Genomic DNA, 55059 nt, shown 5'->3' with positions numbered 1-55059 from the left:
CATCGGCCGGTCGAGTTCCGCGAGCGGATCCGGGAGGGGCTCGCCGAGCGGGACCTGCCGGGGGACGCGGGCACGAAGGCACAGCTGGTCAGGCGAATGAACCGGCCAGAAGCCCAACGTTAGGATGACCGCATGAGTGCGCAGGACGGCCCCGACCGCGAGCAGGTGCTCGCGTGGGTCGAGCGGGTGGCGGCGTTCGTCTCCCAGGAGTGGGGGCTCGCCCCGATCACCGGCCGTGTCCTGGGCTGGCTCATGGCCTGCGACCCGCCGGAGCAGACCGCGAGCGACATCGCCAAGGCCATCGGGGCGAGCCGCGCGTCGCTGACGACGAACATGCACTTGCTGACGTCCATCAAATTGATCCGGCGCTTCCGCAAGCCCGGCGAGCGGAACGTCTACTACCAGATAGAGGACGACGCCTGGTCCAGGGTCGTCCGGCAGAAGCTCGCCGCGTTCACCGCGTTCGACGAGCTGGCGGCGGAGGGCCTGCGGCTCGGCTGGACCGACGAGTCGCAGACCAGGCGCATCGAGTCGGCCAGGACCGCCGTCGCCAAGGTCCTCGACCGGGCCTCAGAAAGGGCGTGAAGCAGTCATCTGCTTCACGCCCTTGATGTCGCCGCCGGCTAACACTCGCCGCCCCAGTACATGTTTCTGATCTTCGCATTCACCGCCCCGTCGCGCAGGTCGAGCTTGAAGCCGCTACCGGGGTAGAAGTGCAGGCACTTCGAGTACCACTTCGAGGTGCCGTAGTACTGGTACTCGAAGTGCACGTGGTCGCTGCCCTGCTGCTGACGTCCGTTGTTGACGATCACCCAGAACGACTTCCCGTCCGGGACTTTCCCGGGGGTCTGGTAGTACAGGTAGTTCTCGGACAGGTCACCCTTGTACAGGCACACATTGCCCGGCCGGCATCCCTTGTAAGTGGTCTCCCCGGCCGACGCCGCCGACGCCGGGGACGCTGCCACCAGGGCCAGGGCGGCCGTCGCGGCAGCGCACAGAGCGGTTGCGGCAGTGGTGATTCCCTTCGCACTCATGGATCCCCCTTCTGGGAAGCTGGTTAGCATGGCTGGCACTCACCGCCCCAGGACACGGATCTTGATGGGTGTGACGTCGCCGGTGACATCGAGCTTGAAGCCGCTGCCGGGGTAGAAGTGCCTGGTCCCCTTTGTGGGGAGTACATGGACAGTCCACAGCTCTGGGCCGCTTCGTGTCAGCATGATTCGGCTGGGAGGAAAACATCGAGGTCACGGCCGGGTACGTGGTTCGTTCGGCGGCCGAGTGCGGCGATGAACGCTACGGCAGGCGTGTCACTGTGGCGGCGGACAGGGCGTAGGTGACGCCGGTCAGGCGTTCGGACAGCTGCCACAGGTGAGTGGCTGTGACACTGTCGCGGATGGCGCGCTCACGAGTTCGACGGGTGGGCTCACCGCGCAGTTGCAGCGGGCCGTCGGGAACGATGTAGCTGCCTCCGGGCAGGTCCGGTACGGTCGCCGCGTACAGGGAGGTCTTCGCCCCTTCCGGGGTGGGCCGGAAGGCGACCCGCACCAGCAAGCGGGTGAGGGTCCGATACAGCCGTCCTCTGCCGCTGTTGGCGCCGCCGGTGAGCACGTTGGTGCGGGTGAGCCCGGGCGCGACGGCCATGCTGCGTAGCTTCTTCCCAGCGGCGTCGGCCCGGCGCTGCAGCTCCATGGCGAAGTAGAGGTTGGCCCGCTTGGACTGCACGTAGGCGAACGCCGTCCGGTAGCTGCGTTCGGCGTTGAGGTTGCCCAGGTCGAAGCGGGCGAAGCGCTGGCCCTCGCTGCTGACGGTGACCACCCGCGGATCGGGCGCGGCGAGCAAATGTGGCAGGAGCAGGCCGGTCAGGGCGAAGGTGCCCAGATGGTTGACGCCGAACTGGGACTCGAACCCGTCGGCGGTCAGGGCGTGGGGCACCATCGCCACCCCGGCGTTGTTGACCAGCAGATCGAGCCGGCCGCGGTCCCACCCCGCGGCGAACTCCCTGATGGAGGTCAGGCTGCCCAGGTCCACCCGGCGCAGCTCCAGGCCGGCGCCGGGCACCTCGCCCCGCATCCGGATGAGCGCGGCGTCACCGCGTTCGAGGTCGCGGCAGGCCAGCACGACGTGCGCGCCACGGCGGGCCAGCTCGCGGGCGGTGACGTAGCCGATGCCACTGTTGGCTCCGGTCACCACAGCGACGCGCCCGGTCTGGTCAGGGATGGTACGCGGGGTCCAAGGGGGAGCGTTGTGCATGATGTGCCGCCTCAAGAGGTGCAGACGAATGTATCGCAACTTCTAGTTGCGATACATTCATCCTGTCAGCGGCCCTCGAATATCGCAACTTGGAGTTGCAATGCAGTCCGATCACTCCACCGTCAGGCCGGTCGGCCGCGGCGCCAAAGTACGCGCCGCCGTCCACGCCGCCACGCTCGCCGAGCTCGTGGACAAGGGCTACGCCGCGCTGACCGTCGAGAACGTCGCCCAGCGCGCGGGAGTCCACAAGACGACGGTGTACCGGCGGTGGAAAGATCGAGAGAGCCTGCTCACCGACGCCCTGGCCGAGCACATGGCGCAGGACATCCCCGTCCCTGACACCGGAGCGATCGAGACGGACCTGCGGGCGCTGGCGCGCTCGCTCGTCCAGGCGTTCACCAGCCCGACCGGGCGGGCCGTCCTCGCTGCGATGTTCACCGGTGCCGCCCAGCTTCCGGAGATCGCCGCAGCCCGGCGTCACGTGTTCGACGACCGGCTCGCGAGGGCCGAACCGGTGGTCACGCGCGCCGTCGAGCGGGGCGAACTGCCCGGGGACACCGACCCCGCCGAGCTGCTGAAGACCTTGGCGGCGCCGATCTACCTGCGCCTGCTCATCACCGCAGAACCGGTCGACGAGACGACCGCCGACCAGGCGGTGCGCGTCACGCTGGCCGCCGCGCACGCCGGCGCCCTGCAGCCGGCCCGCGACGGCGAACCGGTCAGCGGATGAGGATGCCGGTGCCGAGCACGCGGGCGGGGCTTCCCGGTGCCTCACCGTTGATGTCCGATCGTCACTAGTGGGCACGGCCCGGCGGCAGGAAGAGTGGACCACATGCTCACAGACGAGGACGCGTACTCCGTGCTCAGAAGCCGGGACGGCCGCTTCGACGGCCGGTTCTTCGTCGCCGTCGTGACCACCGGCATCTACTGCCGCCCCAGCTGCCCCGCCGCGCTCCCCAAGCGCCGGAACGTGCGCTTCTACCCGTCCTCCGCCGCCGCTCTGGAGGCAGGCTTCCGCGCCTGCAAACGTTGCCGGCCCGACACCACACCCGGCTCCCCCGAATGGAACGTGCGGGCGGACGTGGTGGGCCGTGCGATGCAGCTGATCGCCGACGGCCTCGTGGACCGTGAAGGGGTCGCGGGGCTGGCCGCCCGGCTCGGCTACAGCGAACGCCAGCTGCACCGCCAGCTCACGGCCGACCTGGGCGCGGGCCCGCAAGCGCTGGCCCGGGCCCAGCGGGCGGCCAATGCCAGGACGCTCCTGGAGACCACGGACCTGCCCGCGAGCGAGATAGCGTTCGCGGCCGGTTTCTCCACGATCCGCCAGTTCAACGACACCATGCGGAAGGTCTACGGCACAACGCCCACCGCCCTGCGCGGCGCCCGCTCCACCGGCCGTCCCCCGGGCGCGCTCCGCCTGCGCCTCGCCTACCGCCCCCCTCTGGACCTGAAGGACCTGTTCGCCTTTCTCTCCGCCCGAGCGATCCCCGGGCTGGAGGACGCCACCGCCGGTTACTACCGCCGTCCCCTGAACCTCCCTCACGGCCTGGGCCTGGTCACCCTGCGCCCCGCGGACCCGTACATCTCCTGCGAGCTGCACCTGGAGGACCTGAAGGACCTCTCGGCGGCGGTGCGCCGCTGCCGCCGTCTCCTGGACCTGGACGCCGACCCGCGCGACATCACCGACCACCTCACCCGCGACCCTTTCCTGGCGCCCGCGGTGGCAGCGGGTCAGGGCCGGCGAGTGCCCGGCCACGTCGACGCGGCGGAGATGGCGGTACGCGCGATCCTGAACGAGGAAACGACCACCGGCAGAGCGCTCCTCACCCAGCTGGTCCACAGCTGCGGCACGCCGCTGTCCCAGGCATCGCCACCGGTGGATCCGGCCGCCCTCGGCAGCGTCACCCACGCCTTCCCCCGCATGGAGGCGCTGGCGGACGCGGACGCGCCGGCACCGGTGACCGTTCTGGCCCGGGCGTCACTCACCGGCGCCCTCCACCTCGGCCCCGAAGCCGACCGCGACCGGACCGGACGCGAACTCCTCGCCCTGCCGGGCGTGAGCGCGGAAGCCGTCTCCAGGATCCGCATGCGGGCACTCGGCGACCCCGACGTCTTCCTCCCCTCAGACCCAGCCGTGCGGGAGGGGCTGCGTCGCCTCGGACTGACGGCGAGGCACACGCGGCGCTGGCGCCCGTGGCGCTCGTACGCGATGCAGCACCTGAGCACGACATTCACCAAACCTTGAGCTCGTTAGGAACCCCCCTTCGTGTCGGCCTACCTGTCCCTGCTCAAACGCAGGCGCGACTTCCGCAACCTGTGGCTGGGCGCGTCCGTCTCCGTGATGGGCGACAGCATGACGTTCGTCGCCCTCTCCTGGCTCGTCCTGGCCCAGCCGGACGGGACGGCGAACCTCGGCATCCTGGCTGTCTGCTACACCGCCCCGGTCCTGGTCGGCGGCCTGGTGGCGGGCCCGCTGCTCGACCGGTTCGACAAGCGGACAGCGCTGATCGCCGACAGCGTCCTGCGCGGCGTCGCGGTCGGGTCCATCCCCTTCACCGCGGCGGTCGCCACCGTGCCGACCTGGCTCCCCTTCCTCGTCGCCACCCTCCACGGCCTGCTGAAAATGCTCCCCATGGCCGCCGTTCCCGCCGCCATCCCCGAGCTGGTCGCTCCGAAGGAACGCGACGCCGCCAACGCGCTGGAATCCGTGAGCTACTCCTTGTCGGGAATCCTGGGCTTCACCTTGGCCGCGCCTCTCCTGGACACCGTCGGCCCGGCGAACATCCTGGCCCTGGACGCCGCCACCTACGCCTGCTTCGCCACGGCCGTGGCCCTGATCCGTCGCCCCCTTCGCCCTCATGAAAAGCCGGAAACCGGGACGACCCCCAAGACGGTCTTCCGCGACAAGGTACTCGTCAGCACCACGCTGGCCTTCATGGCGTTCAACATCGCCGAAGGCGCGATGACCATGGTCGTCGCGCCCTGGCTGGCCAAGGAGCGCCTCCCTGGCGACGGCGCCGCTCTCTCCCTCCTCATGGTCGCCTTGTCGGCGGGCGAACTTCTGGGCGGTCTCGCCGCCGGCGCCTGGCGACCCAGGGTCGGCAGGCTCGTCGCGATCGCGTTGGTCGAGCTGGCGGCGGCGGCAGGCTTCCTGGCAGCCCTGGGATCCCCCGACTGGATCCCGGTGGCCACGGGCTTCCTCGTCATCGGCGCGTTCAGCGCACCCATGACCGTCTGGGCGCAGTCGCTGCGCATGGAGCGCATCCCGCCGTCCCACCGCGGCCGCGTCTTCAGCGTCTTCCGCACGATGATGCAGGCCACCCCGCCCGTCGGCGCCGCCCTGGTCACCCCGCTGCTGGTAACCGGCGACCTGACGGGAGCCGTGATCCTGATGACCGCTCTGGCCGCCCTCCCGGCCTTCGCCCTGCTACTCGTACGCGACCCTCAGAGGGTCACCCGGGAAGACGACGTTGAGCCCTCGGACGAACGCGGACTCCACAACTGTGGATAACCGGCTCCCCCTGTGGATAACTCCATCCGCCCGCGACCCTCACCAGCGCCACCGACGCCCGACCGCCGACCACCCAGCGAGGCTCCAACCCCGGCAGATACCGCGAAAGCAGGGCCTGACGGACCCCGGTGCCACCCGGGAACCCTCCGCGCTCCGATACACAAACCGGCGCACACAGCCTGTGGATGAAGACGGCCCGGGTCATCACCCTTGCGGGTCACCAGTTCCAGTAGGAGCGCGCCTCCGACAGCCAGTTCTTGGGGAAATACTGCTGGATCTTGAACGCCATGCCGAGGCCGCGGGCGAGGTACTGGTCGCGCTCCAGCTTCCTGGCGATGGGCTTGCCGGGGTCGCCGTTGTTGTCCCACCAGGACTCCCACTGCTTGATGCAGGTCTTCCCGCTGAGATACCGGTTGGAGCAGGGGGCGGGCGGCGACCAGATCTGGGTGTGGCCGAAGTCGACGACCTTCCCCGACGACTGCTCGGTGAGCGTCCCCCACGCCTTCAGGCAGTATCCCTGTGCGGGGATGTCCCACTTCACGTAGTGCTGCTGTCCGGAGGTGGCGAACGTGCGCAGGTTGCCGCACTTCGCGTCGCCGATCTGCTCTTTGGTGACCCTGAGCTTGTAGTACGTGCCGTTGTCCCGCCACCCGTCCAGCATCAGCCAGTCGCCGTCGTGGACGAACTTCTCCGCGTAGTCCGGCGGCCATTTCTTCGGATCGCCCCAGCTGATCTCCGACGTCGTGGACGACAGGGGCTTCCACGTCCATTGCCCGGCCGCCTGCCCGTCGGCCCAGTGCTGCCCGGCGCTGCGCTCCGCGAACTGGGAGTACTGACCGTAGTTCTCCCCAGCGCGAGCCGGGCCTGCCATCCCCGCGAGCGCCGTGATCATCGCCGTGCCGGCGACGAGGAACGGCCTCGCGCCCATCCTCTGGATCTTCACCGCCGGCACGTTAGCGAGCCCGCCGAGCGGGACGAGCTCAGATTCAGAATCTTCGAAGTGTCCTATCCCGCCTTCGAGGCCGGGCGAAGCAGGAACGCGACACCGTCGTGCTCCGGGGTCTCCACCACCAGTCCGGTGCCGGCCAGGACATCCGCGATCAGGTCCCGGTCGCCGGCCCATTGCAGCGCCAGCTCGTCCACCAGATCGCCGTAGGCGTCGAAGCAGGACGTGTGCGACTGGGTGGTCCAGAAGACGGCCTTGGGCGCTTCCCCGGCCGGGGTCGCCTCGTGGACCTGTTGCCAGGCTCCGGAGGCGGTCGGCCAGAGGTCCGGCTCGGCGACGTAGCCGCGCGCGGCGAGCCGGCCGAACGCCCGTACGATCCGGCACAGGTCGGAGGAACGGTCGGCGGACAGGCAGGTCACGACCCCTTCCTCCGGTTTGTTCAGACCGTGGACGGCGGCGAAGAGCGCGTCCATCGCGGCGTCGGCCTGCTTGCCCAGCTCTTCGGCGTCCATGTCCAGCAGCGCGTCGAACTCCTCGCGGTCCGCCTGCCCGGGAACGGAGACCACCAGGCCCTCCCGGGCGAACGCCGCCTGGATGTTGGAGGGCAGCCCGCCCCGCCAGGCGATGGGCACATCCCTGACCAGTGCGCCGTCCGGGTCGAAGTGGCCGTCGAGGTCGTCAGCCGGGCTCAGCAGGCCGCTGGTCTCGGTGTCGGAGGCGAAAAGCCTGGCGTCGACGATCTGCCAGCCCTCGTTCTCCAACCGGCTGAGAGCCTGGTCGAAACCGTCGCGCTGTGAGCGGGGCGAAGCGGAGGCCTCCTCCATCGCGTCGGCCAGCGTGTCGGCGATCTCCGCGCGGCGCTGTTCGAGGAACGCGCGTGCCTCGGCGATGTAGTTCCGGTTCATCAGGGTGTCCATCACCATGGACCACCAGGCCTCGGCATCGCGGAAAGCATCCGGGTCGAGCTCTTTCAGCGAAAGCCACAGCTCCTGCGTATAGCTCTGGCCAGCCTCCAGGGACTCCCCGTTCAAGGCCTGCTGGCGCAGTCTGAGCCGGTAGAGGAATTCGACGAAGCTCTCCAGGGAGCTGTTGACCTTTTCCGCCTGCGGGTTCTCGTCCATCGAGAGCAGGCCGACGACGCCGTTCTGGATGTCGAGGAAGTAGCGCATGCCCGTGTCTCCCGACGTCCCGCCGAGCGTGAGGACGTTCACCTCGCCGTTGCCCGTCCTGAACACGACCAGAGAGCCCACCCGCGGTTCGGCGACGATGAAGGTGGTGAAGGCCAGATCCGCGCGTACCGGCAGCCCGACCTCGGACAGGATCCGCGTGTCCGCTTCCGACAGGCCCTTCTCGCGGCACCGCTCGGCGTCCATCAGCAGCAGGCCTTCGTCACCGAACGCTTCGACCATTTCTTCGTGCGTGACCACGATTCAGCACCTTGTCGTCGAGGAGATCAGCTCAAGAGCCCCTAAGCGTAGGGGATCTTGAGCTCCCAGCGGACCTCTCCGTCGTGCCATTGGTCGGTGGGGCGCAGGCCGGCTGAGGTGGCGACGGCGGCCGAGGCGGCATGGTCAGGGTGGATGTGCGCGATGACCGTACCGATCCCCTCCTCCGCGAGGTGGCCGACCAGGGCCTTGGCGGCCGCGGTGGCCAGCCCGCGGCCCTGCCAGGGCGTCCCGATCACCCAGGCGATCTCGGCGGACCTGCCGTCGATCGTCGCCTGCACGTACCCGACGAGGCGCTCTTCCGCACGCCACCAGACCACCCAGTTGCGCCAGCCGGGCGGCCCCGCGGCCAGTCGTTCGTAGCGAACGCGCAGCTCCTGCGCGGTGAGCGGGGCCCCGCCGGTGAACGTGTGCAGGCCCGGGTCGGAGAGCACGACGGCCATCTCGTCGGCGTGCTCAGGGCGCAACGGGAGGAGTACGAGTACGGGGGTATCGATGCTGTCCACGCGGCCACGATATTCGTGACGCACTACCCCGAGGCGAGGTCGCGGCGGCGCAGGCCGTACATACCGAGGATCGTCAGCACCGCGGCGATCGTGGTCAGCACCACCGTGGCCACCGGGGCGAAGGCCCCCAACGGGTGCCAGGGAAGGTGGGACAGCACCGATGTGTTCACCACCCATTCCGGCATCTTCATGTAGGACCCCAGGACCTGCACGAACCCGCTGTACACGAGCACGGCCCAGGACGCGGCCATGGCCCTTGGGGCGAGCCCGAGCAGCGTGGCGGGGATGGCGAGCAGCACCAGCACCTCCGGGGCGCGGATCAGGCTCGCCCGGAAGACCTCTCCCATGAGGCCGGCGTCGCCGGTCGACAGGGCGGCGCCGATGCCGAGCGCGGCGCCGTACACCGCCGGCAGTACGACCACGGCGAGCGCGGTGACCAGCAGGGACGACCAGTACCAAGCCGATCTTCCGGTCGGCCCGGCCAGCACGGGGCCGATACGGCCGCGCACCTCCTCCGCCCGGAGCCGGATGACCGACAGGACCGCGAAGACGCCGGTGTAGAGGGAGCCGGTGAACACCATGAGGCTGATCCAGGCTCGCCCGAAGTCCGCGTCGGCGGAGAAGATGGGGAGATTGGTCTGCTCCATCCCCCCGGTCATGGCGCCCAGGACGAGGCCGACGGCGAGGAACGCGGCTCCCCACCCCACGATGGCCGCCTGCTGGAGTCGCAGGGCGAGCGTGAACGGCGTGCGCAGCCAGGAAGACGCCGAGGCCCGTCCGGGACGCGGGGCCATCAAGGAGGCGCCGAGATCCCTGCGGCTCGACAGGGAGTAGGCGCCCACGACCAGGAGCCCGGCGAGGAGCAGCGAAAGGCCGAGCGGCCACCAGCGCTCGTCGGCCAGCACCCGCGTCTGCTGCGACCAGCCGATCGGGGACAGCCAGAACAGCGGACCGCCCTCCTGGCTCTGCAGCGCCCCCGCGCCGCGCAAGAGCCAGACGGTGAAGAGCACGATGCCCGCGAGCCCGTTGGCGCCTCTCGGGTGCTCGGTGACCTGTACGGCGACCGCGGTGACCCCGGCGAACACCAGCCCGACCGCGGCGAGGGAGGCGCCGAACAGCAGTGCGCTGCCGACGGGGAATCCGATGCTGATCGTCGCGGCAGCGGTGAGGACCGCCAGCGCGGCATTGCTGATCAAGGCGGTGATCAGCGCCCCGGTGAGCTGCGCGTGCCGGCCCACGACGGCCGCCCGGATGAGCTCGGCCCGTCCGGTCTGCTCTTCTGCCCGGGTGTGCCGGGTGATGAGCATCATGTTCAGGATCGCGGCAGCCAGCAGGAACTCGACCCAATAGGCGGCCAGGAAGTAGCTTCGCGTGGTGACGTCGCCGAAGACGGGCCCGCCGAGCACCCTCATGAAGGAGACGCGGATCATCTGCGCGGCTTCGGCCAGGGCCTCAGGCGTCGGGACGACCGCGCTCACGGCGGCGTCGTAGAAGCGCGGGACCATGACCGTGATGGCGACCAGCCAGATGGTGAGCTTGATCCGGTCGCGGCGCAGCGCCAGCCGCACCATGGTGCCGGTGCCGGTCAGATGGCTGCTCGCCGGTCTCGATCCGGTACGGCCGTGCGCCGGGGAAAGCGCGGTGGTCATGCCGCCTCCTTGTGCGCGTAGTGGCGGAGCATGAGCTCCTCGAGCGTCGGCGGGTGGCTGACCAGCGAGTTGAGGCCGAACGTGGTGAGATGCCGGATGGCGGTGTCGAGGTGTTCGGCGTCCACGCTGAACCGCACGCTTGCGCCTTCGACGGTCGCGTTGTGGATGCCGGGCATCTGGTTGAGGCCGGTGACCGGGGTGGCGGTGTCGGCCACGATCGCCGTCCGGGTCAAGTGCCGCATCTGCGCCAGCGTCCCCGACTCCACGACCTTTCCGTCCCGGATGATGGTGATCCGGTCGGCGAGGGTTTCGACCTGGGCGAGGATGTGGCTGGACAGCAGGATGGTCCGGCCGGCGGCTTTGGCCTCGCCGACGACCTGCTGGAACACCGCCTCCATCAGCGGGTCAAGCCCGCTGGTGGGCTCGTCGAGGATCAGCAGCTCCACGTCGGCGGACAGGGCGGCGACGAGGGCGACCTTCTGGCGGTTGCCCTTGGAGTAGGTTCGCGCCTTCTTCTTCGGGTCGAGCTCGAACCGCTCGATCAGCTCGTTCTTGCGCTTGTCGTTGAGTCCGCCGCGCAATCGGCCGAGCACGTCGATGGCCTCGCCGCCGGTGAGGTTGGGCCACAGCTCCACATCGCCCGGCACGTACGCCAGCCGCCGGTGCAACGCGACGGCGTCGGCCCAGGGGTCGCCGCCCAGCAACCTGGCGGTGCCGGAGGTGGCCCGGATCAGGCCCAGCAGGATGCGGATGGTGGTGCTCTTGCCTGCCCCGTTCGGGCCGAGGTAGCCGTGCACCTCTCCGGCGTTCACGGTGAGGTCGAGCCCGTCGAGGGCGCGCGCCGGCCCGTAGGCCTTGACCAGCCCGGAAACGGCGATAGCAGGGGTCATGGGTTTCTCCCAATTGCGGGTCTCGTTGGCACGGCGAGGAGGTGACCCTTGAACTCCTCGACGGGGAAGGTGCTGGATGGCGGAAGGCCGCCCCACAAGGGCGGTCGGCTCAGGCGAAGCCGGTGACCCGCGCGTCGAACTCGCGGTCGGAAAGGGACCTGTTGAGGTTGAGGAAGGCTTCGGCCTGCCAGCCCACGACGTAGCGGGTCTCCGGCTGGTCCGACTCGACGGCCTGCAGGATCGCTGCGGCGACGACGCCGGGATCTGAGGCCTGGTCGCTCTGGTGGCCCACCGGCGCCTCGGCGGCAACTGCCATGGCCTCGGCCATCTTCCGGTAGGCCCCGTTCCCGGAGATCTCCCGCAGTTGCCGCGCGGTCCCTGCCTCGAACTCGGTCCTGATGATGCCCGGCTGGATGACGACGACGTCGATGCCGAACTGCCGGGTCTCCATGCGGAGCGTGTCGGAGAAGGCTTCCAGGGCATGCTTGGAGGCGTAGTACCAGGCGCCGAGCGGAAAGGCGATCTCGCCGCCGATCGAGGACACGTTCACGATCGTGCCCGACCGCTGCTCCCGCATCCGCGGCAGGACCAGCTGGGTCAGCCGGGCCGGTGCGAACACGTTGATCTCGAACTCGTCTCGCGCCAGCTCAAGCGGCGTGTCCTCGACCGCGCCGTGCACGACGGCTCCCGCGTTGTTCACCAGGACGTCGATCCGCTGGTGCTCGTCCAGGACGGTACGGACGACCCGCTGGAGGTCTTCCTCCTTGGTCACGTCCATCCGCAGGGGGTGACCGCCCGCTTCGCGGATCGCCCCCATCATGTGCAACCGGCGCGCCGCGCCGTACACGGTGTGTCCCGCGCGCAGGAGCTCGAGTGCGGTGGCGTGGCCGATGCCGGATGAGGCGCCGGTCACGAGGCATACCTTGGCAGCCATGTCAGGGTCTCCTGGAGATTCCGAAAGCTACGCGTCCCAGGTGACCGGGAGCTGGTGGACGCCATAGACGGTCATGTCGGTGCGCAATGCCAGGTCCGCCGGCGAGACGGCCAGGCGGAGGGTCGGAAACCGGCTGACCAGGACGGGGAGCGCGACCTGCAGTTCGACGCGGGCCAGTTGCTGGCCGATGCACTGGTGGATGCCGTGGCCGAACGTGACGTGCCCGCCGGACGAGCGGAGCACGTCCAGGGTGTCCGGGTCGGCGAAGTGCTTCGGGTCGCGGTTGGCCGCCGCGATCGAGACGGTCACCGTTTCGCCCGCCTTGATCAGCTCGCCCTCCAGCTCCACATCCTCCAGGGCGGTGCGCGTGAGGAACGGGGCGACGCTCAGATAGCGCAGCAGTTCTTCGACGGCGCGGACGGTGCTTCGGGGATCGGCCCGCAGGGCGGCCAGCTGTTCGGGGTTCCGCAGCAGGGCGTAGGTGCCCATGGCCAGCAGGTTGGCCGTGGTGTCCATCCCGCCCGCAAGCACCGTGACGCCGATGTTGACCAGTTCCTCATCGGTGAGGTCGCTGGTGGTCAGGCCGCTGAGCAGGTCGTCGGTGGGGTTGGCGCGCTTCTCGCGCACCAGCTCACCGATGAAGACGCGTAGCGCGGCAATCGCCGCTCCACGCTCCTCGAGCGAGGAGTCCAACCGGAACAGAGCCAGCGCGTCACCTTCGAAGCGCGCCCGGTCGGCGTAGGGCACACCGAGCAGCTCACAGGTCAGCTGGGCGGGGATCGGCTGTGCCCACGTCTTCACCAGGTCCACCGGAGGGCCTGTCTCTTCCATGGCGTCCAGGCGCTCGGCGGTGATCTCCTGGATCCGCTCAGTCAGCAGGCGCATGCGACGCACCGTGAACTCGCCGGTGAGCACGCGACGGTACCGGGTGTGTTCCGGCGGATCCATCATGGCGAACGCGCCCGGCGGGGCAGGCCGATCAGCCTTGACAAGGCCGGGGATCGGCAGATGCTGCAGCTCGAGACGTGCACTGAACCGTAGGTCGGCGAGCACCTGGCGGCACAGGGCGTGACTGGTCACCAGCCATCCCACATGTCCGTCCGGGTAGCTCAGCCGGCTCAGCGGACGCTCTTCGCGGAGCTGTGCGAGTCCGGCAGGAGGATCGAAGGGGCGCTCCGTGGTGCGCTCTGTCGGCAGCGCGGGCGCGGGATGCGGCAGGGTCATTTCAGGTTCCCTCCGCGAGAACGACGATCGTTCACGCACCAGGAAAGCTACGGATGCGTTCGCGGATTCGGCAAGTTGTAAATGCCGTTATCGCTGCTCAGAAAGGAATGGTTGGCGCAACAACAGTGTGTGCAAATGCAACAAGCTCGGCGTCGTGTCGCAACGAACCATGCCTGGATGCATACTTGTGCGTGCCTGACGAGGAGTGCAGGGAGGGCGCATGCCGGGAGGCCACCTGACGTACGAGGACCGCCGCAAGATCGCCGAAGGGCTGGCGGAAGGGCTCACCTATGCGGAGATCGCCCGCCGCCTGGGGCGGCCGAGGTCGACCGTCGGCCGCGAGATCGCACGCAACGGCGGCCCGCACGGCTACCGTGCGACCCGGGCGCAGCAAGCGGCCGGATGGCGCGCCCGCCGTCGGCCGCACCCGCCATCGAGTGCACCGGCGACCGCGGATGCCGGCGGGCGTGACCCTCAGGCAGTACGGGAACTCGAGGAGAAACTCACTGCGAGGTTCGGGGGGATTCCGACGATGGCGGCCAGGGTGATGGCCTGCCTGTTCGTCAGTGATACCGGCAACATGACCGTCGCAGAACTGACCGAGCGGCTGCGGGTCAGCCCCGCGTCGATCTCCAAGGGTGTCAACTGGCTCGAGCAAGTGGGGCTGGTCAGACGCGAGCGTGACAACCGGCGTGAGCGATACAGCATCGACGTCGACGTCTGGTACCGGGCGTGGTTGGTGGGCATGCGGTCGATGACGCTGTGGGCCGACACCGTCCGGGAAGGCGTCGACGTCCTGGGCGCCCACACCCCGGCAGGCATCCGGCTCCAGACGGCAAGCCGGTTCTTCGAGCTCATCAGCTCCGACATGGCCCAGGCGGCCGAGCATTACCGGCGAACCTTCTCCAGCTCCGGGGGCGTGAACACCGGCACCTGATGCGCCGCCGTCACCTCCCTCGCGGCCGAAATGGCGCGGAGCTTCCCTGAACTCGCAGGAGGGAGGTGAGCGGCGATCGTCCTCTAAGGGGCCGGTGAGGCGACCGCAATGTGTGGACGACCGGTTATGGGGTGCGGGCCGACGTGGGCGCGTACGCCGAAGACCTCCTCGATGAAGGCCGGTGTCAGCACCTCCAGGGGCGGGCCGTGCCCGGCGACCCGGCCGTCGCGCAGGACGACGACCTGGTCGGCGTAGGCCGCGGCCTGGTCTAGGTCGTGCAGGGCAGCCAGCAGGGTGAGGCCGAGTGAGCGGATCAGGTCCAGCAGGAGGAGCTGGGAGCCGACGTCCAGGTGGTTGGTGGGTTCGTCGAGCACGAGCAGCGGCGCCCCCTGCGCCAGGGCACGGGCGAGCAGGGCACGTTGCCGTTCCCCTCCCGACAGGGTGGTCATCAGCCGGTCGGCGGCCCAGTCCATGCCGACCCGCTCGAGCGCGGTGATGACCGCCGCGCGATCGGCCGCGGTGTCCCGGTCGAGCAGCCGTTTGTGGCTGTGGCGGCCGATGGCGACGACCTCCGCGACGGACATCCCGCCGGCGACCTGGTTGTGCTGGGGGAGTACGGCCCGATGGCGGGCGGCTTGGCGGGGCCGCATCCGCCACAGGTCGTGGCCGTCCAGCCGGACCGCGCCCCCGGACGGGCGCAGCGACCGGTAGACGGTACGCAGCAGCGTGGACTTGCCGCTGCCGTTGGGACCGACGAGCGCGACGAACTCGCCGGGCCCGGCGGTCAGGTGGACGTCGTTGACGATGGGACGGGCGTCGATGTGGACACTGACGCCGGCCAGGTCAAGCCGCATGTGCGCCTCCGCTCGATCGGCGGCGCAGCAGCCAGAGGAAGAACGGCACGCCGAGGGCGGTGGTGAAGATGCCCACGGGCAGCTCGTTGGGCCGGTCCGCGATGCGTGCGGCCAGGTCCACCAGCACCACGAACAGCGCCCCGGCCAGCAGGGACACGGGCAGCACGCGGCGGTGGTCGGCGCCCACGACGAACCGGATCGCGTGCGGGATCATCAGCCCGATGAAGCCGATGCCGCCGACGACGCTCACCACGGTGGCCGTGAGCAGCGACCCGGCCACCAGCAGCCCGACCCGCAGCGTCGCCACCGGCACGCCGATGGCGATCGCGGCCTCCTCGCCGGTCAGCAGCGCGTTGAGCGCGCGAGCCTGCAGCGACAGCCAGACCAGGCAGGCGACGATGAGCAGGGCGGGCACGCCCAGGTCGTTCCAGGACGCGCCGGCGACGCTGCCCATGAGCCAGAACATCATGCCCTGCAGCTCTGTCGGGTTGAGCTGGAGCTGGACGAACGTGGTGGCAGCCGTGCACAGGTAGCCGACGGCGACCCCGGTCAGCACCAGCCAGGAGTCCAGCAGCCGCCCGGCGCGCTGGGCCAGCACGTACACCAGCAGTGCCGACAACATGGCGGCGGCGAAGGCGGCGCCGGTGACGCCGAGCGAGCCGGCCAGGACCGTGCTGCCCAGGGCGGGGACCAGCACAGCTCCGAGGGAGGCCGCCGAGGAGACACCCAGCACGTACGGGTCGGCGAGCGGGTTTCGCACCAGGGACTGCAGCGCGACCCCGGCCACCGACAGGCCGGCTCCGGCGAGCGCGGCCAGCAGCGCACGCGGGGTGCGGATCTCCCAGACGACCTGGCTGAGCAGCGGGTCCGCCTGCGCGCCCCGCCCGGACATGTGCGCCCAGACCACGCCCCAGACCTGGCCGAGCGGGAGGTTGACCGAGCCGACGGAGATGCCGACCACCAGGGCCGCGACCAGCCCGGCGGTCAGGGCGGCCAGCAGCAGCCCGGTCGCCGGCCCCGAGACGAGATGCGGGCGCCGGGACGTCAGGTTGTCACTCATCGGGATGGACCACCTTGGAGATCTTCTCCACGGCCCAGGCGTTGAGCGGGCCGAGGTACACGCCGTCGGAGACCACCGTGTACGTCCTGGACTTCGAAGCGGCCCAGTGCGGGTAGGCGGCGAACAGCTTGGCCGCCGCCTCGTCCCCCTTCTCTTCCGGGGTGAACAGCCCGACCACCAGCACGTCGACCTGAGCGGTCGCGAGCTGCTCGGCGTTGAGCGTACGGGTCATGTCCGAGGTCTGGCCGGCGAAGGCGTTGACGCCGCCGGCGGCCTTGATCACGTCGTCGTAGATGCCGCCGGTCATCACGGCGGGCAGCCCGTTGGCGTTCATCATCGACATGCCGGGGTAGGCGATCAGCACCTTCTTGGGAGGCAGTCCGCCGACGCGGGTCCGTACGGCCGCCACGCGGGCGCGCAGCTTGCCGATCAGGTCGAGCGCGCGCTCCTGGACGTCGAACACCCGCCCCAGCAGGCTGATGAACTCCAGCGAGGAGTTGATCGACTGGTTGCGGAAGGCGCGCTGCTCCTCCGCGGTGGCCTCGGGCTTGCCCATGGCGCAGTTGACCGGATTGACCAGCGAGGTGATCCCGGCAGCGGCGAGCTGCTCGCGGGTGGCGAACCCCTTCTTGGCGTCGAACCCGCCGGACCAGGTGGACACCACCAGGTCGGGCTTGAGCTTGAGCACCTGCTCGGCGGGGACGTCGAAGTTCTTGTTCATGGTCAGCCCGCCGGTCGGCAGCGCCTTGATCTTGCCGATCATCGACGGATCGTCGGAGACGCCGTAGCTCTGGGCGTTGGCCAGGATGGATTTGTCCAGGCCGAGCAGGATGAAGCTCTCCACCTCGCCCACGCTGGTGCCGTTGAGGATCAGTACGCGCTGCGGCGGCCGCTGGAAGGTGACCTTCGTGCCGCAGTTGTCGAAGGTCAGAGGGTAGCTGGTCCGGCCGGCGGGTGCCGTGACGGCGGCGGCGGGCGCGCCGGCCGCCCCCTCGGGGGCGCCGCAAGCCGTCGCGGTCAAGGCGACGAGTGCGACCGCCGGCAGTCGGAGCAGACGACAAAGGTTCATCGGTGTGTGTGCTCTCTACAGGGTTGAGGTACTGGCTTGTCACCGGTGGGACCCGCAGTCGGCAACGACGATGATCGGCCGGTTCCCGGGCATGCCGCCATGGCGCGACGTCCAGGAAGGAAGAGCCGGCTCAGACAGCCGGCACACGATCACCGATTCACACGAACACTGCGGGTCCGGCCTGTCCTCCAGGGGGTCCCCGCTGCACAAGGGCGTATCTCAGGAAGAGCCGGATACGCGCGGCCTCGTCCTCGCCCGCGTACCGAATCGCTCGTGGCCGGGGAGCAACCCACCCGGCCACCATGAAAAGCAGGACCAGCAGCGGGCGCAGCACCCAGCCGGCCAGCTGCCGGACCAGCGCGCACAGTCCCGCCTCGACCCACCGCAGCCACACGGAGGTCACCAGCACGCCCGCCGCGTGCATGAGCAGCATCCCCGAGGTTGAGGGGCTTGCGTGGTGCATCTGCTCCATGCCAGGAACGGGCGCCATCGCGGGGTGCGCGGAAGCCTGGCCGAGCAGGATGTGCAAGATGACCTGCGACAGAGCCGTCGCGGGCAGAATGCCGCCCAGGGTGCGCTCGCGCCCGGTCAGGGCCAGCGCGGGCAGCAGGACGAGTAGGAAGCCGATCAGCGCCGCCACCGGGTCGAAGCAGCCCCCGCCGGCCAGGTGTCCGAGCGTGGCCAGGGCGGCGCACGTACCGGCGAAGCTCGCCGCGCGCACCCACCGCACCACCGACAACGGACCCATCGCGGACAGATCCTCCCACACGGCTACCACCGTCTGGAGATCAGACGGCATCCACTGGAACGGCCAAGCGCCGCCTGTGGATGGAGATACGCGGCCGGCGGTTTCCGGGTTCAACCTGCTACAGGCGTGTTTGCCACGTTCGGCGTTCTCTGCACAATTTCACGATCGCGTGGCACTATGACCGGGTGCATGCCGGTCAACCCTTCTTGCGCGCGATGCGTGCCGCGATGTTCGCGGCGGTGTGCGTGCTGGTCTCGGCCGCCCTGCACGGGCTGGCGGGCGGCGAGCCGGTGCACGCCGGCACGTTGACCGGCGCGCTCGCGCTGGCCTGGGCGGGCGCGTTCCTGCTCGGTGGCCGCCAGCGCGGCATGGAGGTCCTGCTGGCGGCGTGCTTCGCCACGCAGTACGGCATGCACCAGCTGTTCGGCGCGGGCGACGCCGCCGCGACGTCGTCTCATGAGCACGGCACGGTGCTGGGAATGCTCCTGGTGCACGCTGTGACGGCGCTCATTTCGGCCTGGTGGCTGGCGCGCGGCGAATCGGCTCTGGCTGTCCTGCTCCATCTCGCCGTCGCCACCGTCCGGCGCTGGTGGAGGGTCCTGCCGGCACTGGTCGGCTGGCAGGCCGAGGTGAGCCGCCACGGTCGCCACCCGTCATGGGACGAGCACGTCCCCTTCCCTCGGTCCCGGTTCGCGGCGGCTGTTTCCCGGCGCGGCCCGCCGGCGCGTTTCTCCCTCTTCTGATCCGCATTTCCGGGCCTCGGCCGCCTTGCCGCCGGCCCGTGTTCCGCCGCGCCCTGCGGCGCACCTCACACCCCCTTGTCGAGAGCACGCGTACCTCCGTGTGCGCGTCGCCCTGTGAGTGGAGAAACGCCTGATGACCTCGACCACTGACGTCGGCAGCGCCGCCGAGCCCACCCGCCCGCCATCCCCCCGGCGCACGACGGCCTGCACCGCGCTGCGCCCGCTGGTGCTGCGCCTGCACTTCTACGCCGGCATCCTCATCGCGCCCTTCCTGCTCGTCGCCGCGTGCACCGGCCTGCTGTACGCCACCTCCTTCCAGCTCGAGCAGATCGTCTACCAGCACGAACTCACCGCACCCGCCGGCCGGGCCAGCCTGCCCCTCAGCGAGCAGGTCGCGACCGCCCACGCGGCACACCCCCAAGGCACCGTCACGGCGCTGCGAACCGCCGCAGAGCCGGGCCAGACCACCCGAGTGCTGATGAACCAGCCGGGGCTTGCCGAAAGCACACAACTGGCGGTCTTCATCGATCCCCACACCGGTCAGGTACGCGGCACGCTGGAGAGCTACGGCAGCTCCGGGGCGCTGCCCGTACGCGCCTGGATCTCCACGCTCCACCGCCAGCTGCACCTGGGCGAGCCGGGACGGATCTACAGCGAGCTCGCCGCCAGCTGGCTCTGGGTGGTCGCCCTGGGCGGCCTCATCCTGTGGATCACCCGGCGCCGCCGCAGCCGGCGCCACCTCCTCGTCCCCGACCGCGCCGCATCCGGGCCGCGCCGCACACTGTCCTGGCACGGCTCGCTCGGCCTGTGGGCGGTGCTCGGCCTGCTGTTCCTCTCCGCCACCGGCCTGACCTGGTCCAAGTACGCCGGCGAGAACGTCGACGAGCTGCGCGCGGCGCTCAACTGGACCACGCCGTCGATCAACGTCTCGGGCGGCGACCACGCGGGGCACACGGCATCAGGCGCACACCATGCCGGCGCGGCCGACGTCGGGGTGGACCGCGTCGTTCAGGCGGCCGCCGGCAAAGGGCTGTCCGGCCCGCTGGAGATCGTCTGGCCCGCCGGACCCGGCGAGCCCTACCTCGTCAAGGAGATCGACAAGACCGCGCCCACCCGCCTGGACCAGGTCGCGGTCGATCCCGCCACCGGCCAGGTGACAGCCGAGCTGCGCTTCGCCGACTACCCGGTGGCGGCCAAGCTCGCCCGGTGGGGCATCGACGGGCACATGGGCCTGCTGTTCGGCCTGGCCAACCAGATCCTCCTGGCCGCGCTGGCCATCGGCCTGATCACCCTGATCGTGCTCGGCTACCGCATGTGGTGGCGCAGGCGGCCCACGCGCGGCTTCGGCAAGCCGTATCCCCGCACGGCTGACAGCCAGGTGCACTGGGCCTTGCTGGCGCCGCTCGGCCTGCTCGCCGTCGTCGTCGGGATCTTCCTGCCGTTGACGGGCATCTCGCTGGCCGCGTTCCTGGTGGTCGACGCCGTGCTCGGGCTCCGCTCCCGCACGGGTTAGTGCTGGTCGCGCGCTTGGTGTGCCCCCCCGTCACCGTCTGATATCAGATCCCCTGGCCAGGAGGAACCTCGCGGCCAGGTCGCCGGCCGACTCGGCGACGTCTTGAGAGCCATCGACATCCACGACCGGCAAGTCGTGCTTGGCAGCTTGACGTCGAATCTCGGCGTCCCAGAGCTCGTCACGGCCCAGGCGATTCGCCATCGCCTGGGCGTGGTCGCTGTCTCCCCAGTTGGCCCGCGCCCGGGCCGGGTCGGCGAATCGGGTGCCCAGCGCATGGCGGCGGAACTCGGGGGTCGGCAGCAGAAATACGGCCTGCTCACGCCACGTCAGCAATGGCGCGACGTACGCGGGCAGCGTACGGAAGTCGTCGACCAGCACGGGCCGGTCGGCCGGCAGGGCGAGCAGGTCTTCGATGATGAATCCGAACGTCTCGCCGTACAGACTGGGCATGCTCTGGAAGATCTCTTCCGGTGTGCGGCCCGTCCATCTGCGCTCCACAGGTGTTCGCAGCAGTTCGGACATGTAGGGCTGTTGCTGGGGGGTGCACCGCTGGACGTGGCTGCGTTCGGCCAGGTCGCCGTCGTACACGAACACGTCATGGCGTTCGGCCAGGACCCTGCTGAGAGTGCTCTTGCCCGCGCCGGTGCCTCCGGCGATCCAGCGGACATGCGCGAGCCGGCGGACGAGATCGGCAGGGTCATGTTGGCTCAGGATGGTCATGCCCGGCAGTCTGCCCCGTCGGCGCGGATGTCATGGAGTGAAGCGGTAGCCCATGCCCGGTTCGGTGATCAGATATAGGGGGTGGGCGGGGTCGCGTTCGAACTTCTTGCGGAGCTGGGCCATGTACTGACGCAGGTAGTGGGTCTCCTTGACGTGCTTGCTGCCCCACACCTCGGTCAGCAGGTAGCGCTGTGGGATGAGCTTGCCGGGGTTGCGGAGCAGGATCTCCAGGATGTGCCATTCGGTGGGCGTGAGCCGCAGGCCGCCCGAGACCGTCTTGCCGACGAGGTCGACTGTGTGCTCGCCGATCTGGATGCTGGCGAGGTCGGCCTCGTGGATGGCGGCGCGGCGTGAGACGGCGCGGATGCGAGCGAGGAACTCCTCGATGCCGAAGGGCTTGGTGACGTAGTCGTCGGCGCCCGCGTCCAGGGCTTCGATCTTGTCCTGGTTGCCGGCCCGGCCGGACAGGACGACGATGGGGACCCGGGTCCAGCCGCGCAGGCCGTGGATGACGTCGACGCCGTCGATGTCGGGCAGGCCGAGGTCGAGCACCACCAGGTCCGGGTGCCATTCGGCGGCGCCGCGCAGGGCGGAGGAGCCGTCGGAGGCGACCGCGACCTCGTACTGGCGGGCGGCCAGGTTGATGCGCAGCGCGCGCAGGATCTGCGGTTCGTCGTCGACAACGAGGATCTTGGTCATGCGGTCACCGCCTGGGACGAGATGGGCATCCTGATGATCATGGTGAGTCCTCCCCCTGGTGTCTCTTCGGGTACGAGGGTGCCGGCCATGGCCTCGGTCAGGCCGCGGGAGAGCGCGAGCCCGAGGCCCACGCCGGTGCCGTTGTCGCGGTCGCCGAGCCGCTGGAACGGCTGGAAGACCCGGTCGTGGGCCTCGGGCGGGATGCCGGGGCCGCGGTCGATGACGCGGATCTCGACCTGGTCCTCGTGCCAGCTGGCGGTGATCAGCACCTTCTGGCCGGCGGGGCTGTGGCGGACGGCGTTGGTCATGAGGTTGACCAGGACGCGTTCCAGCAGTGCGGGGTCGGCGACGATCTCGGGGAGGTCGATGGAGATGTCGCCCTCGATGCGGTCGCGCAGCGCGCCGAGGTCGTCGATGGCGCGGGGAACGACCTCTTCCAGGGCGAGGGGCTGGAGGGAGAGGCCCAGCACGCCGGCTTGCAGGCGGCTCATGTCGAGCAGGTTCTCCACCAGCCGGTCCAGCCGGGCGAGCGACTCCTGGGCGGTGTCGAGCAGTTCGTCGCGATCCTCCGGCGACCAGTCGATCTCCTTGCTGCGCAGGCTCTCGACGGAGGCCTTGGCCGCTGACAGGGGGGTGCGCAGGTCGTGGCTGACGGCGGCGAGCAGGGCGGTGCGCATCCGGTCGGCCTCCGCCAGGGGTTTGGCCTGCTCGGCTTCCTCCTGCAGGCGTTCCTGGCGCAGCGCGACGGCGGCTTCGGCGGCGAATGCCTCCAGCACCCGGCGGTCGCTGGCGTCCAGCAGCCGGCCGCGGGCTGCGAGCACCAGCCGGTCGCTGATCTGCACGTCGGTGTCGGCGGTCGCGGGGACAGTGCACGGCGTGGCTCCGGTGGTGGCGACGATGCGCCAGGCTCCGGGCTCGGACTGGTCGTCCGGGGTGGGCTCGCCGGCGCGTTCGAGCAGGGTGACCGAGTCCAGGGAGAACGTCTCGCGCAGGCGGCCGAGCAGTGACGGCAGCGCGGCCTCGCCGCGCAGCACGTGCCCGGCCAGCGTGGACAGTGCCTCGGCGTCGGCGCGGGCGCGGGCGGCTTCCCTGGTGCGCCGGGCGGCGATGTCCACGATGGTGCTGACCGCGGCGGCGACGAGTACGAACACGACCAGCGCGAACAGGTTCTCCGGGTCGGAAATGGTGAGCTGGCCGATGGGAGGGGTGAAGAACCAGTTGAGCAGCAGCGACCCTCCGACGGCTGCGGTGATGGCCGGCCACATGCCGCCGATGAGGGCGACCCCGACGGTCAGGCTGAGGAAGAAGAGGATCTCGCTGGGCAGCGAGATCACGTCGCGGAAGGGGATGAGCGCGGCGGTGAGCAGCGGCATGCCCGCGACCGCGACGGCCCATCCGGTCAGCCTGCGCTTCCTGGTCAGCACCGCCCGGGAGCGTTCGGGCCGCCGGCGGCCCTTCTTGGCCTCCTCGTGGGTGACGAGGTGGACGTCGATGGGGCCGGACAGGGTGGTGGTCTCCACCCCGACGCCGCGGGAGAGGATCTGCGCGAAGCGCCCGCGCCGGGAGGCGCCCAGGACGAGCTGGGTGGCGTTGACGCCGCGGGCGAAGTCGAGCAGCGCACGGGGGATGTCGTCGCCGACGACCTGGTGGTAGGTGCCGCCCATGCTCTCGACCAGGGTGCGCTGGCGGGCCAGGTTGGCCGGGTCGCCGCCGCCGGCCAGCGTGCTCACCTCGTGCGGACCGGAGAAGTTCTGGATCAACCCGCCTGCCACCAGCACCAGCGCACCGATGAACGCCATCGGCAGCAGGATGCGGATCGTGCCGCGGACCAGGTCCACCCAGAAGTTGCCGATCGTGTCCGACCTGCGCCGGGCGAAGCCGCGCACCAGGGCGACGGCCACTGCCATGCCCACCGCCGCCGAGACGAAGTTCTGCACGGCCAGTGCGGCCATCTGGGTCAGGTGGCCCATCGTGGACTCGCCCGAGTACGCCTGCCAGTTGGTGTTGGTGACGAAGCTGACCGCCGTGTTCCAGGCGATGTGGTCGGTGACCGGCTTCATGCCCAGGCTCAGCGGCAGCTTGTCCTGCAGGCGCTGGACGCCGTACACGACCAGGATCGAGATCAGCGAGAACGCCAGCAGGCTGCGCGCGTACATGCCCCAGCCCTGCTCGGCGTCCGCGCGCACCCCGAGCAACCGGTAGATCCCGCGCTCGGCGGCGCTGTGCCTGGTGGTCGAGTAGACCCGGTACATGTGGTCACCGAGCGGCTTGTACACCAGGCCCAGGGCGACGATCAGGGAGACGATGAAGATCATCCCTGCCACGGTGGTACTCATCAGAAACGCTCCGGGAACAGCAGGGCCACGACCATGAAGACCACCAGCCCCACCACTAAGACGAGACCAGTGGCGTTGACGGCGCTCACAGCCGCTCCACCGCCTTGACCACCAGCCCGAAGATCACGAAGATCGCGATCGTCAGGGCGGCGAAGATGACGTCAGCCATCCCCACTCCTCAATCTGGACAGGTTGGTTCGGCCACCCCTATGCGGGGGCGGCTCAAAGGCAAGCAAATCCCGAGATTTGGGCGGTTTTGGCGGTCTTGACGGCTTTCATACGACCCGAGCCTGATTTTTATCGGCATCCCTACGCGCCGCTTCGCGCGTAGGGACGCCTCGCCGATTTATACGTTTTTTTGACGCCTTGTCCTCCTCAACTGCTCTTTCGGCCCAGGTAGTGTCCGATGCGTCTTTACGGGGCTTTGACGAGGAGTGACCGTTATGGTGCTGGCGAAGCGGCCGGCCGCTACGGAAGGGACTGTGCGGTCCTGGCTGTTGGAGGGCTTGCAGACCGACCGTAAGCAGATCGAACACGGCCCCCACGTCAAGCACCCGTGGTGGCGGGTGATGTGTCTGACCGGCGTCGACTACTTCTCCACACTGGGCTACCAGCCGGGCATCGCCGCGCTGGCGGCGGGCCTGCTGTCGCCGCTCGCCACGCTGTTCCTGGTGGCGCTCACCCTGCTGGGCGCGCTGCCGGTCTACCGGCGGGTGGCGGCCGAGAGCCCGTACGGGCAGGGCTCGATCGCGATGCTGGAGAAGCTCGCGCCGCAGTGGTGGGGCAAGATCTTCGTACTGGCGTTGCTCGGCTTCGCCGCCACCGACTTCGTGATCACGATGACGTTGTCGGCGGCGGACGCGACCGCGCACATCCTGGAGAACCCGTTCGTGCCCGACTTCCTGGCCGGACAGCAGGTGATCGTGACCCTGGTGCTGCTGGCGGCACTGGGCGGCGTCTTCCTGATGGGGTTCACCGAGGCGATCGGCATCGCCGTGCTGCTGGTCTTCGTCTACCTGGCGCTGAACGCCGTCGTCGTCACCGTCGCGATCGCGCACGTGCTCGAGGCTCCGCAGGTGGTGGTGGACTGGCAGCGCGCGCTGAGCCTGGACTTCAGCAGCCCCCTCGCCATGGTCGGGCTGTCCCTGCTGGTCATGCCGAAGCTGGCCCTGGGCATGTCCGGGTTCGAGACCGGCGTCGCGGTGATGCCGGTGGTCAAGGGCGACATCCCGCAGCGGGTCAAAGGCACCAAGCGGCTGCTGACCGTCGCCGCGCTGATCATGAGCGTGTTCCTGGTCTTCTCCAGCTTCGTCACCACGGTGCTGATCCCGCATCAGGAGTTCGAGGAGGGCGGCAAGGCGAACGGCCGGGCGCTGGCCTACCTGGCGCACAGCTTCCTGGGCGACTGGTTCGGCACCGCCTACGACGTCTCCACGATCGCCATCCTGTGGTTCGCCGGGGCGTCGGCGATGGCCGGGCTGATCAACCTGGTTCCGCGGTATCTGCCCCGGTACGGCATGGCGCCGGAGTGGACGGGCGCGGTGCGGCCGCTGGTGCTGGTGTTCTCGGCGATCGCGTTCGGCATCACGATCATCTTCGACGCCGACGTGGACGCCCAGGGCGGCGCGTACGCCACCGGCGTGCTGGTGCTCATGTTGTCGGCGGCGGTGGCGGTGACGCTGTCGGCGTGGAAGAAGCGCCAGCAGGCGGCAACCGCCGCCTTCGCGCTGATCACGGCGGTGCTCGGCTACACACTGGTGGACAACGTGATCGAACGCCCGGACGGCGTCAAGATCGCCTCGTTCTTCATCGCGGCGATCATCGTCACCTCCCTGATCTCCCGTGCCACCCGCTCGACCGAGCTGCGGGTCACGGAGGTCCACCTGGATCCGCTGGCCGAGGAGTTCGTCAACGACGCCTGCGGCGAGATCCACGTGATCGCCAACGAGCCGAACGCCCGGGACCAGGCCGAGTACAACGACAAGCTCCGCGAGACCTGGCAGACCCACCGGCTGCGCAGCTCGGAGCCGGTGCTGTTCGTGGAGGTGTCGGTGCCGGACGCCTCGGAGTTCGAGACCGAGCTGCACGTCAAGGGCGAGGAGCGGTACGGCCACAAGATCCTCACCATCGAGAGCTCGGCCGTCCCGAACTCGCTGGCCGCGCTGCTGCTGTACCTGCGGGACCGGACCGGGGGAGTGCCGCACATCTACTTCCACTGGACCGAGGGGAACCCGGTCGTGGCCATGCTGCGTTACCTGGTCTTCGGCGGTGGCGACGTACCGCCGCTGACCAGGGAGGTGCTGCGCCAGGCCGAGCCGGACCAGGAACGCCGTCCACACGTCCACGTCGGCTGACCGGCCCCGTACGTTTCGCGTGGTTATTGGGGCGCTTCGCGTCTGAAATGCGTATATATGGTCGGCTTTGGTGCGGACGCGAGAGCAGCATGGGGAGGAATCCCTCATTCAGGAGCATTCTCCATGTCTGTTGTGAAAACGCCCACCGCCGCCGAGGAGCCCGTCGATACCGGTGAACGGCATCGGCTGTCGGTCGTCGGCGGGCTGGCCGCGCTGTCGCTGGACGCGATGGCGTCGGTGGCGTACGGACCCGAGGCGATCGTGCTGGTGCTCGCGTTGGCGGGCGGCGCGGGGCTCGGGTTCACCATTCCGGTCACGCTGACCATCGCGGCCCTGCTGGCCGTGCTGACCCTCTCCTACCGGCAGGTCATCGCCGCCTTCCCGGAGGGCGGGGGCGCGTACGGGGTGGCCAAGACCCATGGACAACCGGGGCAGTCTCGCGCCGCCGCCGATCGGGGCGGTGGAATTCGTCTTCGGCACCCTCATGGCCGCCGTTCCCGCCGGAGTGGTCGGCTGGCTGGTCATGACGGTCCTGCTCCCGTGGTGGGTCGCCCGCAGAGCCTCAACGCGGCTGGACCGGGAGTGGCGAGACCTGGGCTCATCGCCGTAGCAGGGCACGTACGCCCAGGAACTCCTCGGCTCTCCTTTGCTCCTCCGCATCGGCCTGCTTCCTGGCCTGGTGGAGCAGGTCGAGGATGGTCCCGGCGAGCCGGGTCGAGTCCATGCGCATGGCGCGGGGGTCCAGGCGCAGGTCCGTGACCCCCTCAGTTCCCCCCGTGAGCTCGACGCCGCCGAAAGGGCCTCCCGCTTCCCCCCGATCCCCTGAGCCCGGGAGCCGCGGCCACGAGCTGCGTACCGGGCGGGTGATGCCCCGCAAGCGCGGGCCCTGCTGACCACGATCGCCGACACGGGACGTACCACCGTGTCCGGGCATGCGGCCAAGGCGCAGGCGGGCATCGAACTCGGCGAGACCCGCAAACGGTGAGCAGTGCGCAGGAATCTACGGTGGCCGTGCCGGGGACCGAACAGGTGGCGCGATTCGGAGCCACCGCTATAGCCTTGATCACGTCCGATGTCGAGGCCGTTCTTGGAGGAGGTGTGCAGCAGATGCGCATGACCGTTCAGCGGCGAAGCTGCAGCTCTGCTTCTGTTCACCTCCTCAAGCCGGAGACATCGTGTCGATTCGCATCATCCCTCTGATTGACCCCCAGCTCACACCGTCCTCCCGTCGCCTCGCCTGGCTGGCCACCCGCTCCACCGGCGTGCCCATCGGATCGGCGTTCCTCCGCCTGTTCGACAAGGCGGGCCAGGATCATCTGGCCGAGCTCGATCTCCACGTCCACCCCGCCGAGCAGCGGAGCGGCGCCGGTTCTCTCCTGCTGACGGCCGCAGCGGCCGCAGCTCGCGAAGAGGGTCGACGCAGCGTCATCGCGGAGGCGGAGCCCGGCTCACCGGGAGAGCTCTTCCTGTCGGCACGTGGCTTCCGCAAGGTGTTGACCCTGACCTACGCGCGGCTGCCGCTGGCACAGGCGGACCTCGCCGCCCTCAGGGGGATCGTGCACAGCCCGCATCCCGGCTACCGGTTGGTCGCGTGGGATGGGGTCGTGCCGGATGAGCTGGCTGAGACGTTCACCGCGTCGCGCCACGCCATGGACGACATGCCGATGGACGACACCGACTTCGGCACCGTGAGTTGGGATGTCGACCGGGTATGGGAAGCGGCGCGGGCGATCGAGAAGCGGGGCGACCTGCTCCATACCGTCGCTGCCGTCGCCGAGTCGGATGGTTCCATCGCCGGATTCACCGAGTTGGTCGTCCCGGGAGACGGCAAGGGCGATGCCCAGCACTATGGCACCGGCGTGCTCCCCGAGCATCGCGGGCGCGGTCTGGCCCGCTGGATGAAGGCCGAGGCCATCCGGCAGGCGCGCGAGCGCTACCCGGACCTCGATGGCCTGCTGACCGACACCGCCGACAGCAACCGCCATATGCGTGTCGTCAATGACGCGCTCGGCTACCTGCCGACCCACAAGAGGGTGACACTACAGCTCGACCTGTAGCGGCAGGTCTGCCGACCGAGGGCTTCGCCGCCATCGGTTGCGCGCGCGATGTGCCGAGGTCCGGCCGCGCCAGCCTGGTCAAGCGGCCTCGTGGACGCCATGCCCGCTCCCCCCCTCAGGCGCCGAGCACGTGCCCTGTCGTCGCGTCGATGTGGTCGGGGATCTCGGCATGGCGGTCGCCGACCGTCGGTGTCCCGGTGGGCTCGAACATGAGGATCGCAGCTCCAGTGGGAGCGGACGGCTTGTGCTCCGTGCCACGGGGGACGGTGAACACCGAGCCCCGGGGGAGCAGAACAGTGCGCTCCTCGCCGGGCTCGCGCAAGGAGATGTGGAGCTCCCCGTCGAGCAGGCGCCCGCCGGCACGAGTGAGCGAGCAGACATCGTAGATCCCATCGGTGAGGTGTCACCGAGATCATGACAGCACCGCGGTGCCGAACCCGCGCAGTGGTCCGTCGAGCTCAAATCGCCTGGCTCTATGACCGCTCGTAGCGGAGAAGATCGCCCGGTTGGCAGTCGAGGACATCACACAGGCGCATGAGGGTGGAGAAGCGTATCGCCTTGGCGTGGCCGTTCTTCAGGATGGACAGGTTGACGACGGAGATCTGAACCCTGTGGGACAGCTCGGTGAGCGTCATGCCGCGCTGCTTGAGCAGCTCGTCCAGCCGTACGCTGATGGCCGGCTCGACCATCAGATCGTGGCCTCGACCTCTTCGAGCAGCACCACGCCACGCCGTACGATCTCCGACACGGCCAGCACCGCGACTCCCGTCACGACCCCGGCCACCACCTCGCCCGACGGCGGGTAGAACGAATTGCTCTTGTCCAGCAGCATCGAGGCCAGGATCGGCTCGGCCACCATGCCGAGCAGGCCTGTGGCGAGCGAGCCGATGATCAGGATCCAGCCGAGGCGGCGCAGGTGAGCGGCGGTGACGGCGGAGAACAGTGCCCTGTCTCCTGCGGTGGCCCTGCTCAGCGAACGGACGACAGTGAACAGCGCGAGCAGGGTGGTCGCGACGCCCGGCACCCACAGGAGCAGGTAGAGCAGGCCGACAAGCGGCGCTGGACCCTGGTGGGCGACCGTCACGTCGGCGGTCGCGCTGACGATCGCGGCATCCGGTGCCGCCATGCCCTCGACCGGCACGTCGAACACCCGCAGCGGGACGCCGATGCCGTTGGAGGTGCCGACGAAAGCGATCAGGATGGTGTAGAGCAGCAGGCCCAAGGCGCCGAGGCAGGCCAGGACCAGGAAGAGGGTCAGCAGGATTTGAAGCCGGTTGAGCCATCTCGCAGACATAACGATAATCGTAAATAACGACATTCGATATGTCCAGTCAGTGACCGCGATCTTCCACAGGCAGCCCGGCGGGGAACGGATCGCGGCCAAGGTCGGCACCTCGATCCGCCAGGCCGCCCACGCAATCACCTTCATGACGTGCTGACAGCCGCGGCGGCCAGGCTCCGAAGTGCCGTGACCAGGCCGTCCGGGCGTCGCAGCACTCCTCCGCGGGCCCCAGCCTGCCCTCGCGACACTCGATGAGGGCCAGGCGGCCCACCTCGTAGTGGTACTCCCCAACCTTGTGGTGCTGCTCGACGGCCAGCCTCCTCGCCCGCTCGTGCAGCGCACGCGCCTGCGCCTGCGCGAAGCCCTTCCTGAGCAGCGCGATACGGCCGAGGCACATGATCCGGTCGGAGACGTCGAACCACAGGCGCGAGTTCGCGGGCTGCGCTGCGACTGTCCATCGACGTCCGCCGGCGTCTGCGGCCATGGGCTGCTTCCGTTCAGGTCGCGTAGAGGGCGAACGAGATCACCCGATGGCGTCGGTTTCGCTCCGGACGTGGTCCGACATCGTGAGGGTGCCTCACGCAGGGTCCGGCAGGTGCATCGATGCGAGCCGTGCGGGATCGACCAAGATCGAGATGGCGGCGATCCGGTCGTGGGTGACCATGAACCAGATGATGGAGAGTGGGGTCCCGTTCTCGCGCCAGGAGACGAACCCGGGAAGGCCGTTGACGAGCACCTCGCGATGTCGGGCGACTGCGCCGGAGATCATCCGGGCGCCGGAGGCGACTTCGGTGGCGCCGAGGGTGACGACCACGCCGTTGGGGGTGTCGATCGTCAGTTTCACCTCCGGGTCGAGCACGCGCAGCAGCGCTTCGAAATCGCCCTCGACCGCTGCCGCGCGGAAGGCGTCGATGACCTCTCGTTGTTCTCGTACGGCCGCCATCGGCCGCTCGGTGGCCTGCACCTTCCTGCGGGCGCGGCTGGCGATCATCTTGGTGGCGTCGGCGGACTTGCCCAGGATCTGGCCGATCTCGGCGAACGGCACCCCGAACAGGTCGTGCAGCACGAACGCCAGCCGCTCGCTCGGCCCAAGCGAGTCCAGGACGACGAGCAGCGCGAGCCCCACTGAGTCGGCCAGTGCCACGTACTCGGCTGGTTCAGCGCTTTCGTCGACCGTTACCACCAGCTCAGGCAGCAGCTCGTCGTAGGGGGCCTCGGGGCGGTTCTGGCGGGACCGTAGGACATCCAGGCTGATCCGGCCGACCACCGTGGTCAGCCAGCCCGCCAGGTTCTCGATGGTCGTCGTGTCCTGGCGGGCCAGGCGCATCCATGCCTCCTGGACCACGTCCTCGGCGTCGGCGTGCGATCCGAGGACGCGGTAGGCGACTGCGCGCAGCCGGTCGCGGTGGGCCTCGAACGCCTCGGCCACCAGATTCGTCCCGCTGCTGTCAGTCATGTTCTCGCCTCCTCGGATCTGCTCACCCATGGGTTATGACGGGCACGGATCGCCGCGTAGTCTACGGTCAGCCATCGGCGCGGTTGGGGCGGCGCTGCTGGCGGAGCGAGATCCGGTTGCCGTCCGGATCCACGGCCTCGATGCCGACGCCGAACGGGTAGTCCTCCGGTTCGGGCCGATCGAATGTCACGCCTCGCCTGCGAAGCACCTCGAAATCCTTCCTCAGGTCGTCCGACTCAAGGATGAGCGGACCGGGGTCGACACCCAGCCGCGGCTCGACCGGCTGTCCCGCGGCCGGCGCATGCGGCCAAAGAACGATCTCGACCGGACTACCGGCAACGCCCACAGTGAGCCAGCGTGATTCCCGCCCCTGAAAGTCGACACGCTTCTCCAGGCCGAGCCCTTCGGTGTAGAACTTCAGCGCGCGGTCCTGATCGGTGACATAGACCGTCACATACATGATGTTCGTCAGCACCTTGATCTCCCATCTCGTTGTTGGTCGGCGGCCGTGGGGATACGCGGCCGTCGCCTGTATGACGGGAGCAGGTGCCAGAAGGTAACAAAGGGACTGGCCGCTGGCCGCCTGAGGGCTTCGAGCAGCGCTGCCCTCCGCAAGACAATCACCTACCTGCAGCTCGTGGATCGCGGTCCGCAGCCGGACGCCGTCACGGGTACCGATGATGGTGGTCGCCAGTTCCCGAGCGCTCTGGGTGTGGAAGCCGCAGCGCAGCAGCTTGTCGGAGACCAACTGCTCCCAGCTGCCCAGTGCGTGCGCGCCAGATGAGTGACGGACTGGCCTGCTATCTCGTCCAGATGGGACGCCCTGTGAGCCCTCGCCGGATAGTGAGCAGCATCGCCCCCGCGCGCGCGGTCGTCACGTTACGGGAGGCCGAAGTGTTCGTGGAGCAGTGGATCGATTCATGCAACTGAGTGAGGTCGCAATCCGTCAGGGTGTCTCCTCCCCGCAGTCGAACCTCAACGGCCATCGCGCTTGTTTCAGAGGATCACGCGCATGGAGTCCCAAGAGGACACGCCCGGCGTTCTCTATGTGATCGCGGGTGCCACACCTGCCGCCGCCGATCTCCATCATCTGGTCCCTATGGCTCAGGCAGCCGCGTGGCGGGTGCACGTGGTAACCACGCCGATGGGCGAACGCTTCCTCAATGTCGCAGAGCTGGAGCGTCTGACCGGCGACCTGGTCCGCAGCACGTACCGCATGCCGCGGGACCCCAAGGGCCTCCCTCCCGCCGACGCCGTGATCGTCGCGCCTGCGACGTTCGACACGATCAACAAGTGGGCGAACGGCATCGCCGACACCTTCGCGGTCGGGCTCCTGTGCGAAGTGATGGGGTTCGGCGTCCCGATCTTGGCCGTACCGCTACTGAAGGACGCGCTTGCCCGGCACCTCGCGTGCCAGCGAAGCCTGGACACGCTTCGAGAGATGGGCGTGCAGGTCCTGTTCGATCCCGCCGCCCCGCCGGAGTCCCGCATTCCATCCTGGGAACGCACCATGCAGGAGCTGCACGCCGTCGCCGTGGACTGTCCCAGGCGGTCCTGTCCGGTCTCGTCGACCGTTCCGAGAGCTGGCTGAGCCAGGTGGAGCGTGAGCAACGTGCCGTGGACAACCACACCGTGATCAACGCCCTCGCTGACATCCTCGGCCTGCCCGTGGACGAACTCACCGTGAAGAAGACAAACGCAGCATCGGCCATCCAGCGCTCGACGACCCACCACACGAGATGGTCTGGACGGCCGTGTTCGTCGTACGGGTGGACCCACCCGCCGACGCCGCGATCGTGCGGCCAGTTGTGCAGCTCGATTCGGAGTGTCCTGCGTCGATCAAGTTTGATCATCCCGCTTCATGACGGTGCCACCCTCGGTTTCCGCCGCTGCACACCAGGCTTAGGCTGCTTGGATGCAGCGCATCCTCGTAGTGGGTATCAGCGGGGCCGGTAAATCCACTATGGCGCGAGCGTTGAGCAGCCAGCTCGCCGTGCCCTATCACGAGATGGACGCCCTGTACTTCGCCGGTCCCGGCTGGGCCGTGAACGAGCGGTTTCCTGCTCAGGTTGCAGAGATCGCCCGTGCGCGGGCCTGGGTCTTCGACTCGTACGGCTACCCGGAAGTCCGTGACCTGCTGTGGGAACGTGCCGACACCGTCGTATGGCTGGACTACCCACGGCGAGTCATCATGCCCCGGATCCTGCGGCGGTCACTACGCAGGACACTTCTGCGCGAATCGATCTTCAATGGGAACCGCGAGACCGTGGCGGAATGGTTCCGGCGGGATCACCCAGCATGGTGGGCGTGGTCCCAGCATGCGGCGCGACGAGCGGACATACAGCAGCGCATCCATGATCCCCGCTTTGCTCCCTTGCAGGTGATTCGCCTCACCACCGTGCACTCGTCTGCGTCTTGGCTTGGTTCCATGGGCATCGATGACAGCACCTGGTAGTCATCAAACTTCGATGACAACGCTCATTCTTCGATGGCAGGGGACACGGAGCTGCGGCACGGCAGGGTCAAGGCCAGAATGTAGACGGCGCCCCACCGTCGTAGATGCCGCATGGAAGCCGGCCGTAGCCGTCCTTGGTGTACGCCCAGATCTGCCGGAACGCCGTCTTTGGGGCGATCTTCGTGCCTGGCTCCAGCAGCTTCTCCCGGGCCGCCCACACGTCCTTGGGCACCTCGTGGCTGAACCTCTCATACACCGCGTCGGCGATCTCGTGGGCGGGGTCGTCTCCCAGATTTCTCCCACGATGCGAAAAAGGGCCGCCTCCTGATCGGAGAACGGCCTGTTATCGCTGGTCAATCGAGTGGGGCTACCAGGACTTGAACCTGGGACCTCTTCCTTATCAGGGAAGCGCTCTAACCGACTGAGCTATAGCCCCGCGCACACCGAACGTTATCGCATCCCCAGGAAGGACGCGAACCGGTTGTTCGGACGAGGAAAAGCTTACCGCCTCCAGCGTGCTGCTCGCGCCGTTCCCGTCGCCGGGACCGGCGCGAGCAACCTCGCCTACTCGGCCTCGCTGAACGTGACCTCGACGCCCCCGACCAGGTCAGAGGCGATGTTGTAGATGACCGCCCCCAACGTGGAAAGCGCCGTGATCAGTACGACGTTCACAGCCCCGAGCAATGCCGTGTAACCAAGAATCCGCACAGGCTCGAACCACGAGGCGATGTTGATGGGGATCGAGTTCTGCCCCTGCTCGCCCTGGCCAAGCTGGTTGACCAGGTCGACCAGCGAGTCGAACACGCCCAAGGCCGACAGCACGCCGTACAGGACGGCCACCGCCACGAAGAGCACCACGAAGCAGACCAGGGACACCACAAAGCTGAACTTCATGGCCGACCACGGCTCAACGCGGCGCAGGACCAGGTGTGCCTTGCGGGGGAGCCGTGCCCCCGCGCCGCCGGACGACTTCTTCTTGGGCAGCTCGACCGCGGGCGGCGGCGCCTCCGTGGTCAGCGACGGACGGATGCGGACCGTCTCGTTGCCCTCCGGAGGGGGCGGCGGCGCCGGTGACGGCTTGGGCGTGGGTGCGGGCGCGGCAGGTGCCGACGACCGCGCGTCCTCCTTGGCCGGACCCGGCCTGCCCTGCGCGGGCTTCGTGTCCTTGCCGTCGTCGACCGCGCCGACTGTCTCGGATTGGTTGGGCTTCTTCGGTTGCTGTCCGTTACCCGAAGCCGCCTTTGTCCTGGCGGGGCCACCCTGGGCGCTCATGGACTACTCTCCTCCCCCGTTTTCCTCAATTTCCACAGAAGTCTCCATGGACTCCGCGTTCCGGGCGAGGGCCACCACGCTGTCGCCTTCAGCGAGATTCATCAATCGCACTCCCATGGTCTGGCGGCCGGACTGCTTGATCTCTCCGGCACTCGTCCGGATCACCCCGCCGGCGGACGTGATCGCGAAGACCTCGTCCTCTGGGTTGACCATGACGGCTCCGACCAGCTTGCCACGGGAAGACACGATTTTCGCAGTAAGCACTCCCCTACCGCCACGTCCTTGAACTGGATACTGCTCCACTGGCGTCCGTTTTGCGTACCCGCCCTCCGTGGCGATAAGCACATCTTGACCGTCGGCCATCCGATTCATGGCGAGAAGTTCGTCACCCTCGAGGAACCTCATGCCGATGACACCGCTGGTCGCGCGCCCCATGGGCCGCAGCGCCTCGTCCGAGGCGGTGAACCTGATCGACTGGGCGCCCTTGGAGACCAGCAGCAGGTCGTCGGTCTCCGAGACCAGGCGGGCTCCGATGACCTCGTCGTCGTCCCGCAGGTTGATCGCGATCAGACCGCCGGACCTGGGGGAGTCGTACTCGGACAGGCGGGTCTTCTTGACCAGCCCGCTGCGGGTGGCGAGCACGAGGTAGGGGGCGACGTCGTAGTCGCGTAGGTCGAGAACCTCCATGACTGTTTCGTCGGGCTGCATCGCCAAAAGGTTCGCGAGATGCATGCCGCGCGCGTCACGCCCGGCGTCGGGCAGCTCGTACGCCTTGACGCGGTACACCCGGCCCTTGTTCGTGAAGAACAGCAGCCAGTGGTGCGTCGTGGTGACGAAGAAGTGGTCGACGATGTCGTCCTGGCGTAGCTGCGCGCCCCGGACGCCCTTGCCGCCGCGCTTCTGCGCCCGGTAGAGGTCGGTACGGGTGCGCTTGGCGTAACCGCCCCGGGTGATCGTGACGACGATCTCGTCCTCGGCGATGAGGTCCTCGATCGACATGTCGCCGTCGTAGGCGATGATCTCGGTCTTCCTGTCGTCGCCGTAGCGGCCGACGATCTCGCCGAGCTCCTCGCCGATGATCTCGCGCTGCCGGGCCTCGCTGGCCAGGATCGCGTTGTACTCGGCGATCTGCGTCATCAGGGAGTCGTACTCGTCCTGAATGGACTGCCGCTCCAGGGCGGCCAGCTTGCGCAGCTGCATGTCGAGGATGGCCTGCGCCTGCACCTCGTCGATCTCCAGCAGCGCCATGAGGCCCTGCTGGGCGTGCGAGGCGGACTCGGAGGCCCGGATGAGGGCGATGACGTCGTCGAGCCGCTCCAGGGCCTTCAGCAGCGCGCGCAGGATGTGGGCGCGCTCCTCGGCCTTGCGCAGGAGGTAGCGGGTCCTGCGGACGATGACCTCGATCTGGTGCGCGACATAGTGCCGGATGAACTGGTCGAGCCGCAGCGTACGCGGCACCCCGTCCACCAGCGCCAGCATGTTGGCGCCGAACGTGTCCTGGAGCTGGGTGTGCTTGTACAGGTTGTTGAGCACGACCTTGGCGACCGCGTCGCGCTTGAGCACGATTACCAGGCGCTGCCCGACCCGCGAGGAGCTCTCGTCGCGTACGTCGGCGATGCCGGCCAGCTTGCCCTCACGCACCAGCTCGGCGATCTTGAGCGCGAGGTTGTCGGGATTGACCTGGTACGGCAGCTCCGTGACGACGAGCGCCTGCCGGCCCTTGTCCTCCTCGACCTCGACCACGGCGCGCATGGTGATCGAGCCGCGCCCGGTGCGGTAGGCGTCCTCGATGCCCCGCCGGCCGACGATCAGCGCCTTGGTGGGGAAGTCGGGCCCCTTGACCAGCTTGATCGCCGCTTCGAGCAGCTCCTCGTCGCCGGCCTCCGGGTTTTCCAGCGCCCACTTGACCGCCGCCGCGACCTCGCGCAGGTTGTGCGGCGGGATGTTGGTGGCCATGCCGACGGCGATGCCGCCCGAGCCGTTGACCAGCAGCTGCGGGAAGCGCGCCGGCAGGACGTCGGGCTCCTGCGACTTGCCGTCGTAGTTGGGGCGGAAGTCGACGGTGTCCTTGTCGATGTCGCGCAGCAGCTCCATGGCGATGGGCGCGAGCTTGCACTCGGTGTAACGCATCGCCGCCGCCGGGTCGTTGCCCGGCGAGCCGAAGTTGCCCTGCCCGTCGACGAGCGGGTAGCGCATCGACCAGTCCTGCGCCAGGCGCACCAGCGCGTCGTAGATCGAGGTGTCGCCGTGGGGGTGGTAGGTGCCCATCACGTCGCCGACGACGCGGGCGCACTTGAAGTAGCCGCGGTCGGGACGGTAGCCACCGTCGTACATCGCGTAGAGCACCCGCCGGTGCACCGGCTTGAGGCCGTCGCGGACGTCCGGCAGCGCCCTGGACACGATGACCGACATCGCGTAGTCCATGTAGCTGCGCTGCATCTCGGACTGGATGTCCACCGGCTCGATGCGTTCAGCCGGGGGAGTGGTGTTCACGTCCGTCACAGGTAAATGTCCTTAAACGTCGAGGAAGCGCACGTCGCGGGCGTTGCGGATGATGAACTCGCGCCTGGCTTCCACGTCCTCGCCCATGAGCACGCTGAACAGGTCGTCGGCCTGCGCCGCGTCGTCGAGCGTGACCAGTCGCAGCAGCCGGGTCTCCGGGTTCATCGTGGTCTCCCAGAGCTGGCTCGCGTTCATCTCGCCGAGGCCCTTGAAGCGCTGCACGTTGTCCCGCGGCCGGGGGTCGGCCTTGCCGTTGGCGATGCCCTCGGCGATGACCGCGTCGCGCTCGCTGTCGGAGTAGGCGTACGAGGCGTCCTCGCCCTTGCGGTCCCACTTGATCTTGTAGAGCGGCGGGCACGACAGGTAGACGTGGCCGGCCTCGATCAGCGGCCTCATGAACCTGAACAGCAGCGTCAGCAGCAGCGTGTTGATGTGCTGGCCGTCGACGTCGGCGTCGGCCATCAGGATGACCTTGTGGTAACGCAGCTTGGCGATGTCGAACTCGTCGTGCACGCCGGTGCCCAGGGCGGTGATCAGCGCCTGGACCTCGTTGTTCTTCAGGACCTTGTCGATCCGCGCCTTCTCGACGTTGAGGATCTTGCCGCGGATGGGCAGGATCGCCTGGAAGCGCGAGTCGCGGCCGCCCTTGGCCGAGCCTCCGGCCGAGTCGCCCTCGACGATGAACAGCTCACACCGCTCGGGGTCGTTCCACTGGCAGTCGGCCAGCTTGCCCGGCAGGCCGCTGCCCGCCTCGAGCAGCGACTTGCGCCTCGTCAGGTCACGGGCCTGGCGGGCGGCGATGCGGGCGCGCGAGGCCTGCAGCGACTTGTTGATGATGTCCTTGGCCTCGCCGGGGTTGCGCTCGAACCAGTCGCGCAGGTGGTCGTTGCAGGCCTTCTGCACGAACGACTTGGCCTCGGTGTTGCCCAGCTTGGTCTTGGTCTGGCCTTCAAACTGAGGGTCGGACAGCTTGACCGAGATGATCGCGGTCAGCCCCTCGCGGACGTCCTCACCACTCAGGTTGTCGTCCTTGCCCTCCTTGAGGAACTTCTGCTCGCGGGCGTAGCGATTGACGATCGACGTCAGCGCCGCGCGGAAGCCCTCCTCGTGCGTGCCGCCCTCCGCCGTGTTGATCGTGTTGGCGAAGGTGTAGACCGACTCGGAGTAGGAGTTGTTCCACTGCATGGCGATCTCGACCGCGATGCCGTCGCCCTCCTCCTCGAAGGAGATGATCGACGCGTGCGCCGGCTCCTTCTTGGCGTTGAGGTGCTGGACGAAGTCGGCCAGGCCGCCCTCGTAGAAGTAGGTGACGGTGTGGGGCTCGCCGTTGACGTGGTCGGGGCGCTCGTCCGTGAGCGTGATCGTCAGGCCCTTGTTGAGGAAGGCCATCTCCTGGAAGCGCCGCGAGAGCGTCTCGTAGTTCCACGTCGTGGTCTCGAAGACGTCGGGATCAGGCCAGAACGTGATCGTGGTGCCGGTCTCGTCGGTGCCCTCGCCCTTGGCCAACGGCGCGACGGGCTTGGACATCTCGTAGCGCTGGCGCCAGTAGTGGCCGTTCTGCTTGATCTCGACGTCCATGGCGGTGGACAGCGCGTTGACGACGGCCGAACCGACACCGTGGAGGCCGCCGGAGACCGCGTAAGCCTGGCTGTCGAACTTGCCGCCCGCGTGCAGCGTGGTCAGCACGACCTCGACGGCCGAGCGCTTCTCCACCGGGTGAATGCCGGTGGGGATGCCGCGCCCGTTGTCGATCACGCGCACGCCGTTGTCGGCCAAGAGAGTGATGTCGATGCGGTTGGCGTAACCGGCCAGGGCCTCGTCCACCGCGTTGTCCACAATCTCGTAGACGAGGTGGTGCAGACCGCGCTCACCGGTGGAGCCGATATACATACCCGGGCGCTTGCGAACCGCCTCAAGCCCCTCGAGTACGGTGATAGAGCTAGCGTCGTAGGACAACTGCAAAATCCTCCTGCCGCGGACACGCGGCGGGGGAGGCGATCAAAATGCAAAGCTGCCCCTGCCGTGCCCGTCACCGTCGTGAGTGCCCCGATGCGCGGTCACCCAGGGGAGTCGGCTTGCTGCCGGGGTGACACGCAAGCGGACGTGTCCGGAATCCGTCTTCATTCTACCGGGTCCGGAGCCCGTTAGTAGCAAGGAACGCGCCTGTGATGCCCGCTAGCTCGTTTTGCCCCCAGTCCAGCATCCCCCCTCCGGAAAGGGGCCTTATCGCGTCTGCGGCTTTCTGATCGCCCCTGGCGCCTAACCGCGGGTCCTGTCCATAGCGGCGCTGAGCGCCAGCTGTGGACAGCCGCTGGACGTGGCTATCCATAGGTGTCGCGCGGGCCCCGGCTTCCGGTCACCCTCAACCCGCCCGACGGTCTCGGCGCGTTCTGCGGGCCTCTGACCTTGACTTTCGTGACGGTGCCGTCGCCGAGCTCCTCGTTCAGCCGGCGTACGAGGGTGCGCGCGAGCAGCCGCACCTGCGTCGCCCACGCCGTCGAGTCGGCCACGATCAGCACCTCGCCGTCCTCGAACGACTCGGGTTTGGTGTGGGCGGCCAGGTCAGGGCCGACGATGTCGATCCAGCGCCCGAACACCCCGCCCACCGCCGCCGAACGCTCCCAGCCGCGGTCGGCCAGGAGGTCGGCGATGGCACGTCCGAAAAGTTGTGGATCGCCGCTATCCCTGCGCGGCCCCGCCGCCTTGCGCCTGGGCTCGCGCCGGGGGAGCTGGCCGCGTTTGGCCGCGTCGGCCTTGGCCTGGGCGAGCTTCTCCCTGGCCATCGCGGCGCCCCTGGCCGTGGGATTGTCGTCAACGGACACGGGTCACGCTCCCTTCTTCGACGTCGAACCTGGCGCCCACCAGCTCCGGAGGGACGTCCGCCGGCACGGCCGCGGTGATGAGCACCTGCTCGGCGGGGGCGACGATCTCGGCGAGCCGGCGCCGGCGCTGGCTGTCGAGCTCGGCGAACACATCGTCGAGGATCAGCACCGGGTCGCCGCCGTCGGCCCGCAGCAGGTCGTACGCCGCCAGCCGCAGCGCCAGCGCGAACGACCAGGACTCACCATGGCTGGCATAGCCGCGGGCGGGCAGGTCGCCGAGGCCGAGTATCAGGTCGTCGCGGTGCGGGCCGACGAGCGTGACGCCTCGCTCCAGCTCCGCGGAGCGGACCTCCAATAGCCGCTCCCGCAGCCGTTCTTCAAGGGTTTTCCCCAAGTCTGTGGATAACGTCTGTGTATCGAAAGATCCCCGCTCACCGGGGACTTCGCCGTCCCGGCCGCCCTCATCCGTATCCCCACCTGTGGACAACGTGCTGCGGTAGGCCAGGGTCGCGGGCGCGCTGTTCGGGGCGAGCGCGGCGTACGCGCCGGCCACCAGCGGGCGCAGCGCCTCGATGAGCTCCAGCCGCGCGCGCAGCAGCTCCGCGCCGTGCCTGGCGAGGTGGGCGTCCCACACCTCCAGGGTGCTCAGCACGTCGCCCGCGCCCGCCGCAGTGAACGCGCTGTCGCTCTCGGCCCGTCTGGCGCTCCTGCTGCCTCTGCGGGCCTGCGCGGCCGTACGGAGCAGCGCGCCGCGCTGCTTGAGCACGCGGTCGTAGTCGGCGCGGACGCCGGCGAACCTGGGCGCCCTGGCCACCAGCAGGTCGTCGAGGAAGCGGCGGCGCTCGGCCGGGTCGCCCTTGGACAGCGACAGGTCCTCGGGGGCGAACAGCACCGTACGCAGCAGCCCGATGACGTCACGCGCCCTCGAGACGGGGGAGCGGTTGAGCCTGGCCCGGTTGGCCCGTCCGGGGTTGATCTCCAGCTCGACCAGCGCCCGCCGCTCGTCCCTGTGGACGGCGCAGCGCACGATCGCCCGGGTGGCGCCCCTGCGCACGAGCGGCGCGTCGCTCGACACCCGGTGGCTGGAATGCGTCGCGACATAGCCGAGGGCCTCGACCAGGTTGGTCTTGCCCTGGCCGTTGGGCCCCACGAACGCCGTGACGCCCGGCTCCAGGCCGAGCTCCACGGACGCGTAGGACCTGAAGTCGGTCAGCGAGAGGTGGGCGACATGCACCCCACGAGGTTAGTGCGCCTCAGGGATCGCTGTGGTCACCGACGCTCGGTCTCGCGCGGCGGCACCACGTCGGCGCCCGGCGAGTCGGCGCCCTTGCCGGTGCTGCCCTCCGTCGAGGTGATCGCGTGGCCGCCGAACTGGTTGCGCAGCGCCGCGACCACCTTCATCGCCGGCGAGTCGTCCTGCCGCGAGGCGAACCGGGCGTACAGCGCGGCGGTGATGACCGGCAGCGGGACCGCGTGGTCCACAGCCGCCTGCACCGTCCACCGGCCCTCCCCGGAGTCCTGTGCATAACCGCGGAGCTGGTCGAGGTGCTCGTCGTCGTCGAGCGCCCGCACCAGCAGGTCGAGCAGCCAGGAGCGGATCACGGTGCCGGTGCGCCAGCTCTTGAAGGAGCCCTTGACGTCCTTGACGATGTCGGAGGCCTCCAGCAGCTCCCAGCCCTCCGCGAACGCCTGCATCATGCCGTATTCGATGCCGTTGTGGACCATCTTCGCGAAGTGCCCGGCGCCGACGTCGCCCGCGTGGACGAAGCCGTCCTCGCCCTCGGGCTTGAGCGTCTCGAAGATCGGCATCAGCCGCTCGACGCCGGCCTTGTCGCCGCCGCACATGAGCGCGTAACCGTTCTGGAGCCCCCACACGCCGCCGCTGACGCCGCAGTCGACGAAGCCGATGCCCTTCTCCGCCAGCTCGGCGGCGTGCTTCTGGTCATCCACATAGTGGGAGTTTCCGCCGTCGACGACGATGTCGCCCGCGTCGAGCAGTTCGCCGAGATCGTCGATCGTGGACTGGGTGGGCTTGCCTGCGGGGACCATGACCCAGACCGCGCGCGGCGCCTGCAGGCGCTCGACGAGCTCCTTCAGGCTGGACACGTCGCTGATCGCCGGATCGCGGTCGTAGCCGATGACGTCGTGGCCGCCGCGGCGCAGGCGCTCGGCCATGTTGCCGCCCATCTTGCCCAGTCCGACCATGCCGATCTGCATGATGTCTACCCCCTTGTCAGACTTCCATCATCCCCGATGACAGGATCAGCCTGACAGGCGGATGGGCATGATCAGGTAACGGTAGTCCGTAGCGGCTCCGTCCTCCACAGGCTTGCCACCGGTGAGGATAGCGGGCTTCGTCGATGTGGTCATCTGGAGCCGCGCGATGTCGGAGTCGATGGCGCCGAGACCCTCCAGCAGGAACTGGTGGTTGAAGGCGATGTTCATCTCCTCGCCCTCGTAGTCGACCGGGAGCGCCTCGACGGCCTGCGCCTCGTCGCCGCTGCCGGCCTCCAGCACGACCTCGCCGCTCTTGAACGCCAGCCGCACCGGGGTGTTGCGCTCGGCGACCAGGGCCACCCGCTTGACGGCCTCGACGAACGGGCCTGTGGACAAGTCCGCGCGCGCGGAGAACTCCGTGGGCAGCAGCGAGCGGTACTTGGGGAACTCGGGGTCGAGCAGCCGCGTCGTGGTCCGCCGCCCGGCGCTGGAGAAGCCGATCATGCCCTCGCCGGTGCCGCCCGCGGAGCTGAGCGCGATCTCGACCTCCGCGCCGGTCGTGCCGAGCGCCTTGGCCGTGTCGGCCAGGGTCTTGCCGGGGATCATCGCGATCGCGGAGAAGTCGGGCTGGCCCGGCTGCCACTTCAGCTCGCGTACGGCGAGGCGGTAGCGGTCGGTCGCGGCGAGGGTCACCGTGTCGCCCTCGATCTCCATCCGCACGCCGGTGAGCATCGGCAGCGTGTCGTCCCTGCCCGCGGCGACGGCGACCTGGGCGACGGCGGAGGCGAACACGTCGCTGCCCACCCGGCCGGCGGCCGGCGGCATGGCCGGGAGGGACGGGTAGTCCTCCACAGGCATGGTGAGGAGTGTGAATCGAGCGCTGCCGCAGGTGACGACCGCCTTGGCGCCATCCACCACGAAGTCCACAGGCTGTGCAGGAAGAGCGCGGGTGATCTCGGCGAGCAGCTTGCCGGAGACCAGAACGACGCCGGGCTCACCGGTCTGGAGCTCGAGCGTCACCTCGGCGGAGACCTCGTAGTCGAAGCCGGACAGCTTCAGCTGCTGCTCTTCGGTGACCTCCAGACGCATGCCGGCGAGAACGGGCACCGACGGGCGCGCCGGGAGGCTGCGTGCCGTCCATGCCACCGCCTCAGCGAGGACGTCTCGCTCGATTCGGAACATCACGGTGATCAGCCTCCTGGGTTCGTCGTTGATTCAAGTCTTCACTCTCCCGCACCTGAGCTCCGGGAGGACCCTCTATGGGTCTTTGAGTTTCTTAGTTAGAGATAGAAGAGGTCATCACACTAGGGGCTGTGGAAACTGGGGACAACCGGTGTTCCGGCTGGTCAGCGGCCCTGTTTTCATCCACTGGGGTTGTGGGTGACGCCTGGGGAGAACTCGCGCTCCTGGGGATGACGAGTTTTCACACACAGGCCGTCCCCAGATCTTGGTGCCTTCATCCACTGGCATCGGCCGGTTATCCACGAGGTTTCCACAGGTTGTCCACGGGGTAAAACGGACACCCCTGGAGTCCCAGATCGCCTGTTCACAGGCCGTCCACACGTTATCCACGAGTAGTCCCCAGGTTCTCCCCAGGGTGTCCCCAGAGTTGTCCCCAGGGCCTGTGGGGGATTTTTTCGGGCATTGTGTGGCGAAGGGCCGGCGGGATTTGGTGTTTTCGCAGATCCACAGTGTTTTCCACAGGCTGTGCATGACGCTCAGGCCCCGCGGGATGTCCGCTTGATACGCAAAGTCAGCTCGTTGACCTGGTTGTACATCGACCTGCGCTCGGCGATGAGCGAGCGGATCTTCCGCTCCGCGTGCATGACCGTGGTGTGGTCGCGGCCGAACTGCTGGCCGATTTTGGGCAGCGACAACTCGGTCAGCTCGCGCGCCAGATACATGGCGATCTGCCGGGCGGTGACGAGCGCCCGGCTGCGCGAGGTACCGCACAGGTCCTCGATGCTGATGCCGAAGTATTGGGCGGTCTCAGTCATGATCGCGGCGATGGTGATCTCGGTGTCGGACTCCGTGGTGATCAGGTCCTTGAGCACCACCTCCGCGAGCTGCAGGTCCACACCCTGCCTGTTGAGGCTGGCGAACGCGGTGACCCTGATCAGGGCGCCCTCGAGCTCGCGGATGTTGGTGGAGATGCGGCTGGCGATGTACTCCAGCACCTCGGGCGGCGCGGCGAGGCCCTCCTGGATGGCCTTCTTCCTGAGGATCGCGATCCGGGTCTCCAGCTCGGGCGGCTGCACATCCGTGATCAGGCCCCACTCGAACCGGTTGCGCAGCCGGTCCTCCAGCGTGGTCAGCTGCTTGGGCGCACGGTCGCTGGAGATGACGATCTGCTTGTTGGCGTTGTGGAGCGTGTTGAAGGTGTGGAAGAACTCCTCCTGCGTCTGCTCCTTGCCCTCAAGGAACTGGATGTCGTCCACAAGCAGGATGTCGATCGCCCGGTAGCGCCCGCGGAAGCCGTCGGCCTTGTGGTCGCGGATGCTGTTGATGAAGTCGTTGGTGAACTCCTCGGAGCTCACGTACCTGACCCGCGCACCGTCGTACAGGCTCTGTGCATAGTGCCCGATCGCGTGCAGCAGGTGCGTCTTCCCCAGCCCCGAGTCGCCGTAAATGAAGAGCGGGTTGTACGCCTTCGCGGGGGATTCGGCCACCGCCACGGCCGCCGCATGAGCGAACCTGTTGCTGGCACCGATGACGAATGTCTCGAATGTGTACTTCTGATTGAGCCTGGCCGGTTCGCTGGGCTTAGTGCTCTTCGCCTCCCACCGGTTCGGCGCCGGCTCCGGCTCTTTCTCCACAGGCGGTGTGTACGGCTGCGCCTGTTCAAAAGAGAAGCCTGGCTGTGGATATTCGGTGGATATCTGGGGCGGCTCAGGCTGTGGAGAATAGAACTGTGGAGGCTCGGAGGCCTGCTGGTGCTGGGGTTGCGGAGGCTGTGGGTAACGCGGCTGGCTCTCCACATTCTGGGGATAACTCTGAGTCACAGGCTGTTGATGAGCGTCGTGCGGCGGCTGCTCGGGCGCCGTGGTGTCGATCATCACGGCCAGCCGCATGTTCTGGCCGAGCTCCTGTGACAGCGCGTGCGCCACGAGCGGGCGCAGCTTGCCCTCGATGAGGTCCTTGAGGAAGTCGTTGGGGACGCCGAGCACGATGGTGTCGTTGGCCCGCGCGATCGGGCGGACCATGGACAGCCACGTGCGCTGCTGGATCGGCACGTTCTCGTTGAGGAAGTTGCTCAGGGCCCTCGCCCATACCGTGCCGAGGTCGACACCGTTCATGGTGCGGTTCCCCCTCCTCCCTCTCGCGGCCCCCCGCGATCGTTATCCACATGCGCGGCCGCCCACTGTGATCGGCGACCCCTTCGTCCACAGCGTGGAGGCGGGGCTTCGTGCCCAGGTCCTCCACAGGAGATCCACAAGTTGTGCACAGCCTTTGGGCGGGTCCGGAAGGGCCGACAGTATCTATGTGCACAGCTGTGTTCAAGCGTTGTCCACAGCCTAGTGGTACCTGGGTGCACATACTGTGGACGCCAGTCTGGCAGTGGAAAAGTGGCCTGTGGAAAGGTGGATAACCCGTTCAGTTTGACCTGGACGGTGCTTCCCCCGTAACGTACGACGGTCGGCTTGTCACGCGACGGCTATTTCGCGTGCCCTCGCTTCCCTGGCAGGCCATCCATGTGTGTATAAGCGTCCTTGCGGCGCACCATCAAGCCTGGAGCCCACCCGTGAGCAAGCGTACTTTCCAGCCGAACAACCGTCGCCGCGCGAAGACCCACGGCTTCCGGCTGCGGATGCGCACCCGGGCCGGTCGCGCCATCCTCGCCGCCCGTCGCCGCAAGGGCCGCGAGAAGCTGTCGGCCTGACCGTCCCGCGCCCGATAGTTGGCCCGCCGGCGGATCTCGCCGGCGGGCGTTAGGCGTATACAGTGCTGTCCCATCAATCCCGCATGCGGCGCGGGGAGGAGTTCAACGCGGCGGTCAGGCGCGGCAAGCGCGCTGGTCGCCCGACTCTGGTAGTGCATTTTGCCATTTCGGGGGAAGAGTCCCCTCGGGTGGGTTTCGTAGTAAGCAAGGCCGTCGGTGGCGCCGTGACCCGGAACACGGTCAAGCGACGGCTCCGACACCTGATGCGGGACCGTCTCGACCGGCTGCCGCGAGGTAGCCTGCTGGTGGTACGCGCCAATCCACCGGCCGCGTCCGCGCGATTCGAGCACCTGGCCGCCGAGCTTGATTCCGCGCTGGAACGTTTGCTCAGGCGGCGCGAGTCCTCGACGGGTGGACAGAAATGACGGAGCAGCCGCAAGGGGTGACGCCGAGCTTCGCCGCTCGGGCGCTGATCATCCCGATCCGGTTCTACCGGGCGTTCATCAGCCCGATGCTCGGTCCACGCTGCCGCTTCTACCCGTCGTGCAGTGCGTATGGACTCGAGGCGATCGCCACGCACGGAGCATTGCGCGGCACATGGCTGACTGTCCGGCGCATCGGGCGGTGCCACCCATTCCATCCCGGAGGTATAGACCCGGTGCCCCCACGCCCGGTCCGGTCCCACGAAACGCAAGGGAGATAGCTCGGTGGAGCTGTCCTGGCTGAGCTGGCTATATGAAGCCGTAGCCCATGTCATCATTTGGATCCACACTGGGTACAGCACGATCCTCGACCCGGACAGCGGGCTGACCTGGGCGTTGACGATCATCACGCTGACTGTCTGCATGAGGATCCTGATCTTCCCGCTCTTCCTGAAGCAGATGCGCTCGTCGCGGAAGATGCAGGAGCTCGCCCCCAAGGTGCAGGAGCTGCGCAAGCGCTACAAGAACGACAAGCAGCGCATGAACCAGGAGGTCATGGCGCTCTACCAGGGAGCCGGGGCCAACCCGCTCGGTGGCTGCCTGCCTGTCGTCGCCCAGTTCCCCATCTTCATCTCCATGTTCACGGTGCTGCAGAACATGGCGAACGGTCACGCGAAGTACGGCATGACGCAGGAACTGGTCGACAGTGCCAGGGCGGCCCACATCTTCGGCGCGCCGCTGCCCGCGAGCTTCTTCATGTCCGAGGCGCAGATCGCCGGCTTCGACGCCACGGTCGTACAGACCAAGGTCGTGCTCGCCATCTTCGTGGCGATCAGCTCGCTGACCACGTTCCTCACCGTCCGGCAGAGCGTCACCCGCTCCATGGCCCAGATGCCGGACAACCCGATGGCGCAGCAGCAGAAGATCCTGATGTACATCTCGCCGCTGTTCGCCTTCTTCAGCCTGAACTTCCCGCTCGGTCTGATCCTGTACTGGGTCACCACCAACGTGTGGACGCTCGGCCAGCAGCACTGGTTCTACAGCCGGCACCCGATGCCGGAGTTCGACGCCAAGGGCAACGCGATCCCCGTGCAGAGCAAGCCGGGCCTGATCGCCAAGCTGCGCAAGACCACGCCGGAAGAGCAGGCGCCTCCGCCCCCGCCTGAGCCTAAGATCATTAGGCAGCAGCCAAGCCGCCAGTCCCGCAGCAAGCGCACCGGCAGCAAGAAGTCTTGAACATGAAGGAGAGGTCGGCCATGACCGAGGCCGAGCAGGAGAAGACTCCTGATCTCAGCGCGCTGGAGCAGGAAGGCGAGATCGCTGCCGACTACGTCGAGGGCCTTCTCGACATCGCCGACATCGACGGCGACATCGACATGGACGTCGAGGGGGACCGCGCTCTGGTCTCCGTCGTGGGTCTCAAGGGCAACGAGCTCGTCGGCCCCGGGGGAGAGGTCCTGGAGGCGCTGCAGGAGCTGACCCGCCTGGCCGTGCACCGGCAGACCGGCGAGCGCTCCAGGCTGATGCTCGACGTCGGCGGCTATCGGGAGCGTCGCAGGGCCGAGCTGAGCAAGCTCGGCACCGAGGTCGCCAACCAGGTCAAGGACCGTGGGGAGCCGAAGTCGCTGCAGCCGATGACGCCCTTCGAGCGCAAGATCGTCCACGACGCGGTGGCGGCCGCCGGGCTCCGCAGCGAGTCCGAGGGCGAGGAGCCGCATCGCTACGTGGTGGTCCTGCCCGCCTGAGGAGTGTTACGCCATCCGATCCGGCCGTCTGCCCGCTTGTGCGCGAGGTGGACGGCCGTTTCGCTTTTGTAATCTTTTATCCCTGTACGTCCACCGCAACGCGCATATATGCGCTTGTTGGCGTTTTCCGGCTCAGCCGGGTCGTACCGATAACGGCGTGCTCAAAGGTCGCCTTCAGACCGGCCCGCTAGTCTTCCACTGTGATCTCACCTCTAGCCTTGAGTAGAGAGCACCCGCAATAGATCAACGCCGGACTGTCGCCCGCCCATCAGGGCGGATCAGTCCTAGAAAGGGCCACTGACCAGTGAGCGATGAGCTTCCGGCGCCGCCGGACATAGCGCGGGACGTCTTCGCCGGGGAGGCTTGGGACCGCGCGAAGGCGTTCGCCGAGCTGCTGGCTGGGCCCGGCGTGGTCCGCGGGCTGCTGGGCCCGCGTGAGGTGCCCAGGATCTGGGATCGCCACCTGCTCAACTGCGCGGTCGTGGCCGAGGTCGTGCCCCCGGAGGTGCGCCTGGTGGACATCGGGTCCGGCGCCGGGTTGCCCGGGCTCGTGCTGGCGATCGTCCGCCAGGACATCACGGTCACGCTCCTCGAGCCGCTGCTCCGCCGTACCGTGTTCCTGGAGGAGTGCGTCCAGACGCTCAAGCTCGACAACGTCGAGGTGCTGCGCGGGCGGGCGGAGGAGCTGGCGGGCAAGCGCGAGTTCGACGTCGCCAGCGCACGTGCGGTGGCGCCGCTCGACCGCCTCCTGAAGTGGGCCATGCCGCTGCTCCGCGAGGGCGGCGAGCTGATCGCCATGAAGGGGGAGCGCGCCGCCGAGGAGCTCGCCGAGGCGGAGGCCCAACTGCGGGCCATCGGAGTGCGATCGGCCGAGCTCGTGACCGTCGGGCGCGGTAAGGTCGAGCCGCCTGCAACACTGGTTCGGGTGGTAGCGGGTCGCGCGCCGGAGCGAGCCAGGCGGCGACGAAGGAGGTGACGGTCGTGCCAGTCGCGTCAAGCGGTCTTGGCTGGCCGGACAGCCGTCCGTCCGAGAGTCCAAGCGGGGTTGGCTGGCCCGAAAAGGGCGTGTCGCGACAGCCAATTCCCGGCACCGGCACACCACTGGTTGAAAGGATGGCCATCGTGACCCAGACCCCCCTGAACCCCGGTGATTCGCCGTTGGTACGAGAGGCGCTCAGCTCAGTGGTTTCACGTGAAACATCTGCAACCCAGACCGCTGCCCCCAGCGACGGGGACGGCACGTGGCCGCGCCCCCCCAAGACCAGGGTGATCGCGGTGGCCAACCAGAAGGGCGGCGTGGGCAAGACCACCACGTCGGTGAACATCGCCGCCGCCCTGTCCATGAACGGCCAACGCGTGCTCGTCGTCGACCTCGACCCACAGGGAAACGCCTCCACGGCGCTGGCCACGGAGCATCGGGGCGACGTGCCGGACGTCTATCAGGTGCTCGTCGATGACCTTCCGATGGCGGACATCGTCAAGCAGGTCCCCGACATGCCCAACCTCTATTGCGCACCGGCCACCATCGACCTGGCGGGCGCGGAGATCGAGCTGGTCTCCCTGGTGGCCCGGGAGGCTCGCCTCCGTCGCGCGCTGGCGGCGTACGACGCGGTCGAGCTGGACTACATCGTGATCGACTGCCCGCCGTCGCTGGGCCTGCTGACGGTGAACGCGCTGGTGGCGGCGGACGAGGTCATGATCCCCATCCAGTGCGAGTACTACGCCCTGGAGGGCCTCGGGCAGCTCCTCAGGAACGTGGACCTGATCCGGGCCCACCTGAACCCGACGCTGAAGCTCTCGACCATCGTCCTGACGATGTACGACGGGCGCACCCGTCTGGCCTCGCAGGTGGCGGACGAGGTTCGGGCGCACTTCGGCGACACGGTCCTCAACACGGTGATCCCGCGCAGCGTCCGCCTGTCCGAGGCGCCCAGCTACGGGCAGTCGGTGATGACGTACGACCCGGGGTCCAGTGGCGCGATGGCGTACATGGACGCGGCCCGCGAGATCGCCCACCGCACCACCGTGTCCTGATCGGGCCTCTTCGGCCTTCGACTCGAATCCGGGCGGAAAGGGAACGCACCGCCCGTCCCGGTCCGCTCCTCAGCGCCACCCCGCCTGCCGTCACGGATGTTATATGCATGCCGTTGCGGGGCCTCAGGTGTGTCCTTCTGTCGTTGCTGCGGCCGCGCGTGTGCGCGCAAGAGTCCCGTAGCGCGCGCCTGACGAGACGCCTCCGCCAACGACCGGACTGTCACTGCGAAGACGGGGAACCGAGTTGCGCGGCGATGTCTTGGCGGCGCCGGCACCCATACCAAGAGCACGGCACAGCGAGACGGCGGTCCTGTGAGGCGGCGGTCCTGTGAAGTGGTGGCTTGCCCGTGAGACGCGGCCCTGTGAAGTGGTGGCCTGCCCGTGAGATGGCGGGGGTAGGCGGTCGTTGAGTTGGTTTGCGGCAGTGTCGGCGTAAATACCGCGGGTCGGTGTGTGGCGAGGGGGCACCGTGCGGGGCGTGCAACGGTAACCTCTCCTGGAGTGACCGGAATCGACCGGGTGGATGAGGAGACGCAGTGAGTCAGCAGCGGCGGGGATTGGGCAAGGGACTCGGGGCGCTCATTCCGACCGGTCCTATCGTTGACGGTTCGGGGACGGTGCCCGCCCCGTCGAACGGTTCAACGGGGGAGACGGGCCCGAGGCCGATCGCCGGAGCGTACTTCAAGGAAGTCGCGCTGGACGCGATCGTCCCCAACCCGCGCCAGCCGCGTGAGGTCTTTGACGAGGAGCGCCTTGAGGAGCTGGCGGCGTCCATCCGGGAGGTCGGTCTGCTGCAGCCGATCGTGGTTCGGCCCGTCGGAGGCGGTCAGTATGAGTTGATCATGGGGGAGCGGCGCTGGCGAGCGTGCCAGCAGGTCGGGTTGGATGCGGTTCCGGCGATCGTCCGCAACACCCAGGACACCGATCTTCTCCGGGACGCGCTCATTGAGAACCTTCAGCGTGAGCAGCTGAACGCTCTCGAAGAGGCCGCGGCCTATCAGCAACTCCTCGACGACTTCCAGGCGACGCACGAGCAGCTGGCCCAGAAGGTCGGCCGCTCCCGCTCTCACATCACCAACACCCTCCGGCTCCTGAACCTCCCGCCCGAAGTTCAGCGCACGGTGGCCGCCGGCGTCATCAGCGCGGGTCACGCCCGAGCCCTCCTCGGCCTCAACAGTCCCGAGGAGCAGATGCAGCTGGCCAAGCGCATCGTGGCGGAGCTCCTCTCGGTCCGGGCGGTGGAGGAGATCGTGGCCATGGGGAGCGCCAAGGCGGCCACGAAGCCCGCCCGCGAGCGTCAGGCGGCCAAGCCCACGGCCCCCGGCCTGACCCACCTCGCCGACCGCCTCTCGGATCACTTCGAGACCAAGGTGAAGGTGGACTTGGGGCGGCGCAAGGGGCGCATCGTCGTCGAGTTCGCCACGATCGACGACCTTGAGCGCATCATCGGCACCATGGCGCCGGAAGCTGTCCGCGCGATGCGAGAAGCCGAAGACTGACCTCTGTTTCACGTGAAACCGACGCCGCCGAGACTCGGACCTTATGTTTCACGTGAAACTGCGTGAGATCGAGCGCCCGGCCAGCCCCATCCTTGGGGCGATGTTTCACGTGAAACGCGGGGCGCTTCGACTGGTTCTGCTTCTGAGGGCGGTCGCCGAGTGCGAGGCGCCTGTCGTCCGTGCTTGTGGTTTCACGCGAAACCTACGATCACTGGCCCAGTGGCGGGGGATCTGACGGCAGCATCGTGACCCGTCTCGGGCCGCTGTTTCACGTGAAACAGCGGCCGCTGTGGCTACGCGGCAGCGGCCTTGTGGATGTCGTCCAGGAAGTCGTCTACGTGCTCTGGGGTCGTGTCGAAGGCGGTCATCCACCGGACGACTGCCGCGGGCTCGTCCCAGTAGTGGAAGAGATAGCGGCTCCGGAGGGCCTCCACGACGGCCGGTGGGACAGTGGCGAAGACGGCGTTGGATTGGACCGGGTAGGTCAGGGAGACGCCGGGCACCTCGGCTATGCCGTCCGCCAGGCGGTTGGCCATCTTGTTGGCGTGGGAGGCGTTCTCGCGCCACAGCTCGTCCGTCAGTAGCGCCGAAAGCTGGGCCGATACGAAACGCATCTTCGAGGCGAGTTGAAGTGACTGGCGGCGGAGGTAGGGGATGCCCGGGGTGAGTGAGGGGTCGAGGATGACCACCGCCTCCGCGGCCAGGGCGCCGTTCTTGGTGCCGCCGAAGCTGAACACGTCCACACCTGCGTCCGTCGTGATGGTCCTCAGATCGCAGTCGAGGTGGGCGGCGGCGTTGGCGAGCCTGGCGCCGTCCACGTGGAGGCGTAGACCCGCCGCGTGTACGGTCTCCGCGAGGGCGGCGATTTCGTCGGGGGAGTAGCAGGTGCCGAGCTCGGTGGCTTGGGAGATGGAGACGACCGAGGGCTGGGGTTCGTGCGGATTGCCGACCACGCCCAGCCGGGACTCGATGTCTTCGGGGCGGAGCTTGCCGTGCTCGGTGGGGATCGTCACCAGCTTGACACCGAGCAGGCGCTCCGCCGCTCCCGCTTCATGGGTGGCGATGTGGGCGCTGTCGGCACAGAAAATGGAGTTGTAGCGGCCGAGTACCAAGGACAGCCCGACCATGTTGGCGCCTGCTCCGTTGAGCACCGCGAACCCCGCAGCGCCCGAGCCGAACACCTCCTTGATCCTGTCTTCGAATGCCGAGGTCCAACGGTCGTCACCGTAGGCGGGTGCGTCCCCGTGGTTGGCCGCGGCTATGGCTTCCAGAACGGTCGGGTGCACGCCCGCGTGATTGTCGCTGGCAAAGCTCTTGTGGTACATCGAATCGATCGGCACACGGTAAGGCTACTTACTCGCTCCCGACCGGAGTTCTGCACGGTTGTCGTCTGGTGGCGGGGAGGGTGAGGGGCACGGATTGGGCGTGCCGCACCGGTGCCGCGCCTTGCCCCGGCGCCGTCGGGCGATGTGGTGCCGAGCGGGTCGGTGGACGTGATGGGCTGAGCGTCTGAAGGGGAGGGGCACTTGGCGCCTCAGGTGCCGGCGGCGCCCCGCGGCGGCTTTCCGGAGCGAGGCGTCGACAGCTCGGTGCTGCGTCGCCCGTCTCCCCGGTGGCGCCGTGTCGGCCGTCTGCTGTGTGGTCCATGCAGAGCGTCTGCCGTGTGCCGTCGCGTGGTGCCGTGCAGGGCGTCGTCTGCTTCATGTGTCGTGGCGCGAGGCTTGAGGTGCTGTGGCGGGCGCCGTCCTTGAGGCGGTGACCCCGCCTCGCAGCACGGCACCAGCGAGCCGGAGAGAGGGGGCTAAGCCTGGGCGCGGGATGCCGCGTTCTGGAGGAGGGTGCGGCAGAGGTCGCCCAGGTCTTGACCGGCGGCCTCGGCGGCCATCGGCAGGAGGGACGTCTCCGTCATCCCCGGGGCCACGTTGACCTCCAGGAAATGCGGGGTGCCCGCCGCGTCCACGATCAGATCCGTACGGGAGATGTCGCGGAGACCGAGCGCCGTGTGGGCGGTCACCGCCGTCTCCGCGCACGCCGCGGCTGCCTGGGCGGACAGGCGGGCGGGAGCGAAGAACTCCGTGTGCCCGGCCGTGTAGCGGGCCGCGTAGTCGTAGACGCCCTCGTCCGGGACGATCTCGACGGCGGGCAGGGCCACCGGGCCGTTGCCCAGATCCACGACGGAGACCGCCACCTCGACGCCCTCCACGTAACGCTCGATCAGCGCCGTGTCGCCGTACGCGAAGCAGCCGACCATCGCGGCGGGCAGCTCCTCCGCCGTGCGCACGATGGAGGCGCCCAGCGCCGACCCGCCACGGGCGGGCTTGACGAACAGGGGGAGGCCGAGTCGCTCCACGATGCGGCCCAGCACCGCCGTGGCGCCGAGGTCGTGGAAGGTCTCCTTCGGCAGCGTGACCGACTCCGGCGTCCGCAGGCCGACGGAGCGCACGACGGCCTTGGCGGTGGGCTTGTCGAACGCCACCCGGCACGCGTCCGGGTCGGCGCCCACGTAGGGGACGTTGAGCAACTCGAGGACGGAACGGATGGCGCCGTCCTCGCCCGCACCACCATGGAGGGTCACGAACACCGCATCGGGCGGGTCCGCGAGGATGGACGGCACGAGGGAGGCGTCGGTGTCGCGGGCCTCCACATCGACGCCCGCCGCACGCAGCACCTCGCTGACTCGGCGACCGGAGCGAAGGGACACCTCTCGCTCATAGGAGAGACCTCCGGCCAGCACGAGCACGTGGCCCAGATCGCTCATCACTTCTCCTCCGCTGATCGCACGCGCCGCTGTCCAACCGTACCGCCATGGCGTCGTCGCCAGGCACGGAGCCAACGCCTGGCGCGTCTGACTGATGGCATGCGGCGGCGCGATGCCCGAAGGGGGCGGGGCCGCCGTGGTGCCGGCCCCGCCCGAGAAAGAAACCAGGAAAGGACTAGGCCCAAGACCACTTAGTTAGCGATTTCGTGGTGTCGTCAAATCGGCGGAAACAGCAACAGAGCCCCTGCTAGAACAGTGTCGACCAAGATC

Annotated in this window: 58 protein-coding genes and 1 tRNA gene (1 of these 59 only partly in view); 22 read left to right on the top strand and 37 right to left on the bottom strand. The window is 68.5% G+C overall.

Going from position 1 to position 55059, the window contains the following annotated elements:
* Positions 1-123: the end of an FMN-binding negative transcriptional regulator gene (locus ACIBVN_RS45995; RefSeq protein WP_397146645.1), read on the top strand. Its footprint begins 513 nt before the window's first position; 123 of the gene's 636 nt are visible here — the last part of the coding sequence; its start codon lies off the left edge, out of view; the stop codon is at positions 121-123.
* Positions 124-132: 9 nt separating this feature from the next.
* Positions 133-585, top strand: a complete 453-nt coding sequence (locus ACIBVN_RS45990) for a GbsR/MarR family transcriptional regulator (protein WP_397146643.1) — start codon at positions 133-135, stop codon at positions 583-585.
* A gap of 38 nt (positions 586-623) precedes the next feature.
* Here ACIBVN_RS45990 and ACIBVN_RS45985 read toward each other — a convergent pair whose 3' ends face one another.
* Together ACIBVN_RS45985 and ACIBVN_RS45980 are read right to left on the bottom strand one after the other, a co-directional pair.
* Positions 624-1034, bottom strand: coding sequence for a hypothetical protein (locus ACIBVN_RS45985; protein WP_397146641.1), 411 nt, complete (start codon positions 1032-1034; stop codon positions 624-626).
* Positions 1035-1293: 259 nt separating this feature from the next.
* Complete coding sequence (locus ACIBVN_RS45980) at positions 1294-2250, bottom strand: oxidoreductase (protein WP_397146639.1); 957 nt, start codon at positions 2248-2250, stop codon at positions 1294-1296.
* A gap of 100 nt (positions 2251-2350) precedes the next feature.
* Here ACIBVN_RS45980 and ACIBVN_RS45975 point away from each other — a divergent pair, with 100 nt between their 5' ends.
* From ACIBVN_RS45975 to ACIBVN_RS45965, 3 genes are all read left to right on the top strand, one after another.
* A complete protein-coding gene (locus tag ACIBVN_RS45975; protein ID WP_397146637.1) occupies positions 2351-2980 on the top strand; it encodes a TetR/AcrR family transcriptional regulator in 630 nt (209 codons plus the stop codon).
* A gap of 102 nt (positions 2981-3082) precedes the next feature.
* Positions 3083-4495: a DNA-3-methyladenine glycosylase 2 family protein gene (locus ACIBVN_RS45970; protein ID WP_397146635.1), complete on the top strand. Its 1413-nt coding sequence runs from the start codon at positions 3083-3085 to the stop codon at positions 4493-4495.
* Positions 4496-4516: 21 nt separating this feature from the next.
* The gene (locus ACIBVN_RS45965) at positions 4517-5761 is read left to right on the top strand and encodes an MFS transporter (protein WP_397146633.1); all 1245 of its coding nucleotides are present in this window, start codon (positions 4517-4519) and stop codon (positions 5759-5761) included.
* A gap of 217 nt (positions 5762-5978) precedes the next feature.
* On the opposite strand, the gene ACIBVN_RS45960 is transcribed toward ACIBVN_RS45965, so the two are convergent.
* From ACIBVN_RS45960 to ACIBVN_RS45930, 7 genes are all read right to left on the bottom strand, one after another.
* Positions 5979-6704 (bottom strand): hypothetical protein, encoded by a 726-nt coding sequence (locus ACIBVN_RS45960; RefSeq protein ID WP_397146631.1) that lies wholly within the window; start codon positions 6702-6704, stop codon positions 5979-5981.
* A 62-nt stretch (positions 6705-6766) separates the two neighbouring features.
* Positions 6767-8134 carry an SUKH-4 family immunity protein gene (locus ACIBVN_RS45955; protein WP_397146629.1) on the bottom strand — a complete coding sequence of 456 codons (1368 nt, stop codon included), beginning with the start codon at positions 8132-8134 and terminating at the stop codon, positions 6767-6769.
* Between the two features lie 41 nt (positions 8135-8175).
* Positions 8176-8658, bottom strand: coding sequence for a GNAT family N-acetyltransferase (locus ACIBVN_RS45950; RefSeq protein ID WP_397146627.1), 483 nt, complete (start codon positions 8656-8658; stop codon positions 8176-8178).
* A gap of 23 nt (positions 8659-8681) precedes the next feature.
* Positions 8682-10307 carry an ABC transporter permease gene (locus ACIBVN_RS45945; RefSeq protein ID WP_397146625.1) on the bottom strand — a complete coding sequence of 542 codons (1626 nt, stop codon included), beginning with the start codon at positions 10305-10307 and terminating at the stop codon, positions 8682-8684.
* Positions 10304-11197: an ABC transporter ATP-binding protein gene (locus tag ACIBVN_RS45940; protein ID WP_397146623.1), complete on the bottom strand. Its 894-nt coding sequence runs from the start codon at positions 11195-11197 to the stop codon at positions 10304-10306. Before ACIBVN_RS45940 ends, ACIBVN_RS45945 begins: the two co-directional genes overlap by 4 nt.
* Positions 11198-11306: 109 nt before the next feature.
* Positions 11307-12131: an oxidoreductase gene (locus tag ACIBVN_RS45935; RefSeq protein WP_397146621.1), complete on the bottom strand. Its 825-nt coding sequence runs from the start codon at positions 12129-12131 to the stop codon at positions 11307-11309.
* Positions 12132-12158: 27 nt separating this feature from the next.
* Positions 12159-13355 carry a cytochrome P450 gene (locus ACIBVN_RS45930; protein WP_397146619.1) on the bottom strand — a complete coding sequence of 399 codons (1197 nt, stop codon included), beginning with the start codon at positions 13353-13355 and terminating at the stop codon, positions 12159-12161.
* A gap of 220 nt (positions 13356-13575) precedes the next feature.
* On the opposite strand from ACIBVN_RS45930, the gene ACIBVN_RS45925 reads away from it, so the two are divergent.
* Positions 13576-14292 carry a helix-turn-helix domain-containing protein gene (locus tag ACIBVN_RS45925; protein WP_397146617.1) on the top strand — a complete coding sequence of 239 codons (717 nt, stop codon included), beginning with the start codon at positions 13576-13578 and terminating at the stop codon, positions 14290-14292.
* An 83-nt stretch (positions 14293-14375) separates the two neighbouring features.
* Here ACIBVN_RS45925 and ACIBVN_RS45920 read toward each other — a convergent pair whose 3' ends face one another.
* The 4 genes from ACIBVN_RS45920 to ACIBVN_RS45905 form a co-directional block, all read right to left on the bottom strand.
* Entirely contained in the window at positions 14376-15146 is a 771-nt protein-coding gene (locus ACIBVN_RS45920; RefSeq protein ID WP_397146615.1) for an ABC transporter ATP-binding protein, read from the bottom strand.
* Positions 15136-16206, bottom strand: a complete 1071-nt coding sequence (locus tag ACIBVN_RS45915; RefSeq protein WP_397146613.1) for a FecCD family ABC transporter permease — start codon at positions 16204-16206, stop codon at positions 15136-15138. The genes ACIBVN_RS45920 and ACIBVN_RS45915 overlap by 11 nt, the downstream gene beginning before the upstream one ends.
* Positions 16199-17227, bottom strand: coding sequence for an ABC transporter substrate-binding protein (locus ACIBVN_RS45910; protein WP_397146611.1), 1029 nt, complete (start codon positions 17225-17227; stop codon positions 16199-16201). Before ACIBVN_RS45910 ends, ACIBVN_RS45915 begins: the two co-directional genes overlap by 8 nt.
* 205 nt (positions 17228-17432) lie before the next feature.
* Positions 17433-18044 carry a hypothetical protein gene (locus ACIBVN_RS45905; protein ID WP_397146609.1) on the bottom strand — a complete coding sequence of 204 codons (612 nt, stop codon included), beginning with the start codon at positions 18042-18044 and terminating at the stop codon, positions 17433-17435.
* 194 nt (positions 18045-18238) lie between these two features.
* On the opposite strand from ACIBVN_RS45905, the gene ACIBVN_RS45900 reads away from it, so the two are divergent.
* Both ACIBVN_RS45900 and ACIBVN_RS45895 read left to right on the top strand, forming a co-directional pair.
* Positions 18239-18766, top strand: a complete 528-nt coding sequence (locus ACIBVN_RS45900; protein ID WP_397146607.1) for a hypothetical protein — start codon at positions 18239-18241, stop codon at positions 18764-18766.
* A 133-nt stretch (positions 18767-18899) separates the two neighbouring features.
* Complete coding sequence (locus ACIBVN_RS45895) at positions 18900-20279, top strand: PepSY-associated TM helix domain-containing protein (protein WP_397146605.1); 1380 nt, start codon at positions 18900-18902, stop codon at positions 20277-20279.
* A 30-nt stretch (positions 20280-20309) separates the two neighbouring features.
* Here ACIBVN_RS45895 and ACIBVN_RS45890 read toward each other — a convergent pair whose 3' ends face one another.
* Genes ACIBVN_RS45890 through kdpF form a run of 4 tightly spaced genes read right to left on the bottom strand, consistent with a single transcriptional unit; the run spans position 20310 to position 24123 of the window.
* Positions 20310-20999, bottom strand: a complete 690-nt coding sequence (locus tag ACIBVN_RS45890; protein ID WP_397146603.1) for a hypothetical protein — start codon at positions 20997-20999, stop codon at positions 20310-20312.
* A 30-nt stretch (positions 21000-21029) separates the two neighbouring features.
* Positions 21030-21698, bottom strand: coding sequence for a response regulator (locus ACIBVN_RS45885; protein WP_397146601.1), 669 nt, complete (start codon positions 21696-21698; stop codon positions 21030-21032).
* Positions 21695-24034, bottom strand: coding sequence for a potassium-transporting ATPase subunit KdpA (locus ACIBVN_RS45880; RefSeq protein ID WP_397146599.1), 2340 nt, complete (start codon positions 24032-24034; stop codon positions 21695-21697). Before ACIBVN_RS45880 ends, ACIBVN_RS45885 begins: the two co-directional genes overlap by 4 nt.
* A complete protein-coding gene (gene kdpF / locus ACIBVN_RS45875; protein WP_397146597.1) occupies positions 24034-24123 on the bottom strand; it encodes a K(+)-transporting ATPase subunit F in 90 nt (29 codons plus the stop codon). Before kdpF ends, ACIBVN_RS45880 begins: the two co-directional genes overlap by 1 nt.
* 417 nt (positions 24124-24540) lie before the next feature.
* Between kdpF and ACIBVN_RS45870 the strand changes: the two genes are divergently transcribed.
* Positions 24541-26388 (top strand): amino acid transporter, encoded by a 1848-nt coding sequence (locus tag ACIBVN_RS45870; RefSeq protein WP_397146595.1) that lies wholly within the window; start codon positions 24541-24543, stop codon positions 26386-26388.
* A gap of 104 nt (positions 26389-26492) precedes the next feature.
* Here the strand turns inward: ACIBVN_RS45870 and ACIBVN_RS45865 are convergent, their stop codons facing one another.
* Positions 26493-26714, bottom strand: coding sequence for a hypothetical protein (locus ACIBVN_RS45865; protein ID WP_397146594.1), 222 nt, complete (start codon positions 26712-26714; stop codon positions 26493-26495).
* Positions 26715-26806: 92 nt separating this feature from the next.
* Here ACIBVN_RS45865 and ACIBVN_RS45860 point away from each other — a divergent pair, with 92 nt between their 5' ends.
* Positions 26807-26998, top strand: a complete 192-nt coding sequence (locus ACIBVN_RS45860; protein WP_397146593.1) for a hypothetical protein — start codon at positions 26807-26809, stop codon at positions 26996-26998.
* Here ACIBVN_RS45860 and ACIBVN_RS45855 read toward each other — a convergent pair.
* Positions 26987-27118 (bottom strand): hypothetical protein, encoded by a 132-nt coding sequence (locus tag ACIBVN_RS45855; RefSeq protein ID WP_397146592.1) that lies wholly within the window; start codon positions 27116-27118, stop codon positions 26987-26989. The genes ACIBVN_RS45860 and ACIBVN_RS45855 overlap by 12 nt on opposite strands.
* 445 nt (positions 27119-27563) lie before the next feature.
* Between ACIBVN_RS45855 and ACIBVN_RS45850 the strand changes: the two genes are divergently transcribed.
* Positions 27564-28445 carry a GNAT family N-acetyltransferase gene (locus ACIBVN_RS45850; protein ID WP_397146591.1) on the top strand — a complete coding sequence of 294 codons (882 nt, stop codon included), beginning with the start codon at positions 27564-27566 and terminating at the stop codon, positions 28443-28445.
* Between the two features lie 115 nt (positions 28446-28560).
* Here the strand turns inward: ACIBVN_RS45850 and ACIBVN_RS45845 are convergent, their stop codons facing one another.
* From ACIBVN_RS45845 to ACIBVN_RS45820, 6 genes are all read right to left on the bottom strand, one after another.
* Positions 28561-28767, bottom strand: coding sequence for a hypothetical protein (locus ACIBVN_RS45845; RefSeq protein WP_397146590.1), 207 nt, complete (start codon positions 28765-28767; stop codon positions 28561-28563).
* A 151-nt stretch (positions 28768-28918) separates the two neighbouring features.
* Positions 28919-29134: a helix-turn-helix domain-containing protein gene (locus ACIBVN_RS45840; RefSeq protein ID WP_397146589.1), complete on the bottom strand. Its 216-nt coding sequence runs from the start codon at positions 29132-29134 to the stop codon at positions 28919-28921.
* Positions 29134-29739 (bottom strand): DUF2975 domain-containing protein, encoded by a 606-nt coding sequence (locus ACIBVN_RS45835; RefSeq protein WP_397146588.1) that lies wholly within the window; start codon positions 29737-29739, stop codon positions 29134-29136. Before ACIBVN_RS45835 ends, ACIBVN_RS45840 begins: the two co-directional genes overlap by 1 nt.
* A gap of 37 nt (positions 29740-29776) precedes the next feature.
* A complete protein-coding gene (locus ACIBVN_RS45830; RefSeq protein ID WP_397146587.1) occupies positions 29777-30211 on the bottom strand; it encodes a hypothetical protein in 435 nt (144 codons plus the stop codon).
* A 93-nt stretch (positions 30212-30304) separates the two neighbouring features.
* Positions 30305-31183: a sigma-70 family RNA polymerase sigma factor gene (locus tag ACIBVN_RS45825; RefSeq protein WP_397146586.1), complete on the bottom strand. Its 879-nt coding sequence runs from the start codon at positions 31181-31183 to the stop codon at positions 30305-30307.
* Between the two features lie 67 nt (positions 31184-31250).
* Positions 31251-31931, bottom strand: coding sequence for a VOC family protein (locus tag ACIBVN_RS45820; RefSeq protein WP_397146585.1), 681 nt, complete (start codon positions 31929-31931; stop codon positions 31251-31253).
* 264 nt (positions 31932-32195) lie between these two features.
* Here ACIBVN_RS45820 and ACIBVN_RS45815 point away from each other — a divergent pair, with 264 nt between their 5' ends.
* From ACIBVN_RS45815 to ACIBVN_RS45805, 3 genes are read left to right on the top strand one after another with little or no spacing between them, the layout of a single operon-like run.
* Entirely contained in the window at positions 32196-32774 is a 579-nt protein-coding gene (locus ACIBVN_RS45815) for a flavoprotein (RefSeq protein WP_397146584.1), read from the top strand.
* The gene (locus ACIBVN_RS45810; RefSeq protein ID WP_397146725.1) at positions 32678-33139 is read left to right on the top strand and encodes a helix-turn-helix domain-containing protein; all 462 of its coding nucleotides are present in this window, start codon (positions 32678-32680) and stop codon (positions 33137-33139) included. Before ACIBVN_RS45815 ends, ACIBVN_RS45810 begins: the two co-directional genes overlap by 97 nt.
* A complete protein-coding gene (locus ACIBVN_RS45805) occupies positions 33099-33638 on the top strand; it encodes a hypothetical protein (protein WP_397146583.1) in 540 nt (179 codons plus the stop codon). Before ACIBVN_RS45810 ends, ACIBVN_RS45805 begins: the two co-directional genes overlap by 41 nt.
* 67 nt (positions 33639-33705) lie before the next feature.
* Here ACIBVN_RS45805 and ACIBVN_RS45800 read toward each other — a convergent pair whose 3' ends face one another.
* From ACIBVN_RS45800 to dnaA, 10 genes are all read right to left on the bottom strand, one after another.
* The gene (locus ACIBVN_RS45800; protein ID WP_397146582.1) at positions 33706-33894 is read right to left on the bottom strand and encodes a hypothetical protein; all 189 of its coding nucleotides are present in this window, start codon (positions 33892-33894) and stop codon (positions 33706-33708) included.
* 106 nt (positions 33895-34000) lie between these two features.
* Positions 34001-34074: transfer RNA gene (locus ACIBVN_RS45795), tRNA-Ile, on the bottom strand.
* Between the two features lie 128 nt (positions 34075-34202).
* Complete coding sequence (locus ACIBVN_RS45790; protein ID WP_397146581.1) at positions 34203-34910, bottom strand: DUF3566 domain-containing protein; 708 nt, start codon at positions 34908-34910, stop codon at positions 34203-34205.
* A 3-nt stretch (positions 34911-34913) separates the two neighbouring features.
* Positions 34914-37412, bottom strand: a complete 2499-nt coding sequence (gene gyrA, locus ACIBVN_RS45785; RefSeq protein ID WP_397146580.1) for a DNA gyrase subunit A — start codon at positions 37410-37412, stop codon at positions 34914-34916.
* 12 nt (positions 37413-37424) lie between these two features.
* The gene (gyrB, locus tag ACIBVN_RS45780) at positions 37425-39368 is read right to left on the bottom strand and encodes a DNA topoisomerase (ATP-hydrolyzing) subunit B (RefSeq protein ID WP_397146579.1); all 1944 of its coding nucleotides are present in this window, start codon (positions 39366-39368) and stop codon (positions 37425-37427) included.
* A 365-nt stretch (positions 39369-39733) separates the two neighbouring features.
* Complete coding sequence (locus ACIBVN_RS45775; RefSeq protein WP_397146578.1) at positions 39734-40234, bottom strand: DUF721 domain-containing protein; 501 nt, start codon at positions 40232-40234, stop codon at positions 39734-39736.
* Positions 40224-41468, bottom strand: a complete 1245-nt coding sequence (gene recF / locus ACIBVN_RS45770; RefSeq protein WP_397146577.1) for a DNA replication/repair protein RecF — start codon at positions 41466-41468, stop codon at positions 40224-40226. Before recF ends, ACIBVN_RS45775 begins: the two co-directional genes overlap by 11 nt.
* Positions 41469-41503: 35 nt before the next feature.
* A complete protein-coding gene (gnd, locus tag ACIBVN_RS45765; protein ID WP_397146576.1) occupies positions 41504-42451 on the bottom strand; it encodes a phosphogluconate dehydrogenase (NAD(+)-dependent, decarboxylating) in 948 nt (315 codons plus the stop codon).
* Between the two features lie 45 nt (positions 42452-42496).
* Positions 42497-43636 carry a DNA polymerase III subunit beta gene (dnaN, locus tag ACIBVN_RS45760; RefSeq protein WP_397146575.1) on the bottom strand — a complete coding sequence of 380 codons (1140 nt, stop codon included), beginning with the start codon at positions 43634-43636 and terminating at the stop codon, positions 42497-42499.
* 533 nt (positions 43637-44169) lie between these two features.
* Positions 44170-45747 (bottom strand): chromosomal replication initiator protein DnaA, encoded by a 1578-nt coding sequence (dnaA, locus tag ACIBVN_RS45755; protein ID WP_397146574.1) that lies wholly within the window; start codon positions 45745-45747, stop codon positions 44170-44172.
* Positions 45748-46193: 446 nt separating this feature from the next.
* Here dnaA and rpmH point away from each other — a divergent pair, with 446 nt between their 5' ends.
* The 8 genes from rpmH (at position 46194) to ACIBVN_RS45715 (ending at position 52031) form a co-directional block, all read left to right on the top strand.
* Positions 46194-46331: a 50S ribosomal protein L34 gene (rpmH, locus tag ACIBVN_RS45750; protein ID WP_043614899.1), complete on the top strand. Its 138-nt coding sequence runs from the start codon at positions 46194-46196 to the stop codon at positions 46329-46331.
* A gap of 62 nt (positions 46332-46393) precedes the next feature.
* Complete coding sequence (gene rnpA, locus ACIBVN_RS45745; protein WP_349447691.1) at positions 46394-46756, top strand: ribonuclease P protein component; 363 nt, start codon at positions 46394-46396, stop codon at positions 46754-46756.
* Positions 46753-47034, top strand: coding sequence for a membrane protein insertion efficiency factor YidD (gene yidD / locus ACIBVN_RS45740; protein ID WP_349447690.1), 282 nt, complete (start codon positions 46753-46755; stop codon positions 47032-47034). The genes rnpA and yidD overlap by 4 nt, the downstream gene beginning before the upstream one ends.
* 4 nt (positions 47035-47038) lie before the next feature.
* Entirely contained in the window at positions 47039-47989 is a 951-nt protein-coding gene (gene yidC, locus ACIBVN_RS45735; protein ID WP_397146573.1) for a membrane protein insertase YidC, read from the top strand.
* Between the two features lie 20 nt (positions 47990-48009).
* On the top strand, positions 48010-48498 hold the full coding sequence (locus ACIBVN_RS45730; protein ID WP_397146723.1) for a protein jag: 489 nt from the start codon (positions 48010-48012) through the stop codon (positions 48496-48498).
* A 304-nt stretch (positions 48499-48802) separates the two neighbouring features.
* Positions 48803-49474, top strand: coding sequence for a 16S rRNA (guanine(527)-N(7))-methyltransferase RsmG (gene rsmG / locus ACIBVN_RS45725; protein WP_397146572.1), 672 nt, complete (start codon positions 48803-48805; stop codon positions 49472-49474).
* A gap of 137 nt (positions 49475-49611) precedes the next feature.
* Positions 49612-50532, top strand: a complete 921-nt coding sequence (locus tag ACIBVN_RS45720; RefSeq protein WP_397146571.1) for a ParA family protein — start codon at positions 49612-49614, stop codon at positions 50530-50532.
* 536 nt (positions 50533-51068) lie between these two features.
* Positions 51069-52031: a ParB/RepB/Spo0J family partition protein gene (locus ACIBVN_RS45715; protein ID WP_397146570.1), complete on the top strand. Its 963-nt coding sequence runs from the start codon at positions 51069-51071 to the stop codon at positions 52029-52031.
* Between the two features lie 293 nt (positions 52032-52324).
* Here the strand turns inward: ACIBVN_RS45715 and ACIBVN_RS45710 are convergent, their stop codons facing one another.
* Together ACIBVN_RS45710 and ACIBVN_RS45705 are read right to left on the bottom strand one after the other, a co-directional pair.
* On the bottom strand, positions 52325-53371 hold the full coding sequence (locus ACIBVN_RS45710; RefSeq protein WP_397146569.1) for a threonine aldolase family protein: 1047 nt from the start codon (positions 53369-53371) through the stop codon (positions 52325-52327).
* Positions 53372-53832: 461 nt separating this feature from the next.
* Positions 53833-54789 carry a D-alanine--D-alanine ligase gene (locus ACIBVN_RS45705; protein ID WP_397146568.1) on the bottom strand — a complete coding sequence of 319 codons (957 nt, stop codon included), beginning with the start codon at positions 54787-54789 and terminating at the stop codon, positions 53833-53835.
* Positions 54790-55059 lie beyond the last annotated feature (270 nt).

Origin of the sequence: Nonomuraea sp. NPDC049400, assembly GCF_044466425.1 — a bacterium.
GTDB lineage: Bacteria > Actinomycetota > Actinomycetes > Streptosporangiales > Streptosporangiaceae > Nonomuraea.
This window is presented reverse-complemented; position numbering and strand designations above follow the sequence as displayed.

What these genes read in the sequence shown, in the direction of transcription:
- ACIBVN_RS45990 (WP_397146643.1), top strand. Translation starts at nt 133, where the DNA reads ATGAGTGCGCAGGACGGCCCCGACCGCGAGCAGGTGCTCGCGTGGGTC.
- ACIBVN_RS45985 (WP_397146641.1), bottom strand. Translation starts at nt 1,034, where the DNA reads ATGAGTGCGAAGGGAATCACCACTGCCGCAACCGCTCTGTGCGCTGCC.
- ACIBVN_RS45980 (WP_397146639.1), bottom strand. Translation starts at nt 2,250, where the DNA reads ATGCACAACGCTCCCCCTTGGACCCCGCGTACCATCCCTGACCAGACC.
- ACIBVN_RS45975 (WP_397146637.1), top strand. Translation starts at nt 2,351, where the DNA reads ATGCAGTCCGATCACTCCACCGTCAGGCCGGTCGGCCGCGGCGCCAAA.
- ACIBVN_RS45970 (WP_397146635.1), top strand. Translation starts at nt 3,083, where the DNA reads ATGCTCACAGACGAGGACGCGTACTCCGTGCTCAGAAGCCGGGACGGC.
- ACIBVN_RS45945 (WP_397146625.1), bottom strand. Translation starts at nt 10,307, where the DNA reads ATGACCACCGCGCTTTCCCCGGCGCACGGCCGTACCGGATCGAGACCG.
- ACIBVN_RS45940 (WP_397146623.1), bottom strand. Translation starts at nt 11,197, where the DNA reads ATGACCCCTGCTATCGCCGTTTCCGGGCTGGTCAAGGCCTACGGGCCG.
- ACIBVN_RS45935 (WP_397146621.1), bottom strand. Translation starts at nt 12,131, where the DNA reads ATGGCTGCCAAGGTATGCCTCGTGACCGGCGCCTCATCCGGCATCGGC.
- ACIBVN_RS45930 (WP_397146619.1), bottom strand. Translation starts at nt 13,355, where the DNA reads ATGACCCTGCCGCATCCCGCGCCCGCGCTGCCGACAGAGCGCACCACG.
- ACIBVN_RS45925 (WP_397146617.1), top strand. Translation starts at nt 13,576, where the DNA reads ATGCCGGGAGGCCACCTGACGTACGAGGACCGCCGCAAGATCGCCGAA.
- ACIBVN_RS45920 (WP_397146615.1), bottom strand. Translation starts at nt 15,146, where the DNA reads ATGCGGCTTGACCTGGCCGGCGTCAGTGTCCACATCGACGCCCGTCCC.
- ACIBVN_RS45915 (WP_397146613.1), bottom strand. Translation starts at nt 16,206, where the DNA reads ATGAGTGACAACCTGACGTCCCGGCGCCCGCATCTCGTCTCGGGGCCG.
- ACIBVN_RS45900 (WP_397146607.1), top strand. Translation starts at nt 18,239, where the DNA reads ATGCGTGCCGCGATGTTCGCGGCGGTGTGCGTGCTGGTCTCGGCCGCC.
- ACIBVN_RS45895 (WP_397146605.1), top strand. Translation starts at nt 18,900, where the DNA reads ATGACCTCGACCACTGACGTCGGCAGCGCCGCCGAGCCCACCCGCCCG.
- ACIBVN_RS45890 (WP_397146603.1), bottom strand. Translation starts at nt 20,999, where the DNA reads ATGACCATCCTGAGCCAACATGACCCTGCCGATCTCGTCCGCCGGCTC.
- ACIBVN_RS45885 (WP_397146601.1), bottom strand. Translation starts at nt 21,698, where the DNA reads ATGACCAAGATCCTCGTTGTCGACGACGAACCGCAGATCCTGCGCGCG.
- ACIBVN_RS45880 (WP_397146599.1), bottom strand. Translation starts at nt 24,034, where the DNA reads ATGAGTACCACCGTGGCAGGGATGATCTTCATCGTCTCCCTGATCGTC.
- ACIBVN_RS45865 (WP_397146594.1), bottom strand. Translation starts at nt 26,714, where the DNA reads ATGGTCAGCGTGACCGGAATGGTGAACCCGAGCCCCGCGCCGCCCGCC.
- ACIBVN_RS45860 (WP_397146593.1), top strand. Translation starts at nt 26,807, where the DNA reads ATGGACAACCGGGGCAGTCTCGCGCCGCCGCCGATCGGGGCGGTGGAA.
- ACIBVN_RS45855 (WP_397146592.1), bottom strand. Translation starts at nt 27,118, where the DNA reads ATGCGCATGGACTCGACCCGGCTCGCCGGGACCATCCTCGACCTGCTC.
- ACIBVN_RS45840 (WP_397146589.1), bottom strand. Translation starts at nt 29,134, where the DNA reads ATGGTCGAGCCGGCCATCAGCGTACGGCTGGACGAGCTGCTCAAGCAG.
- ACIBVN_RS45835 (WP_397146588.1), bottom strand. Translation starts at nt 29,739, where the DNA reads ATGTCTGCGAGATGGCTCAACCGGCTTCAAATCCTGCTGACCCTCTTC.
- ACIBVN_RS45830 (WP_397146587.1), bottom strand. Translation starts at nt 30,211, where the DNA reads ATGGCCGCAGACGCCGGCGGACGTCGATGGACAGTCGCAGCGCAGCCC.
- ACIBVN_RS45825 (WP_397146586.1), bottom strand. Translation starts at nt 31,183, where the DNA reads ATGACTGACAGCAGCGGGACGAATCTGGTGGCCGAGGCGTTCGAGGCC.
- ACIBVN_RS45815 (WP_397146584.1), top strand. Translation starts at nt 32,196, where the DNA reads ATGGAGTCCCAAGAGGACACGCCCGGCGTTCTCTATGTGATCGCGGGT.
- ACIBVN_RS45805 (WP_397146583.1), top strand. Translation starts at nt 33,099, where the DNA reads ATGCAGCGCATCCTCGTAGTGGGTATCAGCGGGGCCGGTAAATCCACT.
- ACIBVN_RS45790 (WP_397146581.1), bottom strand. Translation starts at nt 34,910, where the DNA reads ATGAGCGCCCAGGGTGGCCCCGCCAGGACAAAGGCGGCTTCGGGTAAC.
- gnd (WP_397146576.1), bottom strand. Translation starts at nt 42,451, where the DNA reads ATGCAGATCGGCATGGTCGGACTGGGCAAGATGGGCGGCAACATGGCC.
- dnaA (WP_397146574.1), bottom strand. Translation starts at nt 45,747, where the DNA reads ATGAACGGTGTCGACCTCGGCACGGTATGGGCGAGGGCCCTGAGCAAC.
- yidD (WP_349447690.1), top strand. Translation starts at nt 46,753, where the DNA reads ATGACGGAGCAGCCGCAAGGGGTGACGCCGAGCTTCGCCGCTCGGGCG.
- ACIBVN_RS45730 (WP_397146723.1), top strand. Translation starts at nt 48,010, where the DNA reads ATGACCGAGGCCGAGCAGGAGAAGACTCCTGATCTCAGCGCGCTGGAG.
- ACIBVN_RS45720 (WP_397146571.1), top strand. Translation starts at nt 49,612, where the DNA reads ATGGCCATCGTGACCCAGACCCCCCTGAACCCCGGTGATTCGCCGTTG.
- ACIBVN_RS45705 (WP_397146568.1), bottom strand. Translation starts at nt 54,789, where the DNA reads ATGAGCGATCTGGGCCACGTGCTCGTGCTGGCCGGAGGTCTCTCCTAT.